Source organism: Pseudoalteromonas tetraodonis (genome assembly GCF_002310835.1).
Taxonomy (GTDB): domain Bacteria; phylum Pseudomonadota; class Gammaproteobacteria; order Enterobacterales; family Alteromonadaceae; genus Pseudoalteromonas; species Pseudoalteromonas tetraodonis.
On record NZ_CP011042.1, the window covers coordinates 230,686 to 288,356 of the forward strand.

51 protein-coding genes and 2 pseudogenes (2 of these 53 only partly in view) are annotated in these 57,671 nt (G+C 38.8%); 43 read left to right on the forward strand and 10 right to left on the reverse strand.

All coding sequences use genetic code 11. The annotated features are described in order from the left end of the window. Both PTET_RS16775 and PTET_RS16780 read left to right on the forward strand, forming a co-directional pair. Positions 1 to 121: pseudogene (locus tag PTET_RS16775) on the forward strand (TonB-dependent receptor); it begins 2,807 nt to the left of the window's first position. Between the two features lie 120 nt (positions 122 to 241). After that, positions 242 to 888, forward strand: a pseudogene (locus tag PTET_RS16780) (response regulator). A gap of 26 nt (positions 889 to 914) precedes the next feature. Here the strand turns inward: PTET_RS16780 and PTET_RS16785 are convergent. Continuing rightward, positions 915 to 3,002: a bifunctional diguanylate cyclase/phosphodiesterase gene (locus PTET_RS16785; protein ID WP_096039005.1), complete on the reverse strand. Its 2,088-nt coding sequence runs from the start codon at positions 3,000 to 3,002 to the stop codon at positions 915 to 917. 182 nt (positions 3,003 to 3,184) lie between these two features. Then, a complete protein-coding gene (locus tag PTET_RS16790; protein WP_036983754.1) occupies positions 3,185 to 3,865 on the reverse strand; it encodes an SDR family oxidoreductase in 681 nt (226 codons plus the stop codon). Between the two features lie 283 nt (positions 3,866 to 4,148). On the opposite strand from PTET_RS16790, the gene PTET_RS16795 reads away from it, so the two are divergent. Next, entirely contained in the window at positions 4,149 to 5,006 is an 858-nt protein-coding gene (locus tag PTET_RS16795; RefSeq protein WP_069439112.1) for a mechanosensitive ion channel family protein, read from the forward strand. Between the two features lie 238 nt (positions 5,007 to 5,244). On the opposite strand, the gene astB is transcribed toward PTET_RS16795, so the two are convergent. The 3 genes from astB to PTET_RS16810 all read right to left on the reverse strand — a co-directional run bounded on the left by astB (position 5,245) and on the right by PTET_RS16810 (position 8,597). Continuing rightward, on the reverse strand, positions 5,245 to 6,591 hold the full coding sequence (gene astB, locus PTET_RS16800) for an N-succinylarginine dihydrolase (RefSeq protein ID WP_096039006.1): 1,347 nt from the start codon (positions 6,589 to 6,591) through the stop codon (positions 5,245 to 5,247). Between the two features lie 429 nt (positions 6,592 to 7,020). Next, entirely contained in the window at positions 7,021 to 8,115 is a 1,095-nt protein-coding gene (locus tag PTET_RS16805; protein ID WP_013462945.1) for an L-dopachrome tautomerase-related protein, read from the reverse strand. Between the two features lie 47 nt (positions 8,116 to 8,162). Then, positions 8,163 to 8,597, reverse strand: coding sequence for a MarR family winged helix-turn-helix transcriptional regulator (locus PTET_RS16810; protein WP_024602753.1), 435 nt, complete (start codon positions 8,595 to 8,597; stop codon positions 8,163 to 8,165). 129 nt (positions 8,598 to 8,726) lie between these two features. On the opposite strand from PTET_RS16810, the gene PTET_RS16815 reads away from it, so the two are divergent. From PTET_RS16815 to PTET_RS16835, 5 genes are all read left to right on the forward strand, one after another. Next, entirely contained in the window at positions 8,727 to 9,155 is a 429-nt protein-coding gene (locus PTET_RS16815) for an organic hydroperoxide resistance protein (protein ID WP_024602752.1), read from the forward strand. A 201-nt stretch (positions 9,156 to 9,356) separates the two neighbouring features. Beyond that, positions 9,357 to 9,713, forward strand: a complete 357-nt coding sequence (locus PTET_RS16820) for a metalloregulator ArsR/SmtB family transcription factor (protein WP_096039007.1) — start codon at positions 9,357 to 9,359, stop codon at positions 9,711 to 9,713. A 16-nt stretch (positions 9,714 to 9,729) separates the two neighbouring features. Further along, positions 9,730 to 10,743: an ArsJ-associated glyceraldehyde-3-phosphate dehydrogenase gene (locus tag PTET_RS16825; protein WP_013462949.1), complete on the forward strand. Its 1,014-nt coding sequence runs from the start codon at positions 9,730 to 9,732 to the stop codon at positions 10,741 to 10,743. Positions 10,744 to 10,758: 15 nt separating this feature from the next. Further along, entirely contained in the window at positions 10,759 to 11,979 is a 1,221-nt protein-coding gene (arsJ, locus tag PTET_RS16830; protein ID WP_013462950.1) for an organoarsenical effux MFS transporter ArsJ, read from the forward strand. Positions 11,980 to 12,092: 113 nt separating this feature from the next. Next, positions 12,093 to 14,210, forward strand: a complete 2,118-nt coding sequence (locus tag PTET_RS16835) for a methyl-accepting chemotaxis protein (protein ID WP_013462951.1) — start codon at positions 12,093 to 12,095, stop codon at positions 14,208 to 14,210. Between the two features lie 125 nt (positions 14,211 to 14,335). Here the strand turns inward: PTET_RS16835 and PTET_RS16840 are convergent, their stop codons facing one another. Next, positions 14,336 to 14,923 (reverse strand): TetR/AcrR family transcriptional regulator, encoded by a 588-nt coding sequence (locus PTET_RS16840; RefSeq protein ID WP_024602751.1) that lies wholly within the window; start codon positions 14,921 to 14,923, stop codon positions 14,336 to 14,338. Positions 14,924 to 15,037: 114 nt separating this feature from the next. Between PTET_RS16840 and PTET_RS16845 the strand changes: the two genes are divergently transcribed. Then, positions 15,038 to 15,580 carry a carboxymuconolactone decarboxylase family protein gene (locus tag PTET_RS16845; protein ID WP_013462953.1) on the forward strand — a complete coding sequence of 181 codons (543 nt, stop codon included), beginning with the start codon at positions 15,038 to 15,040 and terminating at the stop codon, positions 15,578 to 15,580. Positions 15,581 to 15,684: 104 nt separating this feature from the next. Here PTET_RS16845 and PTET_RS16850 read toward each other — a convergent pair whose 3' ends face one another. Then, positions 15,685 to 16,215: a hypothetical protein gene (locus PTET_RS16850; protein WP_096039008.1), complete on the reverse strand. Its 531-nt coding sequence runs from the start codon at positions 16,213 to 16,215 to the stop codon at positions 15,685 to 15,687. Positions 16,216 to 16,266: 51 nt separating this feature from the next. On the opposite strand from PTET_RS16850, the gene PTET_RS16855 reads away from it, so the two are divergent. Continuing rightward, positions 16,267 to 16,632, forward strand: coding sequence for a DUF1294 domain-containing protein (locus PTET_RS16855; protein WP_036955235.1), 366 nt, complete (start codon positions 16,267 to 16,269; stop codon positions 16,630 to 16,632). A gap of 47 nt (positions 16,633 to 16,679) precedes the next feature. On the opposite strand, the gene PTET_RS16860 is transcribed toward PTET_RS16855, so the two are convergent. After that, positions 16,680 to 17,024: a PEGA domain-containing protein gene (locus PTET_RS16860; protein WP_028834242.1), complete on the reverse strand. Its 345-nt coding sequence runs from the start codon at positions 17,022 to 17,024 to the stop codon at positions 16,680 to 16,682. Positions 17,025 to 17,200: 176 nt separating this feature from the next. After that, positions 17,201 to 19,174 (reverse strand): serine/threonine-protein kinase, encoded by a 1,974-nt coding sequence (locus PTET_RS16865; RefSeq protein WP_028834241.1) that lies wholly within the window; start codon positions 19,172 to 19,174, stop codon positions 17,201 to 17,203. A gap of 393 nt (positions 19,175 to 19,567) precedes the next feature. On the opposite strand from PTET_RS16865, the gene tagH reads away from it, so the two are divergent. From tagH to PTET_RS17030, 32 genes are all read left to right on the forward strand, one after another. Further along, entirely contained in the window at positions 19,568 to 20,839 is a 1,272-nt protein-coding gene (gene tagH / locus PTET_RS16870) for a type VI secretion system-associated FHA domain protein TagH (RefSeq protein WP_013462958.1), read from the forward strand. Positions 20,840 to 20,854: 15 nt separating this feature from the next. Next, positions 20,855 to 21,319 carry a type VI secretion system lipoprotein TssJ gene (tssJ, locus tag PTET_RS16875; protein WP_013462959.1) on the forward strand — a complete coding sequence of 155 codons (465 nt, stop codon included), beginning with the start codon at positions 20,855 to 20,857 and terminating at the stop codon, positions 21,317 to 21,319. Positions 21,320 to 21,334: 15 nt separating this feature from the next. Further along, positions 21,335 to 22,663, forward strand: coding sequence for a type VI secretion system baseplate subunit TssK (gene tssK / locus PTET_RS16880; protein WP_024602749.1), 1,329 nt, complete (start codon positions 21,335 to 21,337; stop codon positions 22,661 to 22,663). 22 nt (positions 22,664 to 22,685) lie between these two features. Beyond that, positions 22,686 to 23,966, forward strand: coding sequence for a type VI secretion system protein TssL, long form (gene tssL / locus PTET_RS16885; RefSeq protein ID WP_013462961.1), 1,281 nt, complete (start codon positions 22,686 to 22,688; stop codon positions 23,964 to 23,966). A gap of 10 nt (positions 23,967 to 23,976) precedes the next feature. Beyond that, entirely contained in the window at positions 23,977 to 27,486 is a 3,510-nt protein-coding gene (tssM, locus tag PTET_RS16890) for a type VI secretion system membrane subunit TssM (RefSeq protein ID WP_016900102.1), read from the forward strand. Beyond that, positions 27,468 to 28,196 (forward strand): type VI secretion system-associated protein TagF, encoded by a 729-nt coding sequence (gene tagF, locus PTET_RS16895; protein WP_013462963.1) that lies wholly within the window; start codon positions 27,468 to 27,470, stop codon positions 28,194 to 28,196. Before tssM ends, tagF begins: the two co-directional genes overlap by 19 nt. Then, on the forward strand, positions 28,189 to 28,986 hold the full coding sequence (locus tag PTET_RS16900) for a PP2C family protein-serine/threonine phosphatase (RefSeq protein WP_013462964.1): 798 nt from the start codon (positions 28,189 to 28,191) through the stop codon (positions 28,984 to 28,986). The genes tagF and PTET_RS16900 overlap by 8 nt, the downstream gene beginning before the upstream one ends. A gap of 203 nt (positions 28,987 to 29,189) precedes the next feature. After that, positions 29,190 to 30,305, forward strand: a complete 1,116-nt coding sequence (gene tssA / locus PTET_RS16905) for a type VI secretion system protein TssA (RefSeq protein WP_013462965.1) — start codon at positions 29,190 to 29,192, stop codon at positions 30,303 to 30,305. A 15-nt stretch (positions 30,306 to 30,320) separates the two neighbouring features. Then, positions 30,321 to 30,824, forward strand: a complete 504-nt coding sequence (gene tssB, locus PTET_RS16910; protein ID WP_010389380.1) for a type VI secretion system contractile sheath small subunit — start codon at positions 30,321 to 30,323, stop codon at positions 30,822 to 30,824. After that, entirely contained in the window at positions 30,821 to 32,311 is a 1,491-nt protein-coding gene (gene tssC / locus PTET_RS16915) for a type VI secretion system contractile sheath large subunit (RefSeq protein ID WP_013462966.1), read from the forward strand. The genes tssB and tssC (PTET_RS16915) overlap by 4 nt, the downstream gene beginning before the upstream one ends. Positions 32,312 to 32,348: 37 nt before the next feature. Next, complete coding sequence (tssC, locus tag PTET_RS16920; protein WP_013462967.1) at positions 32,349 to 33,875, forward strand: type VI secretion system contractile sheath large subunit; 1,527 nt, start codon at positions 32,349 to 32,351, stop codon at positions 33,873 to 33,875. Positions 33,876 to 33,877: 2 nt separating this feature from the next. Continuing rightward, the gene (locus PTET_RS16925) at positions 33,878 to 34,657 is read left to right on the forward strand and encodes a type VI secretion system accessory protein TagJ (protein ID WP_013462968.1); all 780 of its coding nucleotides are present in this window, start codon (positions 33,878 to 33,880) and stop codon (positions 34,655 to 34,657) included. A gap of 15 nt (positions 34,658 to 34,672) precedes the next feature. Next, positions 34,673 to 35,158: a type VI secretion system baseplate subunit TssE gene (tssE, locus tag PTET_RS16930; RefSeq protein ID WP_013462969.1), complete on the forward strand. Its 486-nt coding sequence runs from the start codon at positions 34,673 to 34,675 to the stop codon at positions 35,156 to 35,158. Beyond that, positions 35,155 to 36,981 (forward strand): type VI secretion system baseplate subunit TssF, encoded by a 1,827-nt coding sequence (gene tssF, locus PTET_RS16935; protein WP_013462970.1) that lies wholly within the window; start codon positions 35,155 to 35,157, stop codon positions 36,979 to 36,981. The genes tssE and tssF overlap by 4 nt, the downstream gene beginning before the upstream one ends. Further along, entirely contained in the window at positions 36,978 to 37,967 is a 990-nt protein-coding gene (gene tssG / locus PTET_RS16940; protein ID WP_033102982.1) for a type VI secretion system baseplate subunit TssG, read from the forward strand. Before tssF ends, tssG begins: the two co-directional genes overlap by 4 nt. Before the next feature lie 23 nt (positions 37,968 to 37,990). Further along, positions 37,991 to 40,609, forward strand: coding sequence for a type VI secretion system ATPase TssH (gene tssH, locus PTET_RS16945; protein WP_013462972.1), 2,619 nt, complete (start codon positions 37,991 to 37,993; stop codon positions 40,607 to 40,609). 220 nt (positions 40,610 to 40,829) lie between these two features. Then, positions 40,830 to 41,309 carry an Hcp family type VI secretion system effector gene (locus PTET_RS16950; protein ID WP_013462973.1) on the forward strand — a complete coding sequence of 160 codons (480 nt, stop codon included), beginning with the start codon at positions 40,830 to 40,832 and terminating at the stop codon, positions 41,307 to 41,309. Positions 41,310 to 41,382: 73 nt separating this feature from the next. Next, positions 41,383 to 43,236, forward strand: coding sequence for a type VI secretion system tip protein TssI/VgrG (tssI, locus tag PTET_RS16955; RefSeq protein WP_013462974.1), 1,854 nt, complete (start codon positions 41,383 to 41,385; stop codon positions 43,234 to 43,236). Further along, entirely contained in the window at positions 43,236 to 43,595 is a 360-nt protein-coding gene (locus PTET_RS16960; RefSeq protein ID WP_016900103.1) for a hypothetical protein, read from the forward strand. Before tssI ends, PTET_RS16960 begins: the two co-directional genes overlap by 1 nt. A 38-nt stretch (positions 43,596 to 43,633) precedes the next feature. Next, the gene (locus tag PTET_RS16965) at positions 43,634 to 43,924 is read left to right on the forward strand and encodes a PAAR domain-containing protein (protein WP_013462976.1); all 291 of its coding nucleotides are present in this window, start codon (positions 43,634 to 43,636) and stop codon (positions 43,922 to 43,924) included. 2 nt (positions 43,925 to 43,926) lie between these two features. Continuing rightward, on the forward strand, positions 43,927 to 44,952 hold the full coding sequence (locus PTET_RS16970; protein WP_013462977.1) for a hypothetical protein: 1,026 nt from the start codon (positions 43,927 to 43,929) through the stop codon (positions 44,950 to 44,952). Further along, positions 44,949 to 45,794 carry a hypothetical protein gene (locus tag PTET_RS16975; RefSeq protein WP_013462978.1) on the forward strand — a complete coding sequence of 282 codons (846 nt, stop codon included), beginning with the start codon at positions 44,949 to 44,951 and terminating at the stop codon, positions 45,792 to 45,794. Before PTET_RS16970 ends, PTET_RS16975 begins: the two co-directional genes overlap by 4 nt. Further along, positions 45,794 to 50,491, forward strand: a complete 4,698-nt coding sequence (locus PTET_RS16980; RefSeq protein ID WP_013462979.1) for an RHS repeat-associated core domain-containing protein — start codon at positions 45,794 to 45,796, stop codon at positions 50,489 to 50,491. Before PTET_RS16975 ends, PTET_RS16980 begins: the two co-directional genes overlap by 1 nt. 10 nt (positions 50,492 to 50,501) lie before the next feature. Further along, complete coding sequence (locus tag PTET_RS16985; protein WP_013462980.1) at positions 50,502 to 50,879, forward strand: hypothetical protein; 378 nt, start codon at positions 50,502 to 50,504, stop codon at positions 50,877 to 50,879. A gap of 440 nt (positions 50,880 to 51,319) precedes the next feature. Then, complete coding sequence (locus PTET_RS16995; RefSeq protein ID WP_013462981.1) at positions 51,320 to 51,622, forward strand: hypothetical protein; 303 nt, start codon at positions 51,320 to 51,322, stop codon at positions 51,620 to 51,622. Beyond that, entirely contained in the window at positions 51,622 to 52,395 is a 774-nt protein-coding gene (locus tag PTET_RS17000) for a ChaN family lipoprotein (RefSeq protein WP_013462982.1), read from the forward strand. Before PTET_RS16995 ends, PTET_RS17000 begins: the two co-directional genes overlap by 1 nt. After that, a complete protein-coding gene (locus PTET_RS17005; RefSeq protein WP_096039009.1) occupies positions 52,389 to 52,976 on the forward strand; it encodes an SEL1-like repeat protein in 588 nt (195 codons plus the stop codon). Before PTET_RS17000 ends, PTET_RS17005 begins: the two co-directional genes overlap by 7 nt. Beyond that, complete coding sequence (locus tag PTET_RS17010; protein WP_013462984.1) at positions 52,973 to 53,590, forward strand: hypothetical protein; 618 nt, start codon at positions 52,973 to 52,975, stop codon at positions 53,588 to 53,590. Before PTET_RS17005 ends, PTET_RS17010 begins: the two co-directional genes overlap by 4 nt. Before the next feature lie 72 nt (positions 53,591 to 53,662). Further along, positions 53,663 to 53,929, forward strand: a complete 267-nt coding sequence (locus tag PTET_RS17015) for a hypothetical protein (RefSeq protein ID WP_013462985.1) — start codon at positions 53,663 to 53,665, stop codon at positions 53,927 to 53,929. A 60-nt stretch (positions 53,930 to 53,989) separates the two neighbouring features. Next, positions 53,990 to 54,775, forward strand: coding sequence for a hypothetical protein (locus tag PTET_RS17020; protein ID WP_013462986.1), 786 nt, complete (start codon positions 53,990 to 53,992; stop codon positions 54,773 to 54,775). 177 nt (positions 54,776 to 54,952) lie between these two features. Further along, the gene (locus tag PTET_RS17025) at positions 54,953 to 55,465 is read left to right on the forward strand and encodes a DUF6795 domain-containing protein (RefSeq protein ID WP_013462987.1); all 513 of its coding nucleotides are present in this window, start codon (positions 54,953 to 54,955) and stop codon (positions 55,463 to 55,465) included. Between the two features lie 30 nt (positions 55,466 to 55,495). After that, positions 55,496 to 56,662: a lipase family protein gene (locus PTET_RS17030; RefSeq protein ID WP_013462988.1), complete on the forward strand. Its 1,167-nt coding sequence runs from the start codon at positions 55,496 to 55,498 to the stop codon at positions 56,660 to 56,662. Between the two features lie 13 nt (positions 56,663 to 56,675). Here PTET_RS17030 and soxR read toward each other — a convergent pair whose 3' ends face one another. Next, complete coding sequence (gene soxR, locus PTET_RS17035) at positions 56,676 to 57,134, reverse strand: redox-sensitive transcriptional activator SoxR (RefSeq protein ID WP_013462989.1); 459 nt, start codon at positions 57,132 to 57,134, stop codon at positions 56,676 to 56,678. Between the two features lie 98 nt (positions 57,135 to 57,232). On the opposite strand from soxR, the gene PTET_RS17040 reads away from it, so the two are divergent. After that, positions 57,233 to 57,671: the 5' portion of a flavodoxin family protein gene (locus tag PTET_RS17040; RefSeq protein WP_096039010.1), read on the forward strand. Its footprint extends 26 nt past the window's final position; only the first 439 of its 465 coding nucleotides appear in the window; it begins with the start codon at positions 57,233 to 57,235; its stop codon lies beyond the right edge, outside the window.

Consider the following 57,671-nt stretch of genomic DNA (forward strand, 5'->3'; position numbering starts at 1 on the left):
AGTTATTAATTTGACTAAATCTGAGTCGGTAAAGCGCCTAGGTAATGATACAGAGTCTCGGTTATTAAACTCAAGCTATTCGGGAAGACGTTATTATGCGGGCATAAACTACCGTTTTTAAGCTGAGTGTGTTGAGTTTGGGTAAACAAGCTGCTTTGTTGCTGTTTTAGCTTTTTCTTGTAAGTTATTACTTTATAATGAGCGTTATAAAAATTATAGAATTAATAATAACAGGATTGAAATGAGTGATTTAACGGCAATAGCCAACTTATCTATTTTATTAGTTGAGCCTTCTGAAGTTCAGTAAAAGCTAATAAAAAATCACTGGCTCAGTGCGGTGTTACACAAATTGAAACGGCCAGCACTCAAGAAAACGCGCTGGCTGCTTTATCAAATTATCACCCTGATTTAGTCATTAGCAGCCTGTATTTAAGTGATGGCACAGCTGATTCTTTATTACAGGCAATACGCAGTAATAGTAATACCGAGCAACAAGTGGAACTAGAGCACTTTGATGTGACGCTTCTTAGAGTGCTTGTGGTTGATGACAGCCGTTTTGCGCGAAAACATATAATACGTGTCTTGGCGGGGATGGGAATTCTAGCACCGGTAGAGGCCGAAGACGCTAAACAAGCGATTGAAATGCTAAACAGCCAATCATTTGATTTAATTGTTACAGACTACAATATGCCAGAAATGGATGGTAAAAAATTAGCTGAAACGGTAAGGCAATCGAATGCGTACTCGCATATTCCAATTCTGATGGTGAGCTCACAAGCTAACGATACCCATTTAGCTAATATTGCTCAAGCGGGTGTGGATACAATATGTGAAAAACCGTTTGAGCCTGCTACGGTGCGCGATTTACTCTTTAAAATCATGAGCTAAAACATAACTATAAAAGCACTTTTTAACTAAAGTGCTTTTAAGTAACGCAATGAAAAATTGAGCAGCTTGGCGGCCGGCAAGGGCTTACTTAAATAAAATCCCTGAGCAATATCGCAGTTTAGCTCGTTGAGTAAATCTAGCTGCTCTTTGGTTTCTACCCCTTCAGCTACTACTTTTATTTCTAGGCTGTGTGACATAGCTATGGCCGCTTTCACTAAATTACAGTCTGCCTTGTTATCTGTTATACCAGTAATAAAGCTGCGGTCAATTTTTAGCACATCAAAAGGGTATTCTCGTAAGTAACTTAATGATGAATACCCTGTGCCAAAGTCGTCCATTGACAGCTTTATGCCCAGCTCATCAATTTGCAATAAGGCATCATGAATTGACGCTTGGCTATTCATCAGCACCCCTTCGGTAATTTCCAGCTCTAAACATTCATTATTAATACTATTTTTATGCAGAGTGTGTTTAATTATATTGACCAGTTCCGGATCTCTGAATTGGCGCGGTGATAAATTAATCGCCATGGTATAGTTTTGCTTGTTAATTGATTGCCATTCATTTAAAAAGCGTAAGGCTTGTTGAAGAACAAATACACCAATAGGCGCAATTAAGCCGGTTTGCTCTGCAATTGGGATAAACTCATCTGGGGTGATTTCCCCTAACACTATATTATGCCAACGAAGCAAAGCTTCAGCGCCAACGATAGTGTTTGTTTTTACATCTATTTGTGGTTGGTAATAAAGCTCAAATTCATTACGCTCTAGTGCACCATGCATTTGCTCTTCTATTTCAAAGCGGCGGCGCATGGCGACGTTCATTTGTGGGGTGAAAAAAGAGAACGTGTTTCGCCCCATGGTTTTTGCTTGGTACATAGCGGTGTCGGCATTTCGTAACAACACCGAGGCGCAGGTGCCATCCTTAGGGGAAATAGCAATACCAATACTTAATGTCAGTATTAAGTCTCTGCCTACAAGTTTAAATGGTTTCTTAAATGCTTGAAGTAACCGCTCAGCAATCGCTAAAGCATCGCTTTCATCATTTAAATTGGATATTAAAACAATAAACTCATCGCCGCCCAATCGGCCTATTGTGTCATTTTTTTTAAGTGTTTGCTGTAATCTTGCTGCTGCCGCAATTAATAATTTATCCCCCACTTCATGGCCTAAAGAGTCATTTACTTTTTTAAAGTCATCAAGATCTAAAAAGAACACGGCGGCTTTTTCGTGGCTCTTTTGTGCTTCCAGTAATATTTGTGATAAGCGGTCTAGAGATAAAAAGCGATTAGGCAAATCGGTTAAACTATCAAAGTGGGCCTGATGGCGAATTAGTTCAGCGGAGCGGTGTAGTTCGCTAATATCACGAATAATCACCATAATTTGGTTTGTTTTGGGCAATAAACGCAATCTCGCTTCGAAATAAATTACGCCTTCAGGCATGCTTAATTCGTATTCAAAACTGACCATACTGTCTTGTGCTATCGTTTTTTCTATATGAACCTGAAACTTTTGCGCTATTTTTTCAGGTAATACATCCACCATTTTTTTACCAATAAACTGGTTAGGTGAAATATATAAATCGTTTTTATTGTTTGCATGGTAGTCAGTAATAGTGCCATTTTGCTCTAGTACAAAAAATAAATCAGGAATTGCCTCAAATAAAGTTTTGAGCATGGTGGCATTAAATACGGCTTCTGCTTGTGCTTTGTGAACCTCAGACAGATCAATATCAATACAGTACATTTGTTTGGTATTGTACTGATTGGTAAACATAACATGGCTTGAAAATACGGCTACATCATTGCCATTTTTATGTCTGAGTATGAGTTCTGATGCGGGAATTTCAATATCATACTTAATCCAATTACTATGCGCTTTAATAGCGGGCTCTCGCATTGGTGCGGGTATAATTAAATTTTCGAGTTTTTTGCCAATGGCTTCTTGGTGTGTATACCCATAAAGCAATTCACTGCCTTTGTTCCAATAAATAACACGTCTTTGCTCATCGTAACCTTGTACTGAGATAGAATCGACAGCATCAAAAAGCTGGTGCAACGGGTCATTTGTAACATATTGATGAGTCGGTATATTATTAGTTTTATTGGGAGCCATTAAATGGGTTCCAGTTATTAAATTACTTTATTTATATAATAGACATAAAATTGTGATTTAGCATGGTAAGCGGCGTTTCAATAAGTGATTTTTTATTGATTGAATAGATAGTGATTTGAATAAAACACAGGTAAGCACTTTTATAGTAAAGGCCAATAAACATTGGCCTTTACATTTTATTATTAGTTGGTGGGCATTAAATAGATTTCGCGCACGCTATTACGCTGATTAGCTTCAATGGCAAACAAAACGGCATCGGCCACGTCTTGAGGGTCGAGCTTATCTGGTTTTGCTTCATCAAAAAATGGTGTATTCACCATGCCTGGGGCTATGGTTGTACATCGGCCATGCCAAGGTTTCATTTCTTCTGCAAGGTTTTGACCAAAGCCATGGGCAAACCATTTAGTCGCACCATAAATAGAGCCGTCAATGGGTCTTCGCCCTGCTGCAGAGCTGGTTAAAATAAAATGTCCTTGGTTTTCACGTAAATGAGGCAAAGTGAGTTTAGCAGTCCAAAGCAATGCTTTAATATTAAGGTCAACCATGGCTGACCACTCATTGGGGTCGCCATTCTCGGTTCCAGGTGATGATACACCCATGCCTGCGTTAGCGAATGCTACGTCTAATCGGCCAAATTTTTCAACGCCTTTACTCACTACATTCTCAAGCTCATTAAATGCAGTGGCATCGGCTGAAACGCTAAATGCATTTTCATGGCCTAACTCGTCAACTAGTTTATTGAGTTTATCTTCGCTGCGCGCGGTTAAGATCACTTTGTGGCCATTATTAACTAATGTTTTGGCGGTTGCTTTACCTATACCACTCGAAGCACCTGTAATGAGGACTATTTTTTCTTTCGCCATGATTGTTTCTCCTATGTTTACATATTCAAAATGAGGACAGTATTTATAGTAACTTTTATACTAACACTAACAGTGTGCGATTAACCCAAATTGAATAGATACATCAGAGAAACCTAACCTTTATTTAATGCTTTAATTTAATATAAAAACAATAGGTATAACTGATTTATAGCTATATACTCGCGCCGTTTTTAGTCATTAAGGTTAATTTGTGGGGTTAGCGTATTTAGCTTTGCTCCTTGTTAAATAGTGCTGAGTGTCAGCCCATTTTTTTGGAATATGTATGAAAGATAAACTTATTGTGTTTTGGCAGAGCCATTCAGAAACCATTATCACTTTGGGTTACAAAGTGGTGTTAGCGTTGGCTATTTTAGTTGCGAGTGCACTTATTGCGCGCTCGGTTAAAAAAGCGATTAAAAACTCTAAGTCGCCATTAAAAAAGGTAGACGAAACACTTCTGCCGCTGTTATCGAGCATTGCAGGGTATTTAGTTTACATAATTGCTGGGCTGTTTATTTTAGATATTTTTGGCGTTAATACGGCAAGCTTAATAGCGCTAATGGGCGCGGCGGGTTTAGCGATTGGTTTGGCGCTTAAAAACACCTTAAGTAATATTGCAGCCGGCATTATGTTATTAATACTTAGGCCATTTAAAATAGGCGATTTTGTAGATGCAAGCGGCACGCTTGGCACAGTAAAAGAAATAAACTTATTTACGACCATTTTTAAAACCACCGACGGCCTTTATATCGCATCGCCTAACGGTAAAGTATGGGGCGGCAACATTAAAAACTTTACCCGTAACGGTAAAAGGCGTATGGATATAGTGGTGGGAATTTCGTACGCCGACTCTATTGATGTAGGCTTAAATGTACTCAAAGAACTCGCCGAATCAGAAAGCCGACTACTCGCAGAGCCTGCACCTAAAGTAATGGTGACCTCAATAGGCGAAAGCGCAGTAAATATACAATTACGTGCTTGGGCTGTAAATGGCGATTACTGGCAAACTGTGTGGGATTTAAATAAACGCGTTAAAGAGGCCATAGAAGGCGCGGGGCTGAGTATTCCGTTTCCGCAGCGAACGCTGCATATATCTGAGTCGATGGCATCGGCCCTAACGGTTAATACCAATCCGCAATAATACTTAATCATTTTGCGGGGCTAAACGTGTCGCTACCTGCGTTAAAAAATTCTCATTTAGAACAACTAAATAACGAATTTTTTGCCTAGTTATCAACACGTTTTTCCAGCCTCAAAATAGATCACTTAATTAAGCGAATTGGTATAAAAAACGTTTAAACTCTATTAGCATAAGCACAAATAAAAATAGCGAGCCTTGGCTCGCTATTTTTATATTAACCTTTGTGTTGGTTGATGTATTAACCTTCTAATTGAAAGTCGTACACTGAGCCTAAATTAAGCAGTTGGGTTAGTTCATCCAATGCTTGATAACTTTCGGTTAATAACGCTGGATCGGCAAAGTCGTTAGCACCGAGTTTATCGCGGTAATGGCGCGTAGCCCAATCACATAATTGGATGTACTTTTGCTCATTTAAAATAACCTCTGGATTTACCGCTGCTAATTCTTGGCTATTAAGCGCCACACGTAAACGCAAACAAGCAGGTCCGCCGCCATTTTGCATGCTTTGGCGTAAATCAAAAAACTGCACTTGATTTATGGGGTTATCGTCAATAATCATTTCTTCAATATACGCTTTTACAGCAGGATTACGCTGGCATTCTTGTGGGGCAACGAGCAACATTTTATCGTCACTAAGGCTAACCAGTTGGCTATTAAATAAATAGCTACTAACGGCATCTTGAATACTCACTTTGCTGGTTGGCACTTCAATAATATAAAGCTGTTTGTTACCTACATAGGCTTCGCGGATATCGTCTAATGCTTGCGTTTGATTTAAAAACGCCTGCTGATGGCATAATAAAACATTAGCGTTACCCACCGCGATTACATCATTATGGAACACCCCTTGGTCAATCACATCAGGGTTTTGTTGTAATAGTATTTGGCTGGTATCTTTTATATTGTGCAATCGACAAATGGCTTCAGACGCTTCCAAGGTTTGCCTTGCAGGGAACTTAACGGGTTTAACAAGCTGACTGTTAAAGGCACTTGCACCAAATACAAATAATTCTAGCCCGGTTTCACCATGGCTGTCGCACAGGCGAGTATGGTTTGCTGCGCCTTCATCACCAAAAAAACCTTGCTCAGGCAAATGTGAATGGTGTGCAAAGTATTGTTCGTTATTAAACATCGCTTTGAGCAAACGTGTAGTGGTGTTTGGCTCTAAAGAGCGATGAAATTTATTATTTAGATTAGCCGCAGTGAAGTGTACTTTGCCGTCGTTAGTATCAGGTGAAGGCGATACGGTGGCTGCATTAGCGGTCCACATGGCTGAGGCAGAGTAACAAGCGCGCAATAAAATAGGATCGGCTTTAAAGGCTTTATTAATGACTTGTGCATCGTTGCCAGTAAACCCTAAACGCCGCAATACATTTAAATCTGGGCGAGCATGAGGCGCAAATACCCCTTGGGTTAAGCCTTTATCGCGCATGGCTTTCATTTTAGCCAAGCCCTGCAATACTGCTTCTTGCGGATTTGAAAAGCTCGCCGCGTTATTTAACGAGGCAACATTGCCATACGACAAACCTGCGTAGTTGTGAGTAGGGCCGACTAAGCCGTCAAAATTAACTTCTAAAGCATGCATACACGTTCCACTAACCAATTAAATAGTCTTTTACAATACAACGCTATGACTTAGCTTGCAAAGTCTGTTCAAAAATAGTTTTTAACGCGAGTAGATACGCTCTTTCTCACTGGTGGTATGCGTATTTGTTGGCTCATTAACTTGCCACACTGTGATATCTAAGCGCCATAAAAAATAAAGAGTGTTGTATAAATTAGACATAATTTTTTTCCTTGGTGTAACTAATGACAATTAAATATAAGGAAGAAGTATGCCAATTGTTTATTGAATATTTTATGAATATAAATCAGATATTTACTATTATTTCTTTAATACCTAGTTTGGTTGAGGCACCAAATTGGGGGAGTGATTATAAAATATGCACTTTTTTGGTGTGATGTTATAAAGCCCTGCATTACATGACAGGGCTAGGGTAATTGCGTTAGGTTATTAACGACCTACTTTACCTTTTACAAGGGGCGTAAACGACATCACTTTAAACTTATTAGGGTTTTGAGTTTTATCATTGCTTAACACCGGCGAGTTGTGCAAATCGTTTACTGTAAAATATATTTTATGATCTGCACCATAACTAAAGCCATCTGGCCAGCTTAGGCGATCATCTTTAAATAACACTTCATAGTCGCCATTTGGTTTTACGACGCCAATTGCACCATTGGTTATATCGGTCACATAGACGTTACCGCCCCCATCCACCGTAATGCCGTCGGAAATGGGTTTAGTGCCGTAGCGCATTACTTTAGCTTCTAGCGCTTTTGCTGAAAGCTGCTCGTTGTTAATTGCGCTGGTGGCAATACGATAAACCGAAGTCCCCGACATTGACCCAAAGTAAAGCCAGTCTTCGTTAGGATCAAGCGTAATTGGGTTAACACCTAAACGCGCAGGTTGTCCGCCTAGGCGCATTGTTCGGCCATTAATAACCATATCAATATTTTCGGCGGTGGTGTATTGGCTATCTTGTAATACTCTTCGCGCTTCACCGGTTTTTAGGTTTACTATAATAATCGCAGCCTGACTGCCTTGTGCTGTATCGGCAATGTAAATAACGCCGTGTTTATTATCGATAACTAAATCGTTTAAAAACGAGGTATCGGTAATTGTTGGTTTGGCTAGGTAAATAATTTTATGCAGTTGCTCTTGGTTGGTATCCCAACCAACTAATCTCCCCGCATGATCAGGCCCTGAGGTATCAAGCATCCACAGTATGCCGTCGCTTGATACATTAACACCGAGTACCCCGTAAAAGCCTTTACCCTTGTTGTATGCGTAAGCCCATTGCTCATTAGGGTAGGGTTTAGTGGTGCCATCACTTAATAGCTCCATGATTTTTTGATTTTGCCCATAAAAACCATGTATAGATAAAAACTTACGGCCAGATGGCGTAATGGCTATGTTGCCAGGCGGGTGTTGTGCATCAAATGTCGCAACAGTGGTTAATTCACTATTATTGGCAAGTGCTCCATTACTTACCAGTAATGTAATGCTGTAAGTAATAGCAATAAGTCGTTTTTTTAAATGAGTCATTAATTAACGCCTTGTTTGTTAAGTTATAGCTGGGTAAAGCTGGGTTTTTAGTCGGTCAGATCATTGACCACTAAGTCGAGTAACTGCATTAATTGTTGTGCTTGGGTTGTGTCGATACTGTCAAATTTGCAAAAAATCCTTTTTGGGATGTCGGCAGCTTCAAGTTTTAAAGAGTGACCCGTGTGAGTCAGTTGCACCAAACGCTTACGCTTATCGTGTTCGTCTTTTATAACGTTAAGTAATGACTTGTCGGTCATTTTTTTTAATATTTGAGTAAGCGCGCCACCATCAATTGCGGTTTTATCTATTAGCTCAGCGATAGTTACTTCATCTTGTTCCCACAGCGCCATCATAACAACATACTGAGGATAGGTAAGGTTAAGCTCAGCTAGAGGTTCTCGATAGGCACGGGCTATGCTGTTGGACGCCATATATAAACGATGGCATAACTGATTTTTTAATTTTAACTGTTCAAACGACATCGCTTTATCCTTCATTTCAATACAGAGTATTTTAGTTTGCATGCAAAGTATTTGCAATCGGAATTTAGTTGATCTATTATTTTGCATGCAAAGTAATTAACTTAGAAATTTTAATCTTAGGAGTTCACTATGAATGTATTACAAAATGTAGCTTATACAGCAAAAGCAACGGCAACAGGCGGACGTGAAGGCGTTGCTAAATCGGATGATGGTCGTTTAAATATTAACTTATCAACACCTAAAGGGTTAGGTGGTGACGATGGACAAGGCACTAATCCAGAGCAATTATTTGCAGCAGGTTATGCTGCCTGTTTTATTGGTGCACTTAAGTTTGTAGCGGGTAGCGAAAAAATTGCGTTACCAAGTGATACTTACATTAACTCTGAAGTGTCTATTGGTGCGATTGATGCCGGTTTTGGTATTGCTGTAAAATTGGCTGTATCACTAGGTGATATGGACAAAGCAGCGGCACAAGCCTTGGTAGAGAAAGCACATCAAGTATGTCCATATTCAAATGCAACTCGTGGCAATATTGAAGTAGAGCTGTCGGTTATTTAATTAACCTCTTTATATTGTTTATAAAAACACGCCATGAGTGATCATTGCGTGTTTTTTATTGGGCACACCTCTAAAAGCCAAACTTGAGTTGACGCGGAAAATAGATAACTTTACCTGAATATATGAAATTTCATATATTCACTATTCCATATGTCTTTCTTTTCATATATTGTTGTTGTATGCAAAACAAGACTACACTGTATGAATCAACTAAATCCTCTGCATTTTTTTAAATGTATCGCTGACGACACCCGCTTAAAGACAATACTGCTTATTGCGCATGAAGATGAGTTATGTGTATGTGAATTAGTGGCGGCACTTGATGTAAGCCAGCCTAAAATTTCACGGCATTTAGCTGTATTACGTCAATGCGGTTTGCTTGCTGATCGTAAGCAAAATCAATGGGTGTTCTATAGCTTAAATAAATCACTACCTGATTGGGCGAAAGATGTAATTACAAAAACATTACATGCCACCCCTACATTTTATGAGCATCAATTACAGCGTTTAAATGTGATGGGCAAGCGTCCTCAGCGAATTTTAAAATGCTGTGACTAACTAAAGGAATTTTATAATGACGATTAAAGTAGGCATAAATGGTTTTGGACGAATCGGACGTTTAACCTTACGAGCGGCAATTGATTGGCCTGAGGTTGAATTTGTACATGTTAATGATGTGGCTGCTGATGCGAAAACACATGCCCATTTATTAGAATTTGACTCGGTTCACGGGCGCCTAAAATATGAGGTGCAAGCCGATGATAATAGTTTTTCTGTAGCAAAGCATACGGTTAAAGTAACGAATAATAAATCGATTGCAGAGACTGACTGGTCACAATGTGATGTGGTGATTGAAGCCAGCGGTAAAATGAAAACCACAGAATTACTCAACGCTTATTTAGCGCAAGGTGTAAAGCGTGTGGTTGTTACTGCCCCAGTTAAAGAAGAGAGTGTTTTGAATGTGGTAATAGGGGTGAACGATCATCTTTATAATCCGCAGTTACATAAAATTGTTACCGCGGCTTCATGCACAACAAATTGTTTAGCGCCTGTGGTAAAAGTATTGCAAGAAAAAGTAGGGATTAAGCATGGATCCATAACAACGATTCATGACATTACCAACACCCAAACCATTATAGATGCACCTCATAAAGATTTACGTCGCGCGCGCTCATGCGGAACAAGTTTAATTCCTACCACTACCGGCAGTGCAACGGCTATTACGCAGATATTCCCTGAACTTAAAGGAAAATTAAACGGCCATGCGGTTCGAGTCCCCCTAACCAATGCATCAATTACTGATTGCGTGTTTGAACTAGAGCGTGGTGTAACCGAACAAGAAGTGAATGGATGGTTTAAGCAAGCGGCTAATAACGAGCTAAAAGGCATTTTAGGCTATGAAGAAAAGCCATTGGTATCTATTGATTACAAAACAGACCCTCGTAGCACAATTATAGATGCGCTTTCGACAATGGTTATAAACCACACTCAACTTAAACTCTATGCTTGGTATGATAATGAATGGGGTTATGCCAACCGGACTGCTGAGCTGATGCTCAAAGTAGGACAAAGTGATTTAGTAAACTAGTTCAGGGTATTGAAGATGTTTTCGCAAATCGCCAATTTACCATCGGCTTTAAAACAGTATGGCATTATTACGGGTAATTACTGGGCTTTTACACTAACAGATGGCGCACTTCGCATGCTGGTGGTGCTGTATTTTCATCAGTTAGGGTATGGCGCGCTCGCGATTGCCATGCTGTTTGTGTTTTATGAGTTATTTGGGGTTATTACTAACTTAATTGGCGGTTGGTTAGGTGCGCATTTAGGTTTAAATAAAACCATGAACATAGGATTAGGGCTGCAAGTTGTGGCCTTAGCTATGTTGTGTGCACCAAGCGATTGGTTATCGGTAAGTTATGTAATGTTAGCGCAAGCCTTAAGTGGGGTTGCCAAAGATCTCAATAAAATGAGCGCTAAAAGTGCGATTAAATATTTAGTTCCCGAAGGTGATAATCAGCAAAGCCAATTATACAAATGGATTGCTATATTAACGGGCTCTAAAAATGCATTAAAAGGAGTTGGCTTCTTTTTAGGGGGGCTATTACTTACTTTACTAGGATTTGTTGGAGCGTTAGTTGCTTTAATTATGCTTTTAACTATCGCTTGGATCATTAGCTTAGTGTATTTAGAGGGTGATATAGGCAAAGCTAAAAATAAACCAAAATTTAAAGCGTTACTTTCTAAGTCTAGGGCGATTAATTTACTTAGTGCCGCTCGGTTTTGTTTATTTGCTGCTCGTGATGTATGGTTTGTTGTTGCATTGCCTGTTTATTTAGCCTCGCAATTTAATTGGCCACACTGGTGGGTTAGTGGTTTTATGGCACTATGGGTGATTGCTTATGGGGTAGTGCAATCTCAAGCACCAAAAATTACAGGCAAGTCACTTGTCAGTAATGATGCGATAAAGAAAGCGTTTTACTGGGGGGGAGTATTGGCGTGTGTCACCTTGTTATTAGCTTGTTTGATGCAGTTTAATATAGCTGTAAACACTACGCTAATTGTTGGGTTATTTATTTTTGGTGCTGCATTTGCTATTAACTCATCATTACACAGTTATTTGATTGTCAGCCTTGCTAAAAGTGATGGTGTTTCTTTGGATGTAGGTTTTTATTACATGGCTAACGCTGCAGGAAGACTGGTCGGGACAGTACTTTCTGGTTTTATGTATAAAGTATATGGGCTGCAGGCCTGTTTGTGGGTAAGCGCTAGCTTACTTTTGCTCGTTTGTTTAATCACTCAACGGTTAACTAAACAAAGTTAGCCGAACACTAAATACTAAAATAAGTCACTAAACGGTATTTCTGAAATATTTTATAGTATGTTCTTTTAATTGGTCTAAACTAAAAAATACATATGTAAGGTAAGGTAATTTTAATGCGGGAAATAGCGTTAGCAAAAAAGTTATTGTGGATAAGTGTTGGAAGTATACTTTTAACGGTTGTACTATTTTCAGGAATATTGTGGTCTAAATTATCATCCAGTAATGCACAAACCTCTTCAGAGGCAGAAACATTAATTGTCAGTGAAGTAGATGGTCGATTAACCGCAAATGCAGCCGCATACGGTGAGAAAATTGCGGCATTTATCAATGAAGCTTATCGGATCCCATACTCTCTTGGCAGTATTTTAGAAGACGCCGATAAAACATCCATAAACAGAGAATCTGTCGCTCTACTAAATCGCTCAATACTAGAAAGCAATGATGTTATTTCTAGTATTTACTCACAGTTTGAAAAAAATGGCTTTGATGGCAAAGATAGTGATTTTACCCAAGGGTACGATCATTCAGTTGCTGGAGCTGGCACACTAGAGGTTTATCTAACGAGAAATTCGAACGGCGTTGTTGAACAACAAGTAGTAGAAGATGCCTCAGAAAAATATGTTGATAAAATTAATGAATTCGGTTTACGTGAAGCTGAATGGTACTTGTGTGCAAAAGACAAATTAAAACCCTGTATCATGGAACCCTACCTCTATGAAATAACTCCGGGTTATTCTGAGATGATGACCTCTTTAGTGGTGCCTATTATTAAATCAGGTAAATTTGTTGGCGTAACAGGCGCGGATATTACACTACCTGTATTTCAAAAATTGACAGAAGAGCTTTCAAAAGCGCTTTATGATGGTAAAGCAAAAGTAACCTTACTTAGTCATTTGGGTTTAATTGTCGGTACGAGCCACTACAAAGAAAAACTAGGTCGCCCTTTAAAAGAAGCGGTTAGCGCTAAAAGTTATGAGAGTTATAAAGCTCTAAAAGGCACCAAAGGAACAAACAAACAAGGCGCTGAAATAATGGTGTCTTACCCGATTGAAATTAAGCTTGCTGATGTGAAATGGATGCTGCTAATTGAAGTTCCCGCTGAACTTGCCTTTGAAGGACCTATTCAATTAACTGCTGGCATGTCTGAGGCTGCAAAAGAGCTGGGTGTGATTATTTTGATCACGGGGACTGTGATTGCGGTATTGGCATTTATAGTAATGAAGCTTGTAGTAGGCAGTGTTGTAGCGCCACTTAAACAAATACAAGAACGTGTAGATAACCTAGCCAGCTCTGAAGGTGATTTAACACAAACACTACATGTGGATACGCATGCTGAGCTTATAGCTTTGGCCGGAGGATTTAATAAGTTTTTATCAAAACTGCGTGAACTTATTAGTGAGCTAAAAGCGGTCTCGGATCAAACCAAGCATCAAGGCGAAGTTACCTCAAATATTGCCGTAGAAACCAAGCATAATGTTCAGGCACAGTTTAAAGAAATTGAAAGTGTGGTGACGGCAATGAACGAAATGAGCGCGACAGCACTTGAAGTGGCAAAAGCTTCTGAGCAATCTGCGCAACAAGCTGATGAAATCAATACCTTAGTGGTTAGCAGCGAGTCGAGTTTATCTTCTGCGATGACCCAAGTTAAAACAATGTCTGAGGAAATCAAAGAAGCCAACCAAGCAGTCGAAAAAGTGGCCTCACGTAGTAATGATATTACGCAAATTTTGGATGTGATCCGAACTATTTCTGAGCAAACAAATTTACTGGCATTGAATGCCGCCATTGAGGCTGCACGTGCCGGTGAACATGGTCGAGGTTTTGCTGTTGTTGCGGATGAAGTTAGGGCTTTAGCGTCTAAAACTCGCTCATCCACCGACGATATTAGCAGCCTAATTGATAGCTTGTTATCAGAAGTAGGAAATGCCTCAACTGTCATTGAAAAAGGCGTTGTACGTGCTGAAAATGCAGTTGATGAAACTTCTACTGCCTTTGATGCACTGCACAGTGTTGTTGTAAAAGTGGATGAAATAACTAACCAAATCACCCATATTGCAACCGCAGCTGAAGAGCAAAGTTTGGTCACTGAAGAAATAAATCGTAATTTAACTATTATTTCTGATGCGGCATCTCAGCTCTCTGATTTATCTGCTCAGGCAGGCGATAGCAGCCAAGAACTCAATAAGTTGGTTGCACAGCAAGACGCTGAGCTGAATAAGTTGAAAACGTAAATTTTTTTATTTAGAGTTAAACAAGCGGCTAATTTAATACAGATTAGCCGCTTTTTTATACGCTGAATAATCAAACTGAATATAAAAAGAGTTTATTTAAGCGCAAAGACAAGCACCCAATAGGATTACAGTTTTTTGATTAGTACAAACATTTGGTTGATCATCGGCATCGCCAAATGCTCGACTGCAGGGCGATTAAAGTAACCTCGTAATCCTGTAAATTGCACTTGGAAAAATTGTGCGTATGCAGTTGCAGTTAAATCACCGCTTAGCTCACCATTTTCAATAGCGCGGGTAAACAATGTGGTTAAATAAGATTCAAATTTAGTCAGTAAGCCTGCGCTTAACTCACTTAAAGCCGTGTCTTTTTCAGGAAATTCGGTATTTGCTTTTACTAACATACAAATAGCACTTGGACTGCAGTCCTTGGTTTTAATAATTACATTTTCAACAAATGCCCGCAAACCACCTAAAATCGAATCAGAGTTTGCTATAAAGCCCTCAATTTGGCTTTTCATCTGTACGGTGTAGTCTTTTAAAGATTCACTGTATAACCCTTCTTTAGAGCCAAATGCAGAGTAAATACTTCCTGGTCGCATATTTATAGCTTCCTGTAAATCGCGGGTAGAAGTAGCATGAAAGCCTTTCTCCCAGAACAGCTGACTTGCCACGCGAACAACATGTTCACGTTCAAATTTAATTTTATTGGCCATAATAGTTTCTATTAATTTGAGCGACTGTTCAATTTTAACTTGAGCGACCGCTCAAAATCAAATAATATGTTTCTCAACACGACTTAATACTATTTATTATATAGGAGCAAAACTATGGCTGAATTTACCTTATACACGCAAGAAAATGTATCAGCAGAGGCAAAACCTTTATTAGCAGACTCTGTCGCCGCTTTTGGAATGTTGCCTAATCTTCATGCTGTGATGGCTGAGGCACCAACATTGCTAAAGGGTTATCAAGTACTGCATGAGTTATTTCAAAAAACATCGTTTAATGCACAAGAGTTAACGGTTGTTTGGCAATCAATTAATGTTGAGCACGAGTGCCATTATTGTGTGCCAGCACACAGTGGTATAGCCGCTGCCATGAAGGTTGATGAGAATATTGTGGATGCATTAGTCAATAAAACCCCGCTTGCTGATCCTAAACTTGAGACACTTCGTGAGACAACGCTTGAAATGACACGAGAACGTGGTGTGTTAAGTCAGTCACAGCAGGAAAAGTTTTTTGCAGCAGGGTATACAAAACAACAGCTTCTTGAAATTGTGTTGGGTCTTGCGCAAAAGGTGATGAGTAATTACACCAACCACCTTGCAGATACGCCTGTTGATAATGCGTTTAAAAAATTTATAAAGTAACTTAAGATCAGTGTTCTAGTTCTAATGGTAATTTTTAATAGCTAGAACACTGTTTTTTATGAACTATTACATTTTGTAGGTATTACAAGGTAATAAAGTAATACCTATTTAAACTTAACTTCTTTATTGCTGCGATAGTAGGTGCGAATTTGCGGCTTAGTCCATTCACCTTTTTTTAAATAACTGGTGGAAACAACAAATTGCTCATCTTTGAATTCACTAGTTGATTTAACTTTAGTGATTCCCTCTTGGCTGCCAGTGACGTCTTCATAAGCAACAAATTGTGTTGGGCTCAACACTTTCATGACTCCTTTGGTATAAAAGCCAGCCGTAGTAAAATAATAAAATACTAATGACTGTTTTTTGCGATCATAGAAAATCATTGATTCGCCCCCATACTCACCTTCATTTATAGAATGCGTAGTGCGAATGGCTTTACCATTTAAGGTGCGCTCCCATTTGGTCACATCTTGGGTTGGAAGCGGGTTTTTATCTATATGAAAATCAGCTTGCCAAGTACCTAAGTGAGGAGTGAATACCGCAAGCTCAGGCTCTAGTAAATCCGTTTTATTATTTGCTTGAATACTGAATATACATAGTGAAAACAGCAGCATCGAAGCCTTTAAATATGTCATAATTTAACCTTGGTGTTTCTTTTAATTATCTTCATTATAGGCGATTATTTTTTGATAAAAAGTAGCTTAATTATATTTTCCAGCTTGTTTATAGCCTTATTTTGGTTAGCTTACTTAAATAATGAAGTTGAAATGTACTTACCCATATATGTTTCATCGATCAGCTGTATTACATTTGTATATTACGCATGGGATAAGCGAAAAGCGGTACAATCAAACCATAAAAAGGTGAGTCGCATACCTGAACGACACTTACATCTATTGGCTTTATTTGGAGGATGGCCCGGTGCACTTATAGCGCAGCAAAGTTTACGGCATAAGTCACAAAAACGAGTTTTTATTGCAGTGCTATGGGTATGTATTGTAGTTAATATTAGTGTAATTAGTTATGCGTGGTTTGCCTATTACCGTATTTAAAATGCCTTTATTGAGCGTAATAAAGGCATTTTAAATTGATAATTCGCTTATTGCGCAGACTGGCTTAGCTGTTTTTCATCTAGCTCAATAGTTAAGATGGTTTTTTTGTCAACCGTTACCCATTTTCTATAAGTCACATAGCCTGCCTTACTTACTTCGATATCATATTTACCTGCATCTAGTTCTATAGCGTCTTGATATACAGGCACTATATTCATAATGCGTACTCTAGAGTCTGCAGGGTTAGTAATAACAGTCAGTGATATCGGCGCATTCTCTTCGCTAACTTGAGGCGTTGGCTCAATAACTACTTCCTCTGTTTTATTTACACTAGAAGTTGTCGAACAACCCGTAAGTATAACGGCTGCAGCTAATAAGCTTAAATTTTTCATAGGTACTCCATTAATTATAAAAAGTCTAAATATTTTAAAATCTTGGCGGAGTGTATGATGATGGAAATGCACTCGTCGTCCTTGACTTTATTATGTATATTTTGGGTTAGTCTAATAGCTAACTAATCTATATTCAATTATATCTGTGTTATTTTTGAGCAATAAATAAGAGTTGTTTAAAGCATATTGTCTAACGATTGCGTGATGGCCTCACTTTTTTCAACTAAACGTTCAGCTGCTTTATACATTCTTTTTTTCATTAAATCGTTCGCTGTACTAATGTAACGTCTCGATAATTCTTTTCTAAGCGATACTAAAAGAGAAAAATCGTTGGGTAGTGCTGTCGATTCGGATTTAATAAACTCTTCAAATTCCATTAAAGCTTTATGATCTTCAATAGTTTCTAATTGTGCAGAAAAGCGTTGAAACTTTGGACCATAAAAAACGACCGCATCGGCACGAGGAAACTCAGCTTGTTCGCCTAAATTAATCTTTTGTTGGTATGCGGTTAGTGCATTAATTGCAGACTCACGCTTCATTAAATTAGCAAGAAGCTCTTCTGCTTTTTTGTTATTTGAAAATACAATTTTACCCACATTTAAAAGTACTTTTTGTGTGATGACATCATCGCTTTCTATGGCTGTGTTTAACGCAACAGTAAAGTTATCAAGATGCAGATCCGTTGGTTGATAACGGTAAGTTTTATCTACTTCTTTTAGATCTTTAACGAGATGAGCAATACTATTGGGCTGGTCTTCGTTGTAGCGTGATTGTTCGAGTAATAAATCTATTCTCGCGGTAATATCAAAAATAATTGATTGGCGCTCCCTCAATACACTTTCTAATTGCATCGAAAGCTTTTCTGAATCGGGATAGTAGTTCAGTGCATTAGAATAGACTGCTATTATTTTATCAAAATCTTTAAATTTACGGCCCGCAATATTATTAAACTGGCTTGCTTCATCATTAAAGCTATCTAATATACTTTGCTGATTTGATCTGAGTAATCCTTGTTTAAGCACCTCATACTGTGGCGGAATTTGTTCTAGTTTGTTTAAAATAGTAGGGCCTTGCCAAGACATCCATGCTTCCACTTGTTGGTTAATTGCCTTGGCGTTATCAAGTTGTGCCTGTAATTGCTTGGTATTATCTGAGCTTGAAAAATAATTTTGAGTTATTAAGGCAATAATTGCCACACTAGCCACACTGGCAAAAATAGCGGGTTTTAAGTTCACTTTTAGCGTTTTTGAAATTTGTTCTAGTGAATCGAGTCTTTGGCTGGCGCTTAAAGATAATGCTTTATGTAAATTTTTCCATAAAAGGAGAGGGCAATTACTTGGTTTTTTTACAGTAGTATTTTTAGGAACTTTATCTGCAGCAATGCGGTTAAATGGGTGCTTACTGCTTAGAAGCTCATAAGCAATACAGGCAAATGAAAATACATCATCTTTAATGGATGCTTCGCCGCCTTTTAGCTGCTCAGGGCTAGCATACGTTGGAGTATAACCACCAATGGTTGCAAACTCACTTTCGTTTTTAACAGCATATTGGTCGTCCAAACTTTTGTGTTTAGCAATACCAAAATCAAGCACTTTGAGGTTACCATTAGAGTCAAAAATAATATTCGAAGGCTTAAGATCATTATGTATTACGCCACGTGAGTGGGCATATATAAGGGCGTCAGTTAATTGTTCTAAAATAATTTTCGCTTTTTTAAACGCTAAACCTGAGGGTTTATTTCGCTTAATAATTTGTTCTAGAGTTTCTCCCTCAATGAGCTCCATAGTGACATAATACAAATCGCCATCAGAGTCTGCTGAGTACACTTTTACAATACTAGGGTGAGCAAGTTGTTGTGTTTTTGCTGTTTCATCTTTCAATAATGAAATAGCTTCTTCAGAGTTGGAAAACTCTTCTTGGAGCACTTTTATAGCGACCGATGCTTCAGAGCGACCGCTGTTTTCTAAAAAGGTATCTCGCGCACGATATATGTAACACATTCCACCTTGCCCGATGAGCTCTTCAATTAGGTAGCGATCAGATATCTTTTTGCCGAGGAGGTTTTGTTTATGGATGCTTGATGTTTTTTTTGTGCTGGAGTCTAGAGAAGCAATCTGAGTTTTATCGTTGTTATCATTAATATTGCTCATTAAAAAATCCTTTTATTGTGTTTAGTTAAATAATTACAAAGGTAAATAATCTCTACTTACCTATCAATTTTCCCTCTGATTTAAGCATGTATTTTACAAAAATATACAATTATAGCAATGCCTGAATAGCATATTGTTGCCGGTGAACTCGCTTTATAGTGAATTGAAAAAGTCGGTTTAAAGCCAGAAGATGTCTCTAAAGTGTTTATTTTTGGCCTAGTTAAAAAGCATTAAAAAGAAAAGTAACAAACGCCGTCGATGAGTAGATAGGCCGTATTGTTTTAGAGACAAAATCTACAATGCGACATTTCTCTGTGTTAATTTCAATGTTGACAATAGTTTCGCTTCTACTTTATCCTGTTCACAATAATGCTATAGGGACTGACTTATCAAATGGAACTGATACTAAACATCACTAGTTATCACAGACTTTCGCCTGAAATCGAAGCTACCAAAACGGTAAAAGATTCACTCACTTTTGGCCGTTCTGAGGGATGTGATTGGCATCTTCCCGATCCTGAAAAAATTATCTCAAGTAAGCACGGTAGAATTGAAAAAGAAGGCGATTCTTTTTATATATACGATAATTCAACCAATGGTTTGTTTATTAATTTTGCAGTGGCGCCTTTAGGTCAAGGTAATAAACAACGTTTGTCAGATAGTGATGTCTTAACTATTGGTGATTTTCAGGTTGATGTTAGTTTAGCTGATGAGCCACACGCAGATATTAGTAATCCTATTACTTCAAACAGTTCTCAACAAGTAAGTACATTTGCTTCACATAGTAGTCAAACTGCAGAGTCTGCGCCGTTATTCAATGATTCAATTATGAATGAGTCTATGCCTGCGGTATCTGTAATTTCACAACAAGCAACAGCGGATAATCATATTCCAGAAGATTGGGATGAGCTAACTCGCCTTATGAATACCGATGAGTTTGATCTTGGTAATGACGAAGTGAATTCTTCAGCGCCAGTTGACACTCCAGCTCCAATAAAAGAAAGTGCGCCGACTAAACGTTATAATGCTGAGCAGCAAGCTGTAAAACAAACAGCGCCTGTAAAAAGCTTTGCTCAAAATGATAAAGTGTTTTGTGATGCCTTTTTAAACGGATTGGGGATTAAGGATGAGCTTAAAAGTGCTCTAGATAATGAAAAGCTGTGGTTTGAGATGGGGCAGGGCTTAAGTTTGTTACTGACAGAGCTCATGGAATCTTTACGCCAACGCGCGATTGTAAAGAACAAATTAAGACTGAACCATACAATGTTTCAGACCGAACAGAACAACCCATTGAAGTTTTCTGCCAATATTGATGATGTTATTCAGAACTTGTTCATAAAAAATAGTGCAAGCTTTCTGTCTTCGAATGAATCTATTAAAGAAAGCTTTGTAGATACACGCAAGCACGAGCAAGCACTGCTCGCTGGTGCAGATGGCGTGCTCAAAGGGATGTTATCGCAAGTTTCTCCCGTGCAAATTAATCAACAGGCAAACGATAATTCTAACGTGTTAAAAATTATTCCAGGCCAAATAGAGTCTAAATGCTGGAAGTTATATCAAAGTTTATATGATGATATTTCTCAGGAAGTTAACGCGAAAGGCGCTATGGCTATGTCTGATGATTTTTTAAAAGCATATAACGATCGAATCAAAGAAACGCTCTAGAAAGGAAAGTAAATAATGCATAAAGTTAAGCTCTATTTAATGAGTTTTAGTTTACTATTTTTGGTACTGGGATGTACTACGATGAATAAAATCGTACCTCCTTCTACAGATCTGATCATCAATGTATCTAAAAATGTTAATCCGGATACATCAGAACGCCCTTCTCCGGTGGTGATGAAAATTTTTGAGTTGAGCTCAAGAACAATTTTTGACACGCAGGATTTTTTTAGCTTATACGATACGCCAGAAAAGATATTAGGCCCTGATTTATTAAAAAAGGATGAGTTAGAGCTTCAACCTGATTCAGTACAGCAATATAAAATGAGCCTTAATCGTAATACTCGTTATGTTGGGGTTGTTGTTGCTTACAGAAATATAGACCAAGCAAGGTGGAGAGCGGTTATTGAAGTTGACCCCACCGGTTATGACGACATCAATGTAAATGTAGAAGCGATTGCTACATACATGAGAGAGCAATAAAAAAGGATTTTTAAAATGGGTGATAACACTCGTGTTGCTTGGACTGAGGGGATGTTTTTAAGACCTCAGCACTTTCAGCAATCAGATAAATATATTTCAAATGTGATTAAGCAAGTATGCAGTGGAAACCTTGCTGATCCATGGGGAATAATTGATATTAGTATTGATAATGAATTACTTAACAGTGGTCAATTCGCTGTTGATTCATTAACTGCAATCACCCCGGATCTATTGCCAATTGATATGCCTCAGTCAACCTCTTTACCTGAGCCTTTAGTGGTTAATAAAGATGTGTTTGATGAAATTGTTTATTTGGCTATTCCTGCGCTAAAAAATAGTGGCGTTAATATATCGTCAACTGACGATAATATGGTTACTCGCTATAAGCTTAACGATTTGGCAGTGAGTGATGACTTATTGGGAGCGCAGTCTCAAGAAATAATTCAAGTTGCAAAAGTATACAGTAAGTTGATGCTGTCTTCTGATGATCATTCAGGGTATATCGTGTTGCCTTTAGCACGAATAGTGGATGTGAGCAGCGAAGGGCAAATAAAGTTAGATGCAAAGTACATTCCTCCCTCTTTAAAAGTAGGGCAGTGTAAACCTTTATCGGGGCTAGTGAGAGAAATTGGCTCAATGATAAAGCAACGCGCTGAAAGCATTGCTGCTAGGTTGTGCCAAGGTTATGCGGGTAGTACGTCAGTTGCAGATTTTATAATGCTGCAAACACTAAATAAATATGACGCGATATTTAATAATTTGCTCAGCGTTAATAGTTTACATCCGAACGTGTTTTATAGCCGCTTAATTGAACTGGCAGGTGAGTTATCAACCTTTAGCACGGCTAATAAAAGAGTGCCTAAATTACCTAATTATGATCACACAAATTTAGGGCAAGTGTTTAGTGAAGTGGTTAACTTTTTATACCAATTATTAAGCCATGTAATTGAGCAAACCGCGACTGAAATTAAGCTTGAACAAAGTAAGTTTGGTATTTCGTTTGGTGCCTTAAAAGATAAATCTATTTTAAATTCAGCGCAGTTTGTTTTAGCAATTAAAGCAAGCGTTCCGCATGAAGAGTTGAGAAAAATTCTACCTTCGCAAATTAAAATTGGCAGCGTTGAAACCATTCGTGATCTTGTTAACAACCAGATCCCAGGTATTACAATTAGTAACTTGCCAACAGCGCCAAGACAGATCCCTTACCATGCTGGTTTTCATTATTTTGAATTAAATCGCCATGGTGAACATTGGGAAAAACTGCGCTCCAGCGGAGGAATTGCTATCCACCTCTCAGGAAGTTACCCAGAACTCCAATTAAGCCTTTGGGCTATTAGAACTTAACTTTTTAAAAGGAAGAGTTTCAATGGACGAAACCATTATAAAACCACGCCCTGGCCGACTAGGGCGAAATACCCCAAGCAGTGGTGCAGCGCAAAATGATGCTGATAAAACCGTTATGTCGGTTGAGCCACCCTCTGCAAAGCCGATGAGCAATAATAAGGTATCAATTTTTAAAAATCCCTTGTTAGAAGCGGCAACAGATTGCTTTTCTCTTGTGATATCCATAAATCAATCGCTTGAAATGAGCAATCTAGCAGCGCTCAAGCACCGCTGTGTTGAGGCTATAAAGCGTTTTGAAGTGGAAGTCCGTAACCAGCACCTATCAAAAGAAGTGATTAATAATTCACGCTATTGCCTATGCGCTATTCTTGATGAGTCTGTATTGAATTCAAAGTGGAGCTCAATGGAGTGGGCTGATGAAAGTCTGCTGTCGACTTTTCACAAAGAAACCTTTGGTGGTGAGTATTTTTATACTCTACTTGATGCCGGGTTAGGGCAACCTGAAAAAAACAAACAGTTTTTGGAGTTGCAATACCACTGTTTAAACTTAGGCTTTAAAGGGAAATATCGATTAGATGCCGGCGGCGATACAAAAGTCGAAGAGTATCGTTCACAGCTTTACCATTTACTCAATCAGCTTGATGGCCCGATTAATAATAAACTATCTCCAAACTGGCAACAAAGAGTTGCTGCAGGTGTTGAACTAAGAAATCAAGTGCCACTGTGGGTCATATTTTCTGTGCTGGGGCTGATATTATTGATGATTTATCTATCAATAAATATGAAGCTAAATAACGATGTTTTTGCGATTAATGAAAAACTAGCGGGCATTCATCCGTTAGCTGTTAATCAAACGGTTGATAAAAAAGATCAGCAGCTGCGTGTACTTGAACAGTTACTGCAAACAGAAATTAAAATGGGGATTGTTGCTGTTGCAAAAAATTCCGATGGGATCCGCATAACGATAAACAGTGAAAATTTGTTTAAACAAGGGGATTCTCAACTACTTCCATCATTTCAGCCTATTTTAGAAAAGTTAGCGTTAAGCTTAGAGGGAACTAAAGGGCGAGTGCTTATAACGGGCCACACAGATGACTTACCAATTAGTACAGATAAGTATCCTTCTAATTGGCATCTTTCTTTAGCCAGAGCAACACAGGTTGCTAATTTAATGGCTAAAAGTACCAACTTAAGCGGTCGTTTATGGCCAGAAGGAAAGGGCGCTGCAGAGCCTATCGCCAGCAATTCAGATTCAGCTTCTCGGTCATTAAACCGACGAATTGAAATCGATCTATTATTTTAATGAGGCTGCAATGAGTTTCTCACAAAAATTTAAAAAAATAACCTACGCACTAACATCACGAACCGCTATATTAATTATCGGCTTTTTAGCCTTATCATTATTAATTTGGTTTGGTGGCCCTTTAATCGCAGTGGCAGACTATGTACCGCTTGCAGGTGTAGCATCACGATTATTAACTATTTTATTGGTATTATTAGTTTTTTCAGTGACCAAAATTTATCGTCTTATGCAGCAAAATAAGCGCGATGAAAAAATGGCAGATGAGTTAATTGATAACAATGATGCCAATAGTAGTGAAGTAAACGAAGAAATTACTACTCTTAAAACGAGAATGAATGAAGCTATAGATCTACTAAAAGATGTAAAGCTATTTAAAGGTAAAAATATATACCAGTTACCTTGGTATATTATGATTGGCCCTCCGGGTGCAGGTAAAACAACGGTTATTCATAACTCAGGCCTCGATTATCCATTAAAAGATAAGCTAGGCGTTGACTTAGTTCATGGTGTAGGCGGTACCCGTAATTGTGACTGGTGGTTTACCAATAAAGCGGTATTAATTGATACCGCAGGGCGTTACACAACACAAAGTAGCCACGCAAAACATGACTCAAGAGCATGGGAAGGTTTTTTAGGGTTATTAAGAAAGCATCGCCCGTTACGCCCTATTAATGGCGTGATGATCAGCATGGGTATTTCTGAGCTAATGAGCCAGACCAAAACTGAGCGAAACCTACATGCTCGTGCTATAAAACAGCGTCTTCAAGAATTACAAAACCAACTAGGGATGACATTTCCTGTTTATGTTATTTTTTCTAAAGTTGATTTAATTGAAGGCTTTAGAGAGTTTTTTGCTGAGCTAACTGAAGAAGAATGTGAGCAGGTTTGGGGAATTACCTTTGAACTTGATTTAGATAAAGATACTCAGGTAGATGCGTTCAATAAAGAGTTCCATGCTTTAATTTCTAAGCTTACGGAGATGTTAAATCGTCGGCTTATTAACGAGCGTAACGAAGCTATCCGTGCCAAAATTTTTGAATTCCCTCGACAGTTACGGGTATTGCAGGGCGTAGGTGATGACTTTTTAAAAGAAATTTTCACCCCCAATGCCTATGAAGAATTACCCATGTTCAGAGGGGTGTACTTAACCAGTGCGACGCAAGAAGGGACACCGTCAAGCTTTTTAAATGATGCGAGCGCAGGGAAAACAGATTACATAAATCAATCTAAAAGTTTCTTTATTAAGAATGTTTTAGAAAGTGTTATTTTTCCTGAGCAAAACTTAGCAAGCACTAACAAACATCATGATAAGCAAAATAAATGGCTTCGCGTTGCAAGTATTTCAGCTGCGTGTGTTGCTTTATTAGGTTTTTCAGTTTCGTGGTACTTTAGTTTTGCATGGAATAGCAACTTAATAGACGCCACCGATGAGGCAATTACTACTTACCAAGAGCTCGATGCCTCTTCGTTTGATAGAAATAATTTATTGGTGTTGAACGACAGACTAAATGCACTGAGAAATCTACCTGCTACTAACTCTGAGCTCATTAACCCTGAGGATGCTTCATCAGTTGGTTTTAATAAGTTAACCGAAATTAAAGAATCTTCTACTAATGCTTACAAGCGTTCTTTACAAACGTATTTAGAGCCATTTGTTGCTAATACTTTAATTAAGGAAATGGAAGCGCATCCAGAACACTTAAGCTATTTATATGAAACGCTAAAGTGTTACTTAATGTTGTTTAAACCTGAATACTTTGAAAGTGAAGATATTGTGGTGTGGTTCAGTGCTTATTTAGACAGAAACTTACCCGGTGATATGAATATGCAAACGCGTGGTGAGTTAATGAATCATATTTCAGCTTTACTCAATGAGGGAATCACGCAAACCGAAATAGATAACCAAGCTGTGCGAGTTGCACGTGCAGAGTTAACTAAACTACCGATTGCGGAAAGAGCATACCAGCGTCTTCAAGCTGATTTTCTTGATAGTAGTATTCCGCCTTTCAGACTAACCGATATTATTAGCTTTGAAAGTGCACAAAAGTTTACTTTTCGTAATAACGGCGACTTAACGCGAAGCATTCCAGGGTTATACACTTTTAATGGTTTTCATGGCATTTTTAATATTGAAAAAGGAAAAATGCTTGGCAACTTAATGGCTAGTAGCTGGGTTTACGGGCAAGAAGCCTCAGGAACTTACGATATTTCTAAAGCGGAGATAGAGAAGAAACTAGAGCAGCGCTATTTCCAAGATTACATTTATTATTGGCAGTCATTTTTAGATGACTTGAGTCTTAATCAATACAGCTCACCCGCTGAAGGCGTCAATATTACTGATGTGCTAGCAGGCTCTGAAGCACCGATTAAAAATATCATCAATGCGGTGAAAAAGAATGTTCAGCTTACTAAACTACCAGTATCTGAAAATCAAAAAGTAGCTGGTGATGTGGCAGCCAATGCCGCTAAAGTCGCTATGCAAACTAAAGCAAATCGAATCAAGCGCTTTTTACCTGATGAAGCTCCAAAATTTGAAATTGATCTACCAGGTTACCAAGTAGAAGAAGCCTTTGAAGATATTATTGATATTGATGTTCAGCAACTTGATAATATTCAGAAAAATTTAAGAGAGTTAAATATTTATTTAACCAAGCTTGATAGAGGCGATCAGCTTAAGTACTCCATTAAAGATCAAATAAGCGGTAAGAGCAAACCTAGCTTTATTCGCCAATTAGAGTATCAAAGCAGCGACTTACCTTATCCATTTAATAGTTGGTTACTGGATATTAGTAGAGATACTAGCAACATAACCAAAAATAGTGCTAACAGGCATCTAAATGAAATTTGGAAAAGTAAAGTTTTACGCGAGTATAACGCGGCGATTGTGGGCCGTTACCCATTTGCTCCGCAGGCTGAAAAAGAAGTCAGCATTAAAGACTTTACCCGCTTCTTTGGTCCTAATGGCACCATAGACAACTTTTTCAATAGCTACGTAGCCCCGAGTGTGGACATGAGTTCAACCCCTTGGAAGTTTGAAAAAGATATTGGTATTAGCAACAACACGTTAAAAATGTTCGAGCATGCTTACAAAATTCAAACCGCATTTTTTGACCGTGGTAGTAATACTCCAAGAATTGAGTTTGGCTTGCGTACCTTTAAATTAGATAAAACGGTCTCAAGCTTCATGATTGAAATTGATGGCCAATCTATGATTTATCGTCATGGTCCGCTTAAGGTGACCAATTTTGTTTGGCCTGGTGCAAGTGGTCAAAGCAAAACTCGAGTGGTGTTTACTCCACCAAATGGTGGGCGTTCAATTAACACCACCTACCAAGGTGAGTGGTCACTATACAGAATGTTAGATGAACTGAGTGAAAAGCGAAGTAAAACGCGAGAAGACTTAGAGCTGCATTTCTCACTAATGGGTAACAATGCAAAAGTAGAATTATTGCCGAGTTCAATCAGGCATCCTTTTTGGAATAGCAGTGTAGAGAAGTTCTCATGTCCGACCCGATTGTAGATATTGGTTATCTTGGCAAAGTCCCTTGTTTAGGCGACTTTGTTCAAGATAATGTTACTAAAGAGTTTTCAGAGCATTGGGAGCAATGGCTTCAGGCTGCCATTGCTGTAAGTAAAGAACAGCTTGGTGATGTTTGGCAAGAAAACTATTTAACAGGTCCCGTTTGGCATTTTGCCTTAAGCCCAAATATTGTGGGTGATACTGGCGTTATGGGCACGTTATTGCCAAGTATGGATGCTGTGGGGAGGCATTATCCTCTCACGGTAACGCGAACAACACATATTGCTCCTGTCGATGTGCTTCATTCTGGTGTTTTTTCGTTGGAGTACGAAGATGCAGTACTCAAAGTACTTGATGGCTCCGTTGATTTATTTTCTTGGCGTAAAGAGTTAGCTAATACTTTGAGCGAAATTACTTCAACTAAAAAGCAAGTTAGTTTTGCAAACTCGCTAGATAAGAATAAACAGGCTACAGCATTGGAGTTTTCTGGTACCGAATTAAGTGATCACATTTTACAAGATACCATGCATGCCATTTTATATAAAAAGTATGGTGATTACAGTGTTTGGTGGACTCATGGCTCATGCAATATTAAGCCTATGGTGTTGATCACTTCGGCTCTACCGCCTGTAAATCAAGTGGCCGCTATGCTAGATGGACGATGGAAACATTGGGAATGGAATTTTACACAGGTAAAAAATAGTGATTAATAATTTAAGCTCAAGTTATGCCATTACCCACCGAGGTGCTGTTAGGCAACTTAACGAAGACGCGCATGTAGAAATTAACAGCCATAATTTATGGGTAGTAGCTGATGGTATGGGAGGACATGAAGCGGGTGAAGTTGCCAGCCAATTAGTTGTTGATGTTATAAGAACCCATGTTGAAAAGTTTAAACTAGAAGATTTAAACGTCAGTGACATTGTTAAAGCCATTGAAGATGCAAATAAACAATTAACTGAATATAGCGCGCAATACTTAAGCAACAAAACAGCGGGCAGCACGGTGACAGCTTTGTTTGTTAAAAATGAGCGCTATTACATTTTATGGGTTGGCGACAGCAGAGCTTATTTGTTGCGCAATAGTAAGTTGACTCAAGTTTCTAGAGATCATAGCCAAGTTAACGACTTAATAGATGAAGGAATGATTTCTGTTGAAGAAGCTAAAAATCATCCACTATCTAATGTAATTACCCGTGCCGTAGGAGTAATGGATGAAGTAAAAGTTGATATTGTTGAAGGGGATATAAACACAGGCGATATATTTTTACTGTGCTCAGATGGTCTTACTGGCGAGTTATCAGATGAAGAAATATGTTTGTCATTAGAGCCCTCTAGTATTATTGATTCAGGAATGGCGTTAATGCATTCTTCGTTAGTCAGAGGAGCCAAAGATAACGTGACCTGTATTTTAGTAAAATATGATGATGTGGATGCCAATCAATCGATACAATCTTGCAATTTGCAAGATGAGGCAACGATTCCATTGTTCACTAAGTAGCTGATTAAGCCCGTTTTAGTATAATCAAGAAAAAAAGTTGTAAATAAATCAGGAACAAAAAAACTGTTATTTCAATTATTTATAAAATAACATTAGCCAGCTTATCGGCATAATAGCGTCAAGGCTTGTAATTTAATTTAAAGAATGTAATATAATTTCCGCTTTGCTTCTTAGAGCACATGGATAATATTTAGGACAATGGAATGTTTTTATTTGAAGAGTATATTTCCCCTATTTCAGATGCTGAGTTTGCAGGTATTGATCCGCGCTCAGACGTCTCTCCAACGTCTACTTACTATGCCTTAAAAGATTTAAGAAACCAACTTCGTGCGGCTGAAAGAAATGCCTTAGTCGATGAAGAGGGAATTGCTTCACTTTCGCGAGATTGGCTGCCATTACTTGAACAATGCAGTGAGGCAGTTAAAAGCGAAAGCAAGGATATTGAATACCTTGCATGGCTAATTGAAGGTTTATGCCGCGTTCACGGGTTTAAAGGAATAGCGTTTGGTTTTAGTGTTGCTAAGCACCTTTTGGAACACCATTTTGAATCCCTTTATCCAACACTTGATGACGGTGATGAAATTTCAGACAAAGTGTCTGCCTTAGTTGGCTTAAATGGTACAGCCGGTGAAGGCACGTTGATCATCCCAATAAAAAGCATTTATATGACAGACAGTGTCAGTATGGATCCTTTTTCTTTTTGGGAGTATCAGCAAGGGTATGATATTTCGCGTTTAAATGATGAAAAGCGCGAAAAGAAAATAGCCCAAGGCGCAGTTGATTTTGAGCAATTAGAAAAAAGTGCCGCTGAGACCAGTACCGAATTTTTTGTGTCTTTAAAAAACGATATTGAAGATGCGATAGAGCAGTTTGCTGCCTTGAGCGAAGTTATGGATGAGGTGACAGGTGAGCCACAACCGACGTCTAACATCAAACAAGCATTAGAAGTGAGCTTAGCGGCGGTAAAACACGTAGCAGCAGATAAGCTTGAAGCAGCGCAAACTGCACTAGATAAAGCTAACGCTGAGCCTGAAGAGGAACTCGTTGAGGATGCGATTCAAGCTGACTCAGAGCAACCTAAAAAGCTTAGCAGTGATGAGATTAATTCAAGAGAAAACGCAATTAAGAAACTTCAAGAAATTGCGACTTTTTTCAGAAAGACTGAACCTCATTCACCGATGTCTTACACGATAGAACAAGTTATTCGATGGAGCGAATTATCGCTACCTGAGTTATTAAATGAGTTAATTACAGATAGTGATGCTAGGACTGGATACTTTAAGTTGTCTGGCATTAAGATCAGCGAAACTGAAACATAGTAAAAGGAGTTCTCAATGAGTATCCATGATAAGTTAAAACGAGTTCGTAAACCTAGAGTACATATCACTTATGATGTGGAAACTGAGGGCGCGGCAGTAAAAAAAGAATTACCCTTTGTAGTGGGTGTAATGGGCGATTTTTCTGGTGATAATACAGAAGCGCTTAAGCCACTAAAAGATAGACGTTTTATTCAAATTGATCGTGATAACTTTAATGATGTTTTAAAGCGTATGAGCCCATCTCTACGTTTAAAAGTAGACAACACATTAACGGATGATGGTTCTCAGTTTGAAGTTAACTTGAACTTCAAATCGATTGACGATTTCGAGCCTGCAGCCGTTGTAAATCAAGTAGAGCCGTTACGCAAATTGATGGAAACGCGTAACAAGCTTCGTGACTTGATGACGAAGATTGACCGCTCAGAAGAACTTGAAAACGTACTAGAAGAAGTATTAAGCAACACAGCAAGCTTAGACTCGATGGCGAAAGAACTTAACTTAGAGGAGACTGATAAATGAGCACTGAACAATTAGCAACAGAATCAGAATCAGTAGCAGAAGTTAGTTCTTCACTTTTAGAGCAAGCAATCGGTGCGACTAAACAAACAGAGTCAAGCCGTGCTGAAGAGTTACTGAAAACGTTAACTGAAGAAGCATTAAAAGGCACAGTTCAATGGAACAAAAACATGACTGTGACGTTTAATGAAGCAATTCAATTAATCGATCAAAAAATCTCAAAGCAGTTAAGTGTCGTAATGCACACGGATGAGTTTCAAAAACTTGAAGGCTCATGGCGCGGATTACATCACTTAGTGATGAATTCTGAAACTAGCTCAACATTAAAAATTCGTGTTTTAAACATGAAAAAGAAAGAGCTGCATAAAGACTTAAGTAAAGCTGTTGAGTTTGATCAAAGCCAAACCTTTAAGAAAATATATGAGTCAGAATTTGGTACCCCAGGTGGTGAACCGTATGGCACGATTGTAGGTGACTTTGAATTTACTAATCACCCAGAAGATGTTGAAACATTAAGCTTAATGTCTAATGTTGCAGCTGCTGGTTTCTGTCCATTTATTGCCGCATCATCACCGTCGTTATTTGGTTTTGATAATTGGGAAGAATTAACTAAGCCACGTGATTTAGAAAAAGTGTTTGAATCACTAGAATACACTAAATGGCGTTCATTTAGAGACAGCGATGATTCACGCTTTGTATCACTTACTATGCCGCGTTTCCTTTCGCGTTTACCTTATGGTGCAGCGTCAAAACCAGTTGAAGAATTTAACTACGAAGAGTTTGAAGTTGAAGCGAAAGATGGCCGTTCAGTTAGTACTGATAATAGTGATTATTGTTGGAGTAATGCCGCATACGCTATGGCAACAAACATGACCGCTGCTTTCTCTCAATATGGTTTCTGTACTGCTATTCGTGGCGCAGAGGGTGGTGGTAAAGTAGAAGGCTTACCAACGCACATATTTACGAGTGATGATGGCGATCCAGATCTTAAATGTCCAACAGAAATTGGCATTACAGACCGTCGTGAGGCCGAGCTAAGCCAGTTAGGTTTCTTGCCTTTATGTCACTATAAAAACACTGATTATGCTGTTTTCTTTGGTGGCCAAAGCTGTCAAAAACCAAAAATCTACTCAACACCTGATGCAACCGCTAATGCTGCCATTTCAGCACGCTTACCTTACTTAATGGCGACTTCTCGTTTTGCTCATTACCTTAAAGTAATGGCGCGCGATAAAATTGGTAGCTTTATGGAAGCCGAAGACGTTGAATCATGGTTAAACCGTTGGATTCTGTCTTATGTAAATGCGACAGAGGGCGGTGGTCAAGATATTAGAGCACGTTACCCTCTTGCTGATGCGAAAGTATCTGTAAAAGAGATCCCAGGACAACCTGGTGCTTATAACGCTGTTGCTTGGCTTAAACCTTGGTTACAAATGGAAGAGCTTACTTCTTCTTTACGCCTTGTAGCTAAAATCCCAGAGATCGGTTAATAATACCGCTCTCTCGCATTAAGGATGATGCAATAGAATGAATCACGAAGAGTTTTCATTTATCAATCAAGACTTCACTTTTCAACAAAAGTCGCAGTCTCGAATAAGTGATAATGACGCTTTACTCGATAGGTTTTTGAACGAAAAAAACCTAGATAAAGCGTTATTATTATGGCTTGAAGGCTCTTCTGATTCTCCACTTTCTTGGAATAAGGAGTCATTGAGTCCTTATTTACAGCGTGTGATCATTGAACTCGATCAACTGATTTCTTCACAACTCAATCATATAATTCATGCAAAAAGCTTTCAAAATTTAGAAGCTAGTTGGCGAAATCTATGGTGGCTATTATTACAAACAGAGCAACAAGACAAAGAAAAAAAAGTAAAAGTTAAATTGCTTAATTGTGACTGGCCAACGCTCTCAAAAGACGTAAATAAAGCGATAGATTTCGATCAAAGTACGTTTTTTCAATTACTCTATCAAAACGAATTTGACAGTGCCGGCGGCGAGCCCTTTGGTATTGTGATTGGTGATTATGAAATTAGTAATGGTTGCTCAGCGGGCACTATTTATAACGATATAGATACGATTAAAGAAGTGTCAAGAACGGCTGCCGCCGCATTTTCTCCTTTTATATGTTCAGCATCGGCTAACTTATTTGGCGCAGATAGCTTTTCAGATTTAGGTTATTACTCTGATTTATTTAATCATTTTGAGCAGCCTGAATATATAAAATGGCAAAGCTTTAGAAAAATGGAAGAAGCTAGATTCATGGGTTTTACACTTCCTCATGTGCTAGTTAGGCCGCCTTATGCTAATGACGGTAAGCGCCATCAAGAATTCTATTTCAAAGAACAAATTATTAATCCAGAAACAGATATGCTGTGGGGAAATGCAGCCTATCAATTTGTATCAACAATAATCAGAGCTTACTGCGATAGCGGCTGGTTTGGGCATATACGTGGTATAGAGCCAGGGAAAGTGTCAAAAGGCTTAGTCACAGGGCTAGCTCGCGATAGTTTTGCTAATGATACTTATCAAAAAGAAGCCAAGCCGCCACTGGATTTGTTAGTAACCAGTAAGTTTGAAAAGCAATTTTCTGAACTCGGTTTTATCCCAGCCTCTTCGGTCACAAATACCGAACATATTGTTTTTTACAGTAATGCGTCGGTTCAAAAGACAAAAAATTACGATTCAAGCGCTGCTAATATCAATGCGCGCTTATCGTCTATGTTGCAATACATTTTATGTGTATCGCGCTTTGCGCACTATTTAAAATTATTGGCCCGAGACCGTGTAGGCTCTTACAGCACGGCTCAAGCGTGTGAAAGAGATTTACAAGCGTGGATCAATAACTACACAACCGCGTCAGACTCTGCGTCTGAGCACATTAGAAGTAAATACCCACTCAGTAATGCAAAAATAAAAGTAAGTGAAAACAAGGCTAATCCGGGTCATTACTTTTCGGTTTTGCAGTTACAGCCTCATTTTCAGTTAGACCAAATGGTCTCGAGTATTAAGTTAATAACAGAGCTCAGTCCTCATCATAAAATAAAGGAATAGTAATGAAAAAAATACACAGTTTAATTCGCGAGGGAAAACTTGCTGATGCTTTATTATGTTGCGCTACAGAGTTGCAAGATGAGCCTTTAAATTTTGATATTAGAAGTCTTTATTCTGAATTACTTTGCATTAACGGTGAACTTGAAAAAGCAGATAAACAGCTAGATTTTATGGTGCAAAAGAACCCTGAATTTGCTGTAGGTGCGGTTAACCTTAGGCATTTAATTCGCGCACAACAATCGCGTGTAGATTTTTATCAAGGTAAGGGTATTCCTAAACTCTTTCATGAAGCTAATGAGCTAGACACCTTGTTCTTAAAAATGCACGTAGCCCTACTTGAAGGCGAAACATCTGAAGCGGCAACGCTTGCAAAACAAATGGAAGCACTTCGTCTTGAAAGCGTTGATGATGAGCATTCAGCAATTAGAGATTTAGATGATAGCTTAAGCCCATATTTAGAAGTGCTAGGCACGAATGGCGAGTTTTACCTTGCAAACTTTAATGAAATTGAAGCATTAAAAGTAGAACCTGTAACGTCTTTATTAGAGAGCATCTGGTTACGCGTTGAGATCACTATCAAAGACGGTCCGTCAGGCACGGCACATTTACCGCTGGTTTATGCAAACTCAAATACTGAGCTGGAAAAGTTAGGTCAGGTTTCTGATTGGGATGAGCTACAAGATGAGTTTATTGTAGGTAAAGGAATGAAAATGTTATTTGTCAACGATGAAGCAATCACTATTCCTAGTCTAAAAATCAACGCCGTTGAAACAGCAGAGTAAGTGCAATAAACGATTATGATTGAACATAAGCAGCAACTCCAAGCATCTATTTTAGATAGGCTCATTGACGATGAGCCTGACTTTCAAGATGCGCCTTCTCGTACTGAGGGGATCAGCATTAGTGAGCTGAGAAAAAATGTGCGTAGAGACATAGAAGCGCTGCTAAATGCTCGAATTCAGTGGCATACCTGGCCATCACAATATGCTGAGTTGTCGACTTCGTGTTTATCATATGGTTTGCCTGACTTTTCGAGTATGTCTGTAAGCTCACACGAAGGGCGTGCACTTTTATGCGAAACCGTAAGAAATACAATTTTAAAATTTGAACCGCGGTTTATTGAGGTAGAAGTGTTTACCGATGATGAAGTACCCGTGAACAGAGTATTAAACCTAAGGATTAACGCCTTGTTGTATGCCGATCCAGAACCTGAATTTATCAGCTTTGATTCTGAAGTTGAGCCGGTTAATTTAGGTATGAAGATTATTGAGGCCTCTTTATGAACGATGAGTTATTAAAGTACTACAACCGCGAACTAGCGTTTGTTCGCCACATGGGTAAAGACTTTTCTGAAAAGTACCCTAAAGTTGCTGGGCGATTAAAGTTAAGCGATGACCATATTGAAGACCCTCATGTATCTAGGCTAATCGAATCGTTCGCATTTTTAACTGCTAATATTAGGCAAAAACTTGATGACAGCTTTCCTGAGCTAACTGATGCTCTATTGGGACAGATGCTGCCAGACTACCAAGCGCCTATCCCTTCTATGTCGGTGGTAAAATTAGAAGCTGAAAATCTGTCCACCACGGGTGTGGTCATTCCAAGAGGCAGTGAAGTAGAAACCAATGTTGAGTCGATGAAGCAATGTAAGTTTCAAACCTGTTACGAAACTTATTTATGGCCGGTTGAGATCACAAGTGCCCAATTTGATAATAGTCCGTTTGTTGCCCCTAAGCCTCGTTGGCATGAAAAAGCTAAGTCAATTTTCAAACTTGAGCTAACCGGTGAATATCCGGGTGTATCATTAGCTGAAACCGGGCTGGAAAAATTACGATTATTTATAAATGGCCAATGGCATCATACGCTTAAAGTGTATGAACTATTATTTAAACACGCTATTGGTATTGCTTTTGATAATGGTGAAGAGGGTATAAAGTACCTTTCTAAAAACCAGTTAAAAGCCGTAGGCTTTGATGCAAATGAAGCGGTGGTGCCCTATTCGCAGCGCTCAAGTGCTGGTTATCGGTTACTGGTGGAAAACTTTACCTTTCCGGAAAAGTTTCGCTTTGTTGAGCTTGAAAATATTCGTTCATCACTGCCTAAAAAGTCTAACAAATGCAGTGTGTATATTTATCTTGATTCAGAGTCAACCGAGCTTGAAAAGCAAGTAGACAAAAATATGTTTTTAATGGGATGTACACCCATTATCAATATGTTTGAGCAAGAACTAGAACCGATTCGCCCTGAGCTGAGTGAATACGAATACCAATTAACACCACGCTATATGGACTCTGAAATCTCAGAGGTGATTGGTATCTCAGAAGTTATTGCGTTTGATCACAAAGGGAACAAACAAATAGTGTGTCCTTTTTATGGGCAGACTCATCCACGATACCAAGGCCATGATGATTTATTTTGGCACATCCGCAGAGAAACCGCTTCTTGGGCCGGTGGCTATGTTGAGTCAGGTACGGAATCGTTTCTATCATTGGTAGATGCACGATTTGAAAATAGCGCTATGGATTATGCTGAAGGGAACACGGTATTAACAGTACGTGCTAATTGCAGTAATCGAAACCTTCCTGCTAGCATGCCCTTTGGAGATGATGAACTCGGACTTTTAATGCCTGAACGTGGTGATGTAATAAAAAAAATACGTTGTTTAATCCCATTTACTCATGCAGTTAGACCGATATTAGCCGATGCAACTCGTTGGCAATTAGTTAATCATTTAACCCTTGATGCGTTTAGTGGAGATGATGCATGTAACAAGCTTAAAGAAGTGTTACGGCTGTATGACTTTAGAGCTTCACCGCAAACAAAAGGCCTTATCGATAATATTTACCGCGTGATTGTAGAACCAGCAACGGCGCGTGTTGTACAAAAAGGACGAGTAAGCTTCGCAACGGGAAGCGAAATAGAAATTACCTTTGCCAATGATGATTTTTCGGGAAGTGGTATGTTTTTCTTTGCTTCTATCCTCGATCATTTCTTTGCACAATTTGCGGCAATCAATAGTTTCACGCGTGTTAGTTTAAGGCTCAAAGAACAAGAGCAAGTGTATTATCAATGGCCTGCTCGAGTTGGGGAAAGCCCGTTAATATGATCCAGCATATTATTTCTCAAGCGTCACAAGTTGATTTTTATAAAGCTGTTTTCATTATTGAAAACCAGCTGAAAAAGCATGGCTTAGAGTATCGCTATGTAGGGTATGACAGTAGCCCAAAGCAAGAGTTAATTAAATTTACCGCAACACAAAAATTTGGTTACCCAGGTAACGCTATCACAAAATTAGAGCAAGCTAGCTTTGAAGATGGGTTGCATAAAGTCAACATGCAGATCTCTTTTATGGGATTAACGGGTTGCTCAGGTGCTTTACCCCAATTTTACAGCGAGCTGGTGATGCAGCGTCTTCGCTATAAAGATACCACCATGCGTGACTTTTACGACATGTTTAATCATCGTTTGGTGTCTTTATATTATCGAGCGTGGAAAAAATATAAGCCGTCTTTAAATCATGTGAACAAAGATAAAAACAAAGACCCATATACACAAATATTGGGACTTTTAAGTGGCGGCTATAATGATCATCAGCTGCATTTTTCTGGCTTGTATAGCCGAAAAATTCGCAACGCTTTTGATTTAAAAAGTGTATTGAGCTCTTACCTTGGTTGTGATGTTGTCATCAAACAAATGGTAGGAAAGTGGCATGATTTGAAGCCACAAGAACAAACCTGTTTAGCAAGTGAGCGCCTATACGAGGGACAACATGCTCGCTTAGGCGTTGATACCGTAATAGGTAAAAAGATATGGGATATTTCTTCTAATATTGAGATTCATATCAGCACTACTGATATTGATAAAGCAAAATCCTTGTTACCGAAAGGCAAGTTATTTGAGTTAGCTACCAAAATTGTAAAAGATTATGCGGGCAATGCGATTTCATTTCGACTTATCATCGAATCAGATTTTCAACAACTTGATGCGGTGCAGTTGTCTAAACGGGAATGCCAACTTGGCGCTAATAGCTTTTTAATGGCGAGTAAAAACACCCCTAAATTTAACCCTATTAAGTTATCGTTTAAAGGATAATTAAAAATTAAAAGGAACAGCGTATGTCAACGATGACATTAAATAAATTAGTTGAAAAACTAAGTCCAGATTGTAGAAAAAGCTTAGAGGCAGCTGTTGCAATATGTAATAGCCGCAGCCATTTTACGGTTGAATTAGAGCATTGGTTGTTAGCCATGATTGAGCAGCAACTAGACGATGTTAGACTCATATTCGGTTCTTTCGATATTGATATTGATCAGGTGAAGCAAGATTTAAACCAATCACTAGAGTCATTTAAAACGGGCAGTGATTCATCGCCTAGCCTATCAGTGCATGTGACTACATTATTAAGGCAGTCATGGTTAAGTACCAGTATAGAATTCACCGATGAGCAAATTCGCAGTGCTTATGTTATTTATACGCTAACAAAAGACGATACGCTTTCAAGTTTAGTAACGCGCTGTAGCAAATTGTTTAATAACATAGAGCCAGGCCAACTGTTACATGCATGGCCTGAAATTGTTGCACAATCGCAAGAGCGAAATACCGCCAATGTAACTGCTGCAACACCTGCAAATGGTTCATCTAAAACACCGAGTTTAGATCAATTTACAGTTGATTTAACCGCTCAAGCAAAAGCGGGGAAAATAGACCCTATTCTAGGTCGTGATTTTGAAATACGTCAAATGGTTGATATTTTAACTAGACGTCGTCAAAACAACCCAATCTTGACGGGTGAAGCGGGTGTAGGTAAAACCGCTGTGGTTGAAGGACTTGCCCTAAGAATTGCCCAAAAAGACGTACCTGCAGTATTACAAAACGTTAAGTTGCACAGCCTAGATTTGGCTTTGCTTCAAGCAGGTGCGGGCATGAAAGGTGAGTTTGAAAATCGCTTAAAGTCGTTAATTAACGAAGTTAAAAACGCTGTTGACCCTGTGATTCTTTTTATAGATGAAGCTCACACTATGATTGGTAGTGGCGGACAAGCGGGTCAAAACGATGCGGCTAACTTACTAAAACCTGCTTTAGCAAGAGGGGAATTACGTACTATTGCAGCAACAACGTGGGCTGAATATAAAAAGTTTTTTGAAAAGGATGCTGCACTAACACGTCGTTTCCAAGTGGTAAAGGTTGAAGAGCCAACGCCAGAAAAAGCGGTTGCTATGCTACGTGGTTTAGTTCCTGTTATGGAAAAGCATCATAAAGTTTTTATTTCAGAGCAAGCACTTGAAAGTGCGGTGCATCTATCGCACAGATACATTACTGCCAGGCAACTTCCCGATAAAGCAGTTGCATTGTTAGATACGGCCTGTGCTCGTGTTGCTATGAGCCAAGCATCGACACCTAATGCGATTGAGCAGTTAATGAATAGACTTAGTGAAATTGAAGCGCAAGTTTTAATGTTAAATCGTGAGCAAAAAACCGGTTTAGATCATAGCGAACAATTATCAGCACTTAAATCTGAACTAGTTGAGATTGAACAGCAACTTGAACCATTAAATGAGCAGTTCAACGTTGAAAAAGGCATCGTTGCAGAATTAAACCAAGCGCTTGAATCGATTAACACCAACGATGCAGACTCTTCTGCTGAAGTACTTGAGCAGTTAAAAGAAAGTAAGCTTAAGCTAGCCTCGTACGAACATAACATGGTGCATTGGCAAGTTGATGAAGAGCTGATTGCACAGGTTATTTCTGATTGGACTGGTATTCCTGTTGGTAAAATGCATGAAGATGAAATTCATGGCATTTTAAATTTAGCTGCGCAAATGAAACAACGCGTAGTTGGCCAAGATCATGCGCTTGAACTCATGGCTAAAGTAGTACAAACCTCTCGTGCTCAGCTTGCAGATGAAAGTCGCCCTAATGGTATATTTATGCTGGCAGGCCCAAGCGGAGTGGGTAAAACAGAGACCGCGCTTTCACTAGCACAAGAAGTATATGGCAGTGAAGATAACGTAACAGTTATTAATATGTCTGAGTTTAAAGAAGAGCATAAAGTGTCATTACTACTTGGCTCACCTCCAGGTTATGTTGGTTATGGCGAAGGCGGTATTTTAACCGAAGCAGTAAGAAGAAAACCATATAGTGTGGTGCTGCTAGATGAAATGGAAAAAGCCCATCCAGGCGTGCAAGATATTTTCTATCAAGTATTCGATAAAGGCACCATAAAAGACGGTGAAGGCCGAGATATCGACTTTAAAAATACCATCATTATTATGACCTCAAATGTGGGTACTGATACCACAATGAGCTTATTTGAAGATGAAGAAAGTAAGCCAAGTATTAAAGGCTTATTAAAAGCATTACAAGATGATTTATTAGGGGCATTTAAGCCTGCATTTTTAGGACGAATTAACGTTATTCCATATATTCCGTTAAGTGATGAAATTCTTACCCAGATTGCTGCGTTGCAAATTAGTAAAATAATTAAGCGTGTTAAAAAGCACTATGATGCGCAATTAACGTATAACGATGATGTGATTGAGCACATTATTGCAAATTGTCAAAATGCCGGATCGGGTGCACGAAATATTCACACCATATTACAGAATAAAGTACTACCTCTATTGTCTGAGATCTTGCTTTCAAGCATGGTTGAAGGTGAAAAAGTAACATCTATCTCATTGTTAATTAAAGATAATGAGTTCGATGTTGAATTAACTAAAGTTAATTCAAAATAACTTGTTTTTAAGGTTGTTTCTTTAGTTTTAGGGCATTATAATTCGTGTGTCTTATATAGAAACAAGGAATTTTTGAGACATTGTCTTCATCTAGGGAAAGGAATTCTGAAGACCTTTTCATTGCTGTTTTAAAGATAATGATTTCAAGGAATTTTGGGTAACCAAAGTAAACGAATCCACATAATGGATAATATTGTTTAATAAAAAGGAGCATTATCAAATGCAAGCAAATACATATTTAAAATACGGTTCAATCAAAGGCGAAACTACTGCTGAGTCTTTCAAAGATTTAATTACAGTTTTATCTTTAGATTGGAACGTTAGCCGTGAAATTAGCGCAGCGACTGGTACGGCGATGGATCGTGAATCTAGCTCTACTCGTTTAGGCGATGTGACTATTACTAAACTTCAAGATAAAGCATCTCCGGATCTTTTCAAAGAAGCAACTATTGGTAAAGGTCTACCTGCTGTTTTCCATATCACTAAACAAGGTGATAAAGTTGAAGAAATCATGAAAATCGAACTTACAGATGCCATGATCTCTAGCTACTCAGTATCAGTTCAAAACGACCGTCCAATTGAAACAATCACTATCAGCTACACTGAAATGATGATGACTGTTACACCTACTGACGACCAAAACAACATCACTGCACCACTTGTATATGGTTACAGCGGTGTTAAAGGTCAACAAATGTAATATTTGTTACCCGATTGTAGCTCTGGGCTTTGCCCAGGGCTTTTTTTGATCTTCAGGATGGGAAAAGCAAGGAATGCAAAAAGCAACACAAGATAAAAACGTAATTCAAATTAGTACTCCTGTTGGTAAAGATGCCCTTTATTTAACACGCTTCGTTGCTCAAGAAGCCATGTCAGATTTGTTTGTTATGTCGGTCAATATGTATACCATAGGCCAACAAATTGCACATGAAGATCTGGTTGGCAAGCCTGTTTCTATCAAGGTAAAAAATGCCGAGGGTGGGGGAGAGCGTTTTTATCACGGTATCGTGAGTCAGCTTGTTTCTAACGGAAGCCGTACGGCGGATGTTGATGAGCAAAAAAATTACATTGATTATCAAGCTACCATTGTGCCTTTTGCCGCTTCTATGCGTAATCGTAAAAACAGTCGCATTTTCCAAAAGAAAACAATTAAAGATATATTCGCTGATTTGTTTGGCCAACACAATGTGGCTTTTTCAGATAAAACCAGTAAAACCTACCCCAAATACGAATACTGTGTGCAATACCAAGAGTCAGATTTTGACTTTATCCAACGCTTATTACAAAGTGAGGGGATTTTTTACTTCTTTGAGCATACAAAAAGTAATCATACATTAGTTTTAGCAGATGATATTACCGCATATGAAATGTGTGGTGAGGCTAAAGTTGTTCATTCAACTGGCCATTTAAGTGAGTCTCATGTTTCGCGTTGGCAGGGCGGATTAAGCTTAGCGCCAGGTAGTTTCAAACGTTTGGGCTACGATTTTAAACAGCCATCACGTTACCCTGATGCAGAGCAAGCAAACGCAGAATTACCGACCCAATCGGTATCAGAAATTTTTGAATATACAGCTGAAGCAGAGTGTCATCCCCGCGCGGCTAATTTGGCATCAGTTCAACTAGAGTCACTGCAAAGAGACATGAAGCTCTCGAGCGGGCGCAGTGACTGCCGCTCATTCTCTGTTGGTAAACTGTTTAGTTTCAAAAAACATGAAGACCCACGCCTTGAAGGTAAAACCTTTGCTATCACCTCGATGATGACGTCGATTGTGGTACCAAACCAATCAGGCGCTGCACAAGCATCGAGTGAAGAAGTGTATTCTAACCACTTTGAATGTGTGCCAAAAGACATTCCATACAGAGCGCAAGTGAGCAAAAAGAAACCGGTTATCAACGGCGTACAAACAGCCATAGTAACGGGTGATAGCGCCGATGAAATTATGATTGACCAATATGGCCGCGTTAAGGTGCAATTTGATTGGGATCGTGAAGGTAAAAAAGACTCTAAAAGTTCATGCTGGATCCGAGTTGCACAAAATTGGGCTGGCAAAAAGTGGGGCGCCTTTTTCTTTCCCCGCGTAGGTCAAGAAGTTCTGGTTGATTTTATTAATGGCGACCCAGATCAACCTATTATAAGCGGTGCTGTTTATAATGCAGACCTAATGCCTCCGTACGCATTACCTGGTGAAAAAACGCAAAGTGGTATTAAGACTCGCTCAACTAAAGAAGGTGGAGCAGATAACTTTAATGAGCTGCGCTTTGAGGATAAAAAAGGCAGCGAGCTTGTGTATATGCAAGCCGAAAAAGATAAACAGCTTTACGTTAAAAACGATCAAAACGAAAAAATAGATAACGACCGTAATGTTGAAATCCTCAATAACGATAATCTCAAAGTCACAGCTAACCGTGTTGCTGAAATGGGTGAAAATGACACCTTAAAAGTCGGTAAAACACTTAATATTGAAGCGGGTGACGAAATAGTGATAAAAACAGGCTCTGCGCAAATTAAAATGAGCAGTAGTGGCAATATTACTATTGAAGGTACAAACATTGATATTAAAGGCAGTAATGTAAAAGTAGATGGCAGTGCCATTACCTTATCTGCTGGTGTAATTAAGTTAAATTAATGATGGAAATAGTCAATAACTTTCAATCAGGATTTAGAAACGGCATTGCAAATAACGGGCACGTTGTTTACTGCCGTTATGGTTTACCGCATTTAGTGTGTTTACCGATAAACAGGCCAGACGATCCATTACTAAGCCCGGCTTTAAGTCATTTAAAAGCCATGAATGGCTATTATGCACAGCAGTTTTTTATTCATTTAAGTGATGCACTTAATAGTGAAAATGTAATTTCAAACTTATATCAATATGCAACTCAAAGCGCTGTGGCACTTTCTGATCACAGTAAAGATGAGTTAATTGAAGAAATTTCGCTACTGGTAACCAGTAACAAGCTATTAGTTATCCCGCTTTATGAATAGCATTTCATAAACCAACAAAGACACGACAAGGAGTCAAAATGGGTAAACCCGCTGCTACAATTGGTCATATGCATGTATGCCCTAAAGTGACCGCTAAAGTTCCACATGTGGGTGGACCTATAGTTGCTGGCTCTGGCAATGTGTTAATAGGTGGCATGCCCGCTGCCCGCAAAGGCGATATGATAGTGTGTGTTGGCCCGCCAGACAGCGTAAAAACAGGCTCGGGTAGTGTTCAAATTAATGGTAAACCTGCCGCCAGAATGGGCGATGATAGTGGCCACGGCGGAAAAATCGTTGTGGGCAACCCAACCGTGTTAATTGGTGGTTAACTTTGCTAGCGACCTATTTAAGTGATCATCAAGCACAATTACTACAAATTAGTAACGCTCAACTGTGCCCGTTTACGTGTGTAGGTCATGTTCGCTATTTAAGAAAAACGCTATTAGAAAGCTGTTGGTTAACGGCAAAAAACAATAATCAAAAAAATAACTTTGAATTGCCCACCACTGAGCAACTAGTCGAAATAATAACTAACACCAAAAACGATGAATTAGTTGCCCAAGCATGTATTGAAGTTATGGCTAACTTGCCACAAAATAAAAATATTATATTTATAAATGAATTACTTAATGAGCCAGCGCTGAGTGCTTTTTTTAAAATCATTATAAATAAAGTCGTTATCCAACAGCATAGCTTTAACTTAATTCGGCTACTAAATTTAAACACCTTGTTTTTTGCTTACAGTGCTGAGGAAGAGATTGCCCCGCAAACACTGGTCACTATAAATCAAATTACCAGCCTTGCGCAGCACCACGATAGACAGATATTAACGGCTATTTTTGATGCATTAAGTGAGCAAGCCCATCTATCACCCTTAATGTCGTTATTTTTGTTGTCGTTAAATTTTGAGCAAGTAAACAGCTTAAGTAATCATGCCAGTAATACCTTATCGGTTGATCACACATTGCATATTTTATTACAAAGCGGTTTTGTAAAACTAATTGTTTTGGCTAATTCTTTATTACAACAGGTAGAGCAACCCGCGTTAATTATTGCGCTAATAAGACGCATGTTAGGTGATAAACTCGATCAGCTAGTGGAGTACGATATCCAGCGACTCGCTTGGCAAGGTGATGAAAGCGCGCTAATAGATTTTCAGCAGCAGTTAAAACATAACTGGCCTAAATATGAAACCGCCATGTCGAGTTTACGACTGATTGCAGGGCACCCTCTTGATGAAGTGCCTAATGCCATTTATTTATCGGCCATGGATAGCTATAGCCAAGGGGTGTTTAATTTATATCGCTATTATCAACATCTCGCTGCCAATAAAACTCAGGACGAGGTGGCACCATGAGTGCATTTTCAATCGAGATGACATGCTTTTCTGTCCCAAATATTAGCAGCGTAGACACATTATTATTTGACGATAACAGTGCTGTTTTTAATGAGTTGCAATGGCAGTCTTGGGATGCATGTGTTTACGATTGCATAATTAAATCTAAAGAATTAATGGCAGAAGTCACAGACAGCACATTGCCGATGATTTGGTTACTACCGGCATTATCATTTCAAGATGAGCTAAAACAGTTATTAGCTCAAAGCTTACAACAGTTATACCCCGATCATAGCAACGAGCTGATTTTTCATGGAACAACAGGTGCACACTCTGCTATAGCTTTGGCTGGTGAAAAAAAATGGCAAAAATTTAATGTAATTGCTTTAGATGCAACTTTTAAAGCAAATAAACAGCAACAGTTTGTATATCAAGGTGTAGGTGGTGCGTTGGCTGTAGTTGAAATGGTGCCTTGCGGGTGGTCGCAGGTAAGCCATGAGATTGCAGCATCTATTGATTTTAGCAAACATAATCAGCTAGCAGGTATGCTTACGCGATTAGCTGAACAAACAGAGAATAAGATTGATCTAATTTTTGCACCGGGAAATGGGGTAGATGATGATAGTTGGCTAAACAATTTACAGCTACTTACTAGCTTAATTGATGAGCACACATATTACGAACTACCCAATTATAAATTAGGGAAAATAGGCGCACTAGAAGGGTTAGTTAATTTGTACCAATTAACCACAAGCCCTGCAATTGTTGAGCATTTTAGTTATGCATTAATGCTCTCCCAAGAGCAAGCTAAGCATCAAGGTGCAGCATCATACTTATGGATAAGTGAGGAAGTAGACAGCTAATGCAAAGTAATACCGTTGTTTTACAAGGAATAAGTTACCCAATTTGCCTCGTCGCTGGTAAAGGTTCTGCGCCGTCGGGCTTTGTTGCTGTAGCAGCTAACACGCCTGAAAGTGCCAAAAATCAAATTGCGCAAATAGGCAGTGCGCTTACTAGCGACGCCGCTAAACGTTTAGACGTTATTAACTTGCTTAACCTTGCAGGAGTGAGCTGTTCGCGCGGTGCGTCAGCCCGTGAAACCGCGAGTGTATTAACCCAAGCTTTGGTTGCAGATAAAATTAGTTGTTATCACCAAAAAGCTAAGTCGGCTATTCAAGTAAGCGATAACACTAATAGCGGCGCAGCAGGTAAAAAGCCAAGTAGTAAGAGCAGTTCAACAGCCTCAGGTAAAAGTGCCTCTCAAGCGCCGGCTAAAAACAGTGGCGGTGCAAGTAATAATACCCCAAGTGAAGAACCTATCACCAAACAAGAGTGCCGCTCTGATCCAGTTTCTATGCTCTCGGGTGAAGAAATACTGCCGCTTATTGATTTCACCTTAGCAGGTAGCAAACAATTAATTTGGCGACGCCTATACCGTTCATCGCATGCGGATGTATGCAGTGTAATGGGTAATGGTTGGCGACATGACTTTATGGTGCAGTTAACTGAGCATTACTTACCGCCACCTAAAGTAGGCCCAAAACAAAAAGGCACCTACTGGTTAGAATACCAAGATGAGCATGGCGCTAAACACCGCTTTGAAAAAGTAAAACCGGGGCAATCGAGCTATCAGCTAAGCAGTAATTTGGCGTTGCATTACCAAACTAATGGTAAGCAAGTATTGGTAACGCCAGATGATCAGCATCTTACGTTTAAAGCTGGCGAAAACTCATGGTTGCTCGAAAAAGTTATTAATGAAAAAGGCCAAAGTATTGGTTTTTATTACGATGCGAAAGAGCGCTTGCATCGCGTTGAGGTTAATAAAGCACGCGGCTGTATTTTAAAATATAACCCGCAAGGGTTGCTGGCAAACATTTCGGCTTATCGTACAGGTGATAACAACAAGCCAGTATTACTAACGCCGTTACTTGCGCAATATGATTATGATGAAAACAAAAATCTCGTTCGCGCGACCAATCAACAAGGTGAAACAGAGCATTATGGCTATAACGCCGCTAATTTATTAACTAAGCGTACCCGTGCCAGTGGTTTTAGCCATCACTTTGAATGGGATAGTTACTCATCAAGTGCTAAGTGTATAAAACAATGGGGCGATAACAACACCTATACGTATCAGTTTGAATATAATTTAGACGCTGGTGAAACAACCTGTATAGACTCGCGTGGGCATAAAGAACACTTTGTACATAACGCGCAAGGTAAGTTAGTTAAGCACACCGATCCTAATGGTAATGTTTGGCACTACCGCTATAACGCACAAGGCCAAAAAATAACGGAAATAAAGCCAGACAGCAGTGAAATAAAATACAGTTATACCCCTTACGGTCAGTTAGAATCAATAACGCAGCCAGATGGCAGTGTCACTAAATTTGCTTACAACCAATTGGGTCAGCGTGTATTAACCACCTTGCCTGATGGTCAAACAATAACCCGTAAATACAGTGTGGCGGGTTTGCTGCAAAGTGAAACCTTTGGCGACGGTCGCACCGTACTTTACAGCTATGACAAATTTGGCCAGCTAACCCAACACATAAATAAAGATGGTCAAGTCACTAAATTTGTATGGAACGAGCAAGGCGAGCTTTTAGCCAAACACCATAACGATGAGCTCATTCGCTACAGCTACGACAGTTTAGGCCGTGTAAATGCCACCATTAATAACGCAGGTTTGCTGACTCAATATAAATACAATGAGCACGGCCAGCTTGCGCAAACTATTGCCTTTGACGAAAAAGACCCTGAAAATAAACAGCATCAACATTTTAGTTACGATGATGCAGGGCGGTTAATTAGCTCGCAAAACAGTAAGGGTGATACCACCGAGCAACACTTTGAAGGGCTAAGCCAGCCACATTGTGTTATTCAGCCCGATGGCAGTGCATTGCATTTAACTTACGATAAAGAGCGCAACCTAACCGCTATCGAACGTAGCGACGGCCATGTATACCGCATAAGTTATGACGCTAACGAAAACCCAACGCAAGTAACTGGATTTGATGGCACGCTACAGCAATATAAATACGATGCTTGCAACCGCTTAACCTCGGTTACACAAAGCGATAAACGCCATGTAAAAATAGAGCGTGATAAATTAGGCCGCGTGATTGCGCAGCATGCCAGTTTGGCAACCGATACTCACATCGTTAATAACGCCAATTACTACAGCTATAACCTGCAAGGTAAAATTACTCGTGCGCACAATGCACAATCAACCTTAAAGCAGCAGTTTGATAAAGGCGGGCGATTAGTACGTGCTGAGCAAGTACATAATCAGCAACAAGCCCATACCTTAAAATACAGTTACGACGACTACGGCAGAAGGCAATCACTGACCTTGCCAGATTCAAGCAAACTGAATTACAGTTATAATAAATTTGGTCAATTGAGTGGCATTCACTTACAGCAAGCCAATAGCACGGCTGTTGAACTTGCAGCGCTTAGCTATGACAGTCAAGGTAATATTCAAACGCAAAAGTTTGGTAATGACATAACCCTTACCCAACAATTTGATGTATTTAACCGCCTAACACAACAGCAGTTAACCCATCCTGCGCAAGCACTATTTGATACCTGTACGTACATCTACGACAGCGTAAACCAGCTGATTGCGCGTAAAGAGGAAGGTGTTAGTAGTCATAATATTAATTTTGAGTACAACAGCCTAGGCCAGTTAATTCAACAAAATCTAGTAAGTTCTGAGAACACAAAAACCACGCAATACCAGTGGGATAGCTTTGGTAACCCAGTTAGCCAGTCAACGGTTAAAAATGACGAATTAGCTGAGCAGCAAACTCCTCAGCACAATGATGATAGCGACGCCAGCAATAAGGTTGAAAGTAACCAGTCAGAAAGCACACCTAATGTAATTAATAGCGAATATAACGATTCAAATGCAGCAACGTTTGCTAGTGATTTAAGTGATAATGATGATGTTATTACAGGTACCACTGATGCCGACCGGTTAACTCACTTTGGCGACAGCGACTTTCATTATGATGAATTTGGTAACCAAATACGCGAAACCGGCAAAGGTATAAAAACCCGCCGCGAATACAATGCATTTAATCAGCTAAGTTGCTTTAACAACAACGGTACGCTTACTCAATACGATTACGACCCACTCGGGCGTCGTATCGCCAAACACACCGAGCAGGGCAAAATTGACTACATTTGGGATAACGACCAGCTAATTGGCGAATACCAACAGGGTGAATATACCTGGTATATCAACCTGCCAAATCAATTTCACCCAGTCGCGCTGATTAAAAAAGGTGAGGTGTACTACTACCACCTAGACCAACTGAATACTCCACGTTTTGTAACCAACAACAAAACAGAAGTAGTCTGGGAAAACCAAGCAGATGTATATGGTTATGAAGAGTCAGAGGCAAACACTACAAATAGCTTCACTCAGCCAATACGTTTTCAAGGGCAATATTTAGATATCGAGAGTGGCTTACATTACAACCGCTACCGCTACTACAGCCCCAAACAACAACGCTTTATAAACCAAGATCCGATTGGCCTTGTGGGTGGCATAAACCACTATCAATATGCGCCGAATCCAGTTAATTGGGTGGACCCGTTTGGGTTGAGTTGTAAGGAAGGAGATGCTAAAAGGGTTGTTTTTGCTGGCCATGGGATTATAGATGAGACTAAATCTGCAATAGTCCCTGTGGGAAGTACTCTAACGGTATATGCATTTAATGGAGCGACAATAACAGATGACCTTGGGCAATTAATAGAAAGTGGCGGGTCCTTAAATAGTAATGTATATAAAAAGGTATATGTTGCTGGTGATGTTATCCCCGGGTATGTGTTACTTGATAACCCTGGAGATATCGAGCTTCTCGATAGTTCAGTTCAAGTTTCTAAACCAACAGATATATCAGAACTTCTAGCCGAAAATGTAGGGGATTGCCATTGGGCTGCATGTGCTTCAATCTTTGGGCATGAAAACGAGAATGTGATTCACCATACTGAGGGCATTTTCAAAAAAGAATCAAATAAATTTTATCAGCTACAAGATGACGATAGTTGGAGTGAGTTGCTTGAAGATAATGCTAGTGAAGATACTCGAAGTATAACTAAGCCATATGGCATAGAACAGTCAGCTTTGGAAAAAGCTTTAATTAATGATATCAATCCTGACAAGGTAATTAACGGTCGAAAAATAATTAACTCGGATCTAGCAGGTACTATTGTTAAAACTAAAGGCGGGGATGTTGCGTTCGATACCGATGGTTTCCCTGATTTTACTCCATACTCACAAAAAACAGTCTCCGTAGAGGGCTTGACTGGGGATATGCTAAATGATGTACCCTTAGCAATGGAAAAAGCTGGTATTGAAGTATACGATAAAACTAAATATGTTTGGCATCATCACCAAGATGCTAAAACAATGATGCTCATTCCTAAATCTGTGCACTCTGTTAGAAATGGAGGTGTTGCACATACTGGAGGCAGGGCAGTGATAAAACATAACAAAGATAATCCTAATAACGTATTGAATTATAAGTCTCCAAAAGAGCTTGTATAAGGTGTGATGTATGACTGAAATTAAGAGCATTAAACATATAATTAAAAGAGTATGGCGAGAGCCAGAATGTACCTTACTGTTATCTTCACAAGTTGACACCACACTGTATAGTGAACTTAGTAAAGAAATCCCAGATAAATATTTAGTTATAGAAGAAGTTTTTTGTGATGAAGAGCTAGATGATATATGGGAAAGCTTTAAAGGATATTTAAGTGAATACGAGGTTTTTCCTTTTCTAGGTTTATTTGGTGGGGCCGTTATATGTGTAGGTTATGGAGAGAATAACATTGGCAAAATATTTTATTTTGACTTCGACTTTGGTTGTTTGCAGTTTGACCGTGATGATTTGAATCAATTTATTAGTAAATTGAAGTGTGTTGATGCTTAGTTTTGTGAAAATTAGCTTGGTAACAAACAGAGAAATATATTTAAATTTTTAATTGTTCTCATTTAAGGTACTGCTGATGATATCTTATAAAAGAAATGATGTACGTATTGATTTAACACTAATGACAGAAAATTTCCAATCATTAAAGGATAGGGACGTGTTTCTTGATTGGTTTTTATTAGCATTAAGGCAAGCCCAGATAATAAATAAATTACGAAGTGTTGAGGTTTGTCCCAGATGCAAGACGTATATAACATTTGGTACTAATGGTAAAAAGATTTCCAGTTATGAATATAGGATTCCAAATGGTGAGTTTAATATTGTAATTAATTCGTCTATTTTACATCTTGTTTCAGTACATAATCTTGTACCTGATACTACAATTGTTTCTGCCTTAGAAAATTTATATTGCAAAGCACCTGAATATTAGTTTGTTCATTATGGCATGTATAAATATCAAAAATTTAACACTTCAAGACGTCGCTTCATTTACGCTAAAAAATAACCCCAGCAAGCAATTTAAAGAAAAATGGGGTGACGAGTATTTTAGCCGCGCAATGTCATTATGGCGTGGAGTAAAGGAATGTTATTCAAAAAGTAAAGAATGTAACTTCACTACACAAGAGCTTTTATTTGCAATGAACTATGAATATGCAGTTGCTCCTTACAGCTCTGAGAATAATAACGCTATTGAATTTTATAGATGGTGTTTTGAAAATTTAAATAAAATCAAGGATAGATAATGAATAAAATAAACACGGATGTAAATTACAGAACAATGGCCGGTAATGCGCGTTTAGTTATGTTAGGCGAATCGAGCCATAGTGCTGCTGGCTATAAATATGAGGCTATAAAAGCGATTAGGCAGTTAAAGGCTGCGGGTTTTACACATTTTGCTATAGAAATGCTGCCTAGCTCGATGCAGGAAAAAATTGAACTGTATCAACGAACAGGTAAAGGCTTTAACATAATACAGCAATATTTTGATAAATATTGGACACATGGTGATTTTACTCCTCAAGCCTATGGTGAGCTGGTAAAGGCGGCACGCAATGCAGGAATGAAGATAGTTGCATTGGATGTTTCTGTAGAAACGATGGAAGTAATGGATAGTGTATGCCCATCGACAAAAGCCGTGACTGGAGAGTGTTTTGACGCGCATACGTTTAGAAACGATCTTTGGGCTTATAATTTAGCTACAATCCTCAAGAGAGCTAAGCAGAATAAAATTGTTGCTTTTATGAGTCGATGGCACGCAGTTAAGAATTTAAAGTATCAAATAGGTATTGATTCTTTAATTAAAGAGCACGGTATTCAAAATGTTCGTTTTATTGATTTTATTGGTGGCTTATCTTGTTACAGCGACAGGCCGTGTAAGGGCATGTCTAGCCAACAAGAGACTTTGAAAGGACAATACTTCTACAAAGAGGGTTTTCCGTATGAAAGTACGGTTAAATCATTTCAAGTCCACCTACCAGAAAAGCGTATTAATAATGATGGGTCATTCCAATGGTAAAAGCACCAGTGACACTTGTGTTAGCAATTGGTTTTTTTATTTTTACGGATGCTAAAGCATCTATGTTTGCGAATATTGATATTAATGATCCGAACTTAACCGTTGAAATTGCAGCTAAGCAATGCGAAAAAAGCTATATGCACGCACCTAACAAATTAGAAGAATGGTGTGAAAAAGCTTACGAAATGGGTCACTTGGAGTCCTTGTATTATATTGGTATGTATACTGGGAATGGGTCCCGTTATTTAAATGAATTAAATATTCGAATTGAACAAGGTGAAGCTAATGCTATTAATACATTAGCTTGGTTATACCAAAGCGGCCGTTTAGTTAAAAAAGATTTAAGTAAAGCTGCACGCTTATACCAGCTTTATTTAGCACAAGAAAATAACCAAGCAATTACACTTAAAACTTCTACACATTTTGAGTTAGCTACAATTTATAGAAAGCTGGGTATGTGGGATAAAGTAATAACTCATACTCAATATGTAATTGATAAGGCAAAAAGAGAAGGTCGTAGGGAACTTGCACAGAGATGGCGAGATGAGGCTGAAACATATTTGAAAGAAAGTAATTTGTGAGTTTTTCACGCGTATATAGCTTTTCACTTGGCAGTCATGTGACAAAGTATTTATTAATTAGTGCACTGTTTACTTTTAGCTTAATTAGTAATGCCGCTGGCCCTCGATGGGATAATTCAATAGATATAAATGCTCCAGATTTGACTGTATTAGCTGCCGCAGAGCAGTGCCATAAAAGTTTAATTAACGCGCCTGAGTATCTTGAAGAGTGGTGTGAAAAAGCTTATGGAATGGGATACTGGAAGGCACTGGTTACACTAAGCCTCCATAATGGAGATGGAACTCGATTATTAGAGGAGGCCAAAAAGCGGGTTGCGGCAAAAGAGCCAAAAGCTTATTCAACTTTAGCTTGGTTATATGGCAGTGGTATGTTTGTGGAGCAAGATATTAATTATGCTATTGCCCTTTACAAAGAATTTTTAGCATTAGATGCAGAATTACCAAATTCGTTAGTTGCGGCTGCGCACTTTAAGTTAGCAAACTTATATGAATCGCAGCAGGATTGGCTTGCAGTAAATGAGCATGCACAATATGTTATTGACCACAGTCCTTTAGCTTATGATAAAGAACGAGCTGTTGATTTGATAAAGTTAGCTAAAAAAATTTTTGATTAAGAATAAATCATTGAATAAAAACTGATACAAAAAGGAGCTATAAACGCCAAATTAAGGCGCTATAGAATTATTATGGAACAACAAAACCAACATACACTAACCAACCTTGTATACGATATTTACGAGGATCCAACCAAAATTGAAGAGCATCAAGAGCTTATTCAACCATTATTGAGCGATTTAGTCGCAACTGCCCCTGCGGGTTTTGAAGGCATAGCGACGATGATCAATACCCACATATCAAACGGGTTTAAGTTTAAAAACCCTAAAATACAAAAGTTTGAGCTTGAGTCGGGCTTATTAAAGCTTAAAACCTACTTTCAAAAAATAAACCTTTAATTAGTTTCGAAATTGCCAATACTCTCGGCGCAGTGTGTTGGCAGTAATCAAGGATGATAAATGACTCTTATAAACACCTGCATTTTAATGCTGTTTTTACAGCCATTATTTGTTTATTTAGCACTTTTTAAACAGTCAAAATACAGCGTTGAGCCTAAAAGTTCGTTAGATAATGAAGATTCAATGTTTTTATTTATTGCCCCTGGCTTATCGGTTTTTTATCTTGATCAGTTTTGGGTCGCGCTGCTTTATTTAGGTAGTGTGTGCTTATTGGGTGTATTGCTAGCTAAAATTGTAGAAAGTAAAGCAAACAAGCGATTAACCAGAGACGATTCAATAGGGTTTATGGTCGCCAGTTTTATCTTTTTTGGAATGATAAAGTTAATTATTGTTGCGGTAGCGTATTTTTTTACCGATGACGCTTCAAGCGCGATAACAGAAGATTTAAGCCCAGCTAAAGAGCCCTCATTAACGATTAGCCAAATGTTTAGTGTGGATTATTTATATAGCCAGTTTAAACCTACGGTTTATTTTTTAGCATTAATGGTCGTGACCTTGGTGCTCAAAATTATTGAGTATAAGTTTTCTCTGAAGGAGGCGCTTTCAGGCATACTTATTATGCTAAGTGCGTTATTAGTCGGTATTTCCCCATTATTTGGCGAAGCTTATATATTAGGCTTAATTGCTAACTTTTTTATCTTTTTTATAGTGTGCTCTACATGTATTGAAATAGACAAAATAGGGGATGCATCGGGTGGCGCTATTGCTATTTTGTATGGCTATATATTAATGATGGGACTAGGGTTTAGCATTATATGTAAGCTGGTTTATGAAGTGTTTTTTTAGGGAAAGATTTATTGCTTGTTTTTTGCTCTAAATGCTTGCAGTGCGCTTTGTACCCAATTAGAATAAATTTTAGTTGAAATGGCAATTTCATTAACGCTGATAGTTAAGAGTTTAAAACGTCATTAAATAGCAATACGACACGTATATTTTGAGGCTAATAGTAGGGAGTTGTATATTTTGTTATCGCGTTTTAAAGCTTACTTTTTGGTAGTTGTATCTATTACTATTATTTTTACTACAACACAGGCTTGTGCAGATATGTTTGGTTTTTTTAATAAGCAGGATTTTGTTTTATCGGCTCCGATGAAGGGGCAGTTGTTAGATAAAGGGCAGCCTGTTGCAAATACTAAGGTTGTACGTGCGCTTACTTATGGTGATGAATATAAAGATGAAGCAATAACCGATGAAAATGGTTTTTTTACCTTCACAGAAAAATCTATAAAAACGAGTAAGCCTGCAAACATGTTTGATAATGAATCACTGGTTCAGCATGTTTATTTAGAAAATGGTACGCCTGAGGGCGTTGTACTTTGGTACACAACCGTGTCTATGCACGAAGGGAGTGATACCCTAAAAAACTTACTCGCTAACTTAGAGTGTGATATTGCCGAAGAGCCACAAACATACGACATACCTATAGAAGAAGCACCAGAGCATTTCTTTACGATATATGGTGCATGTAAAATGTAACTTTTAACATAATCATTTAAAGGGAATTTTATGAATACTTTAACTCCTACACAAGCTGTACAAGTTGCTTTGCTTGCTTATAAAGCAAAGAGTATTAAAAGTACCACGTTACTTAATAATTCTTTGCATCCTTCTCTGCGAGGTAGCTTTAACTTTGGGGTTAGCCCTGAAGCAGTACAAGGAATATCTGGTGGTTTTTTCTCTCATTTATTTGGTTTAAGCACTGGTTTTGGTTTGCTAGGACATGGCCAAGGGCTGTATCAAGGTGATTCAGTAATCACTATTCGCGGCACGGCCTCTCTTAGAGATGGCCTAACAGATGCACACTTTGGGTTAAGCGGTGGCTCTAATGGCAGTATGGTACATGCTGGGTTTAATAAAACCTTTTATAGCATGAAGCCCGCTTTACAAGAGTTTGTAGCGGCTAACATTCGAGACAAAATAACCGGCTGTGTGCACATTGTTGGTCACAGTTTAGGTGGTGCATTGGCTACGCTTTCAGCCGATTGGATAAAAGCAGAGTATTCGTTACCCGTTAAATTATATACATTTGGCTCGCCAAGAGTAGGGCTTGATAACTTTTCGCGCGCTGCTACTTCTCGTATTGATAAAATATACCGCTGTACACACGGTGCTGATCCGGTTACAAAAGTGCCTTTGTGGCCATTTTCACATGCGCCCTACAATGGCCAAGAAATTCGTCTTGATAACGGTCAAGGTCTTAAAGGCGCAGCCCACAAGTTAAGTGGTACGCCAGGCTATGTTAATACCGCAAACAGTAATGACTGGGGCAATTTAACTGTAAAAGCAAACCACTTCTTAAGCACACCGGTACGTTTAAAGTTTGAAGACAGAAACCAAGCTTCATTTAGTTCACACTGGGCAGATAAACTGGGCGCTGCGTTAGTTACCTTATTAAAAGATTCGGGTTACTACAGTGCTGTTGCGGCACAAGCAGCCATAGGTACAGGCTTAACTTTTTACGATATGCTCGCGCGAACGCTTGATAAAATAGCCAAAGCGTCAGCCTCATTTGCAACGCAAACCTTAGGTTTACTCGGCCACATGCTAGTGTTTGCTGGCAAAGTTATTAGTAAAGCCGTAGAGCTGACTTACAGTTTTATTAAATCAGTATTTGATTCAACTCTAGGGGCATTATATCGTGCTGCACGAGAAGGCTTAAATGGTCTAGATTAATGTCTTATAAGCCTTAATCTCGCTCTAACAAAATGGCACCACTTTGGGTTTCACCTAAGTGGTCGTCTTTGTTATAAATAGGGCACTTACTCATTGATAAACACCCACAGCCAATACAGCCATCAACCCGCTCACGTAGACGTTGCATGTAAGCAATGCGCTCATCAAGCTGTGCTTGCCATTGTTTTGAAAGTGCAGACCAGTCTTTTTGGGTAGGTGTGCGCTGCTCTGGTAACGTTGCCAGTGTTTGTTTAATTTCTTCCAGCGTGATCCCCATCGCTTGTGCCGCTTTTATAACTGCGACTCGCCTTAGTACATCTGGTTTAAAACGTCGTTGGTTGCCACTGTTTCGCCAACTGCGTATTAGCCCTTTAGTTTCGTAAAAGTGCAGTGTAGATACCTTAACGCCACTGCGTTTAGCGACAAACCCAACCGTTAAGTTGGCTTCAGTAAGCTTTTTTTGTACCGCCATCACTTTAATTCCTTTTAAAAATTAAATTATTTCTTATTGACCTGAACTTAACTTGAGGTTTTAAGCTTTGCTCCATCATAAGAAAAGGAGCTAACCCAATGCAAGAAAAATCAGCACACCATATCGCAATCATATATTCAAGTGGTCGTAAAAATGGCAACACTACCGCGCAAGTTAATGCCTATAGTAAGCAACAAAGCGGCATTGTTTTTTGCTTAGATGATTATGTTATTTCACCTTATCGCTACGATAAGCAGTATCACAATGATGATTTTTATAATTTGTTTGAAGTGTTACTTCGCTACGAACATTGGGTGTTCTCATCTCCTGTGTACTGGTATAACACCACGCCACAAATGAAAGCATTTATGGACAGGATCACAGATTACATGGATGATGAGGCGTTAAAACCGAAGCTTAGAACTTTACGTCAAAAGCAGTTTTCACTGCTGTCTAATGCCGCATCTCCCTCTGCGCCAGACGCATTTATCGATATGTTTAAACATACCTTTAATTATTTAGGAATGACTTTTAAAT

Excerpts from the sequence above, each read along its gene's own strand:
- PTET_RS16960 (WP_016900103.1), top strand. The coding sequence starts at position 43,236 with ATGATGGAAATAGTCAATAACTTTCAATCAGGATTTAGAAACGGCATT.
- PTET_RS16995 (WP_013462981.1), top strand. The coding sequence starts at position 51,320 with ATGGCATGTATAAATATCAAAAATTTAACACTTCAAGACGTCGCTTCA.
- PTET_RS16975 (WP_013462978.1), top strand. The coding sequence starts at position 44,949 with ATGAGTGCATTTTCAATCGAGATGACATGCTTTTCTGTCCCAAATATT.
- tssC (WP_013462967.1), top strand. The coding sequence starts at position 32,349 with ATGAATCACGAAGAGTTTTCATTTATCAATCAAGACTTCACTTTTCAA.
- PTET_RS16985 (WP_013462980.1), top strand. The coding sequence starts at position 50,502 with ATGACTGAAATTAAGAGCATTAAACATATAATTAAAAGAGTATGGCGA.
- tssJ (WP_013462959.1), top strand. The coding sequence starts at position 20,855 with ATGCATAAAGTTAAGCTCTATTTAATGAGTTTTAGTTTACTATTTTTG.
- tssB (WP_010389380.1), top strand. The coding sequence starts at position 30,321 with ATGAGTATCCATGATAAGTTAAAACGAGTTCGTAAACCTAGAGTACAT.
- PTET_RS16785 (WP_096039005.1), bottom strand. The coding sequence starts at position 3,002 with ATGGCTCCCAATAAAACTAATAATATACCGACTCATCAATATGTTACA.
- PTET_RS17020 (WP_013462986.1), top strand. The coding sequence starts at position 53,990 with ATGACTCTTATAAACACCTGCATTTTAATGCTGTTTTTACAGCCATTA.
- tssL (WP_013462961.1), top strand. The coding sequence starts at position 22,686 with ATGGACGAAACCATTATAAAACCACGCCCTGGCCGACTAGGGCGAAAT.
- PTET_RS16805 (WP_013462945.1), bottom strand. The coding sequence starts at position 8,115 with ATGACTCATTTAAAAAAACGACTTATTGCTATTACTTACAGCATTACA.
- PTET_RS16860 (WP_028834242.1), bottom strand. The coding sequence starts at position 17,024 with ATGAAAAATTTAAGCTTATTAGCTGCAGCCGTTATACTTACGGGTTGT.
- tagH (WP_013462958.1), top strand. The coding sequence starts at position 19,568 with ATGGAACTGATACTAAACATCACTAGTTATCACAGACTTTCGCCTGAA.
- tssF (WP_013462970.1), top strand. The coding sequence starts at position 35,155 with ATGAACGATGAGTTATTAAAGTACTACAACCGCGAACTAGCGTTTGTT.
- tssI (WP_013462974.1), top strand. The coding sequence starts at position 41,383 with ATGCAAAAAGCAACACAAGATAAAAACGTAATTCAAATTAGTACTCCT.
- tssM (WP_016900102.1), top strand. The coding sequence starts at position 23,977 with ATGAGTTTCTCACAAAAATTTAAAAAAATAACCTACGCACTAACATCA.
- tssE (WP_013462969.1), top strand. The coding sequence starts at position 34,673 with ATGATTGAACATAAGCAGCAACTCCAAGCATCTATTTTAGATAGGCTC.
- PTET_RS17030 (WP_013462988.1), top strand. The coding sequence starts at position 55,496 with ATGAATACTTTAACTCCTACACAAGCTGTACAAGTTGCTTTGCTTGCT.
- PTET_RS16865 (WP_028834241.1), bottom strand. The coding sequence starts at position 19,174 with ATGAGCAATATTAATGATAACAACGATAAAACTCAGATTGCTTCTCTA.
- tssC (WP_013462966.1), top strand. The coding sequence starts at position 30,821 with ATGAGCACTGAACAATTAGCAACAGAATCAGAATCAGTAGCAGAAGTT.
- astB (WP_096039006.1), bottom strand. The coding sequence starts at position 6,591 with ATGCATGCTTTAGAAGTTAATTTTGACGGCTTAGTCGGCCCTACTCAC.
- PTET_RS16810 (WP_024602753.1), bottom strand. The coding sequence starts at position 8,597 with ATGTCGTTTGAACAGTTAAAATTAAAAAATCAGTTATGCCATCGTTTA.
- tssG (WP_033102982.1), top strand. The coding sequence starts at position 36,978 with ATGATCCAGCATATTATTTCTCAAGCGTCACAAGTTGATTTTTATAAA.
- PTET_RS16850 (WP_096039008.1), bottom strand. The coding sequence starts at position 16,215 with ATGACATATTTAAAGGCTTCGATGCTGCTGTTTTCACTATGTATATTC.
- tssK (WP_024602749.1), top strand. The coding sequence starts at position 21,335 with ATGGGTGATAACACTCGTGTTGCTTGGACTGAGGGGATGTTTTTAAGA.
- PTET_RS16835 (WP_013462951.1), top strand. The coding sequence starts at position 12,093 with ATGCGGGAAATAGCGTTAGCAAAAAAGTTATTGTGGATAAGTGTTGGA.
- PTET_RS16825 (WP_013462949.1), top strand. The coding sequence starts at position 9,730 with ATGACGATTAAAGTAGGCATAAATGGTTTTGGACGAATCGGACGTTTA.
- PTET_RS16840 (WP_024602751.1), bottom strand. The coding sequence starts at position 14,923 with ATGGCCAATAAAATTAAATTTGAACGTGAACATGTTGTTCGCGTGGCA.
- PTET_RS16965 (WP_013462976.1), top strand. The coding sequence starts at position 43,634 with ATGGGTAAACCCGCTGCTACAATTGGTCATATGCATGTATGCCCTAAA.
- PTET_RS16815 (WP_024602752.1), top strand. The coding sequence starts at position 8,727 with ATGAATGTATTACAAAATGTAGCTTATACAGCAAAAGCAACGGCAACA.
- PTET_RS16925 (WP_013462968.1), top strand. The coding sequence starts at position 33,878 with ATGAAAAAAATACACAGTTTAATTCGCGAGGGAAAACTTGCTGATGCT.
- PTET_RS16980 (WP_013462979.1), top strand. The coding sequence starts at position 45,794 with ATGCAAAGTAATACCGTTGTTTTACAAGGAATAAGTTACCCAATTTGC.
- PTET_RS16820 (WP_096039007.1), top strand. The coding sequence starts at position 9,357 with ATGAATCAACTAAATCCTCTGCATTTTTTTAAATGTATCGCTGACGAC.
- arsJ (WP_013462950.1), top strand. The coding sequence starts at position 10,759 with ATGTTTTCGCAAATCGCCAATTTACCATCGGCTTTAAAACAGTATGGC.
- PTET_RS16845 (WP_013462953.1), top strand. The coding sequence starts at position 15,038 with ATGGCTGAATTTACCTTATACACGCAAGAAAATGTATCAGCAGAGGCA.
- PTET_RS16950 (WP_013462973.1), top strand. The coding sequence starts at position 40,830 with ATGCAAGCAAATACATATTTAAAATACGGTTCAATCAAAGGCGAAACT.
- soxR (WP_013462989.1), bottom strand. The coding sequence starts at position 57,134 with ATGGCGGTACAAAAAAAGCTTACTGAAGCCAACTTAACGGTTGGGTTT.
- tssH (WP_013462972.1), top strand. The coding sequence starts at position 37,991 with ATGTCAACGATGACATTAAATAAATTAGTTGAAAAACTAAGTCCAGAT.
- tagF (WP_013462963.1), top strand. The coding sequence starts at position 27,468 with ATGTCCGACCCGATTGTAGATATTGGTTATCTTGGCAAAGTCCCTTGT.
- PTET_RS16790 (WP_036983754.1), bottom strand. The coding sequence starts at position 3,865 with ATGGCGAAAGAAAAAATAGTCCTCATTACAGGTGCTTCGAGTGGTATA.
- tssA (WP_013462965.1), top strand. The coding sequence starts at position 29,190 with ATGTTTTTATTTGAAGAGTATATTTCCCCTATTTCAGATGCTGAGTTT.
- PTET_RS17015 (WP_013462985.1), top strand. The coding sequence starts at position 53,663 with ATGGAACAACAAAACCAACATACACTAACCAACCTTGTATACGATATT.
- PTET_RS17005 (WP_096039009.1), top strand. The coding sequence starts at position 52,389 with ATGGTAAAAGCACCAGTGACACTTGTGTTAGCAATTGGTTTTTTTATT.
- PTET_RS16795 (WP_069439112.1), top strand. The coding sequence starts at position 4,149 with ATGAAAGATAAACTTATTGTGTTTTGGCAGAGCCATTCAGAAACCATT.
- PTET_RS17000 (WP_013462982.1), top strand. The coding sequence starts at position 51,622 with ATGAATAAAATAAACACGGATGTAAATTACAGAACAATGGCCGGTAAT.